Here is a 57,671-nt window from a genome sequence, read left to right as displayed (position 1 = left end):
CCGCTGCGCGGTCACCCCTCCTCGGAGCTCTCCTCGAACGTGCGCCGGCTCGGTGCTCTCGCCGACCACCTCGAGGTCCTCCACACGCTGTGCGCGGGGATCGAGGACGAGTTCTCCTCCCCCGCGTTCCGCGATCTCGCAGCACGGCTGGACCAGCAGACCTCCCCGTCGGCCCTCGCGGACCTGCGCGCTCTGCTGCGCGAGCTCACCCTGCCGGACGGCCTGCTGGTCACGGCCGGCGCGGTGATCGACGGGACCGTCGAACCGGTCCTGGCACGGCGCACCGGGCTCACCCACCCCCGCCTGATAGCCCGGATGCCGATGGGCCATCCGCGCGAGACGTTCGTGCTCCCCGAGCGGGACCAGGCGGGCGGCGAAGCCCTCGCAGCGCTGCGCGACCGCGCTCTCGAGGACCTCGCCCACCTCACCACCAGCGCCGTCGAGGAGGTCACCGGCTTCTTCGGGGATCTGCGGCGTGAACTGGCGTTCTATCGCGGCGCTGTGCGCCTGGTCGACACGTTGCGCGATCTCGACGCACCGGTGTGCTGGCCGGATCCGTCCACGTCCGACACGACCGCGACGCTCGGCATCTACGATCCGTGCCTCGCCCTGCAGCGCCGAGAGGCGCCGGTGGGCAACGACCTGGAGCTGCGCGGTGCCGGACTGCTCGTCGTCACGGGTGCGAACGAGGGCGGGAAGTCCACGCTCCTGCGGGCCCTGGGGCTCGCCCAGCTGATGATGCAGGCCGGCATGGTGGTCGCCGCCGAGCAGTTCGCCGCCCGGCCGGTCAGCCGCGTGCTCACGCACTTCGCGCGCGAGGAGGACTCGCAGCTCGTGCACGGCAAGCTCGACGAGGAGCTCGAGCGGATGCACAGGATCGTGGAGGCGATCGCACCCGCCGACCTTCTGCTCTGCAACGAGTCCTTCGCCTCCACCGACGAGGCCGAGGGCTCCGAGCTGCTCCTCGAGGTGACCCGCGCACTGGTCGACGGCGGTGTGCAGATCCGCACCGTCACCCACCTCTTCGACTTCGCCGATTCCCTCGCGCAGGACGAGGGCGTGGGCGCCGCATTCCTGCGGGCCCCGCGGGACGGCGGCTACCGCCTCGCGGAGGGCCCGCCGCTGCGCACGAGCTTCGGCGTCGACCTCTACGACCGCGCTTTCGGCACGGATCTGGCCGACCCGCGCTCGCGGTCCGACACATCGGCAGTTCTCGAGGAGGAACGAACATGACCACAGATCCAGCACCGCAGCACCCCGAAACGGCTCCGTCCGAGGTGCCGACGATCGTCGTCGGCCTCGCCCCGCACCAGAGCGAGGCCGTCGTGACCACGGCCGCCCGGCTGGCGCGCGAGCTGCGCGCGCATCTCGTGTGCGCGTGGGTGGATCCCGCTCAGATGACCGTCACCACGGGTGCCGACGGCGCCGTGGTGACGGTGCCGCTGGATCCCGACGCGGCAGACGACGACCCGGACTCCACGGGGGCGGCCGATGACGCTCTGGCGGCCGAGCTCCACCGCGTGCTCGACGTCCACGGCGTGAGCTGGGAGATGCGCACCCTCGCCGGAGCGCCCGCCCGGGAGATCGCGCAGCTGGCCGACGAGGTCGCGGCCGCCCTCATCGTCGTCGGCACCCGGCAGAAGGGTCTGCGCGAGTCGGTGCGCGAATTCGTCAGCGGCTCGGTCGCCGTGCAGCTCGCACATCGCCAGCACCGCCCGCTCGTGGTGGTGCCGCTGGACCCCGTGGGCCTCGATGACGTCCTGCCCTGGGACACCGACGACTGAGCGGAACGCACCGCGGATCCCGCGCACCACGAGCCGCCCTCCACCGGCACGCCCTGAAACGACCCCATCCGATCCGAGCCCACCCGACCAGTCCAGACCCGACCCGACCCGACCCGAGGAGCACACCATGACCAACGATCTCGTCCTCACCTCCCTGCGCGCCCGTCCGATCCTCGACTCGCGCGGCTTCCCGACCGTCGAGGTCGCGGCCACGACGGACGACGGAGCGCTGCTGCGCGCGGCCTCCCCCGCGGGGGCCTCCACCGGTGCCCACGAGGCCGTCGAGCTGCGTGACGGCGGTCCCGCCTTCTCCGGGAAGGGGGTCGAGGGCGCCGTGCGCAGCGTCGAGTCGCCCCTCGCCGAGCTTCTCGTGGGTCCCGTCTGGTCGGAGCTCGAGGACGCCGACGCGGCGATGGCCGAGCTCGACTCCACCCGGGGGTACGCGAACCTCGGCGCGAATGCCGTCGTCGCTGTGTCGATGGTGCTCGCGCGAGGTTTCGCCCACGCCGCCGGCTCGGAGCTGTGGGAGTGGTTCGCGGCGCGCACCGGGAGCACCCCTCTGCTGCCGGTCCCCCACTTCAACGTGCTCAACGGCGGCGCACACGCCGCGAACGACCTGGACCTGCAGGAGTTCATGATCGCGCCCGTCGGCGCACGTGACGAGGCCGAGGCGGTCGCCATGGGTGCCGAGGCGCATCATGCTCTCGGCGCTCTGGTCCGCGAGCGGTACGGGACGGCGGGCCTCGGCGACGAGGGCGGCTTCGCCCCCGCGCTCTCCGAACCTCGGGAGGCGCTCGACCTGCTCATGGAGGCGATCGGGCGGGCAGGGCTCGTGCCCGGACGTGAGGAGATGGCCATCGCCGTGGATCCCGCGGCCAATGGGTTCCATCGCGGCGGCGGCATCTATCGCGTCGCGGGCCGAGACCTGGACCGCGAAGAGCTCGTGGACGTCTACCGGCAGCTGCTCAGGGACTATCCGATCCGCAGCCTCGAGGACGGCTTCGCGGAGGACGATCTCGAAGGATGGCGAGTCCAGTCCCGTGAGCTGGGGGGACGTGTCCAGCTGGTGGGAGACGACCTCTATGTCACGGACCCCGTGCGGATCCGTGATGGCTCCGCGCGCGGACTCTCCGACGCGGTGCTCATCAAGCCCAATCAGATCGGCACCGTCTCCCAGACCCTCGCGGCGATACGCACCGCCCGTGAGGCCTCGATGGCCTGCATGATCTCCCACCGTTCGGGCGAGACCTGGGACGACTTCATCGCAGATCTCGCCGTCGGCACCGGGGTGGACCAGATCAAGGCCGGGGCGCCAGCGCGCGGAGAGCGCGTCGCGAAGTACAACCGTCTGGCGGGGATCGCGCTCGCTCATCCCGAACTGCCCTACGGGCTGAGCTGAGACGCGGGGCGAGTCAGCTCGACACCGCCTCCCAGGCGCTCACTCCCCGCGCGCGTTGTAGACGAGGGAGGCCGAGGCGCCGAAGTCGCGCAGCACCTGCAGCGACTGCGCGTGGCGCACACCGGTGGCGACGTCGATGCCGCGCGCGGAGAGCTGCTCGACCCAGTCCGCGACCATCGGGCCCTCGTCGAATCCGGTGGCCTCCTCGACCTCGGGACCGTCGGCCCCGATCACGAGTGAGCGCACGCCGCTCCACAGCACCGCGCCGAAGCACTGGACGCAGGGGCGGGCGTTGACGACGAGCCGGCGACGCGCGCCGCCGGCACCGAGATCCCAGCTGCCTGTCCGCTGCTGGGCGAGGGAGAGCGCGGTGACCTCCGCGTGCAGAGCGCTGAGCCCGGTGCGGGGCACGAGGTTCACGCCCACGGAGACCAGGGTCCCGTCCTCCTCGACCACCAGCGCGGCGAACGGGCCTCCGTCGCCCGAGCGCCAGGTGATGTCGGCCAGCTCGTCGGCCACGTCCATCTGCTCCTCGACGGTGGGGAGCAGGGGCGGCAGCTCCTCGAGGCGGGCGAAGAGCCACCCGGGGAGCTCCACGTGCAGCGTCGTGACCAGGTCCATCGCGAGCTCCTCTCGAGGCGGCGGGCCGCTGACCGGGCTCCTGCCTGCAGTGACGTGGGCTCATCGTACGAGGCCTGGGCGGGGACGGGGAGGATCCGAGCTTGAGCTGCCGCGACATCCATGCGCTGCCTGCGCGCGTGGATTGCAACTGTGTATCCCAGTGTTCTCGCTTGAAATCTACCGGCTTGCAGTGATCGCTGATCGATCCAGGTGCCTCGGTTCTAGCAGTCTTGGGATACACTTCTCGGAGCAGTGCGTCTATGTCAGATCCGCACTCCCGCACGACCCGTCCTCATCCACGCACGAGAGGCACCGACATGGCCGCCCGGAACGACCGCGAGAGCGTCTTCACGACGCTGCGCAGCGAGATCCTCGAGGGCGAGCTCGCCCCTGGCACTCCCCTGCGTGAAACGGCTCTGGCCAGCCGTTTCGAGGTCTCCCGCACGCCTGTGCGCGATGCTCTGTCGCGGCTCGAGCAGGCAGGGCTGGCCGTGCGCGCGGCGCGCGGGCTGGAGGTGCGAGGGGTGGATCCGCAGGCGCTCCTGCAGGCGCACGACGCGCGCATCCCGCTGGAGGAGCAGATCGCCGGCGACGCCGCCGTGCATCGCACGGTGCAGGACGTGCTGCGGCTCGAGGCACTCCTGGACCGGGACCGCGCGCTCGAGGAGTACGACCCCGCCGAGTTAGCCCGGCGCGATCTGGCCGCTCATCGGGCGCTGTGGACCGCCGCGCAGAATCCGGTGCTCAGCGAGCTGCTCGAGGCCCTGGCGGTCCACCTGGCGCCCGGGGCGAGCGCGCTGCTCGAGGTGCCGGGACGCTGGGAGGAGTCCCTGGCCTCGCGCACCGAGATGCTGCGGGCCGTCGGCGACCGGGATGCGGCGGCAGCGCGGGCGATCGCCCGCTCGCGCCACGAGGCCGATCGGGGGGCCCGTCTGCAGCTGCTGCGCGAGGCCACGATCGCCGAGGCCTCTCGGGCCGGGGAGGGTCCCCGCCCCTGACACGGCCCTCGCAGCTGACCTGACGCGAACGGAAGTCCAGGTCAGTCGCCTTCGCGCACCTCGTCGACGGAGGTGACCAGATCGTCCGCGAACGCCTGTGCCTCCGCGTCGTCGAGGTCGTGCACGGTGATCCGCAGGTGCTCGTCGGCCGACGCTCCGTCGCGCCGGGCCGTGGGCCCGTCGTCGGCCCCGAGGTCGAATTCTCCGCCGGTGCGCACGAGCCAGCCGCGGCGCATCAGGCGCTCGGAGACGACGCGTGCATCGACCCCGCAGCCCACCCACAGGCTCATGCCGTCCTGCGCGGGGACCTCCAGCCCGCGCGTGCGCAGCAGCTCGCGCATCCGGGCGCCGCGCTCGGCGTAGTGCTCGGCGGCGCGGTCGATGAGGGTGCGGGAGTCCTCGTCGGAGAGGAGGGCGTGGGCGATGCGCTGCAGGAGGTGGCTGACCCAGGTGGTGCCGGGGCTCAGGCGCAGGGCGAGGCGCGCGGCGGTGCGCTCGTCGGAGGCGACCAGGGCGAGGCACAGATCGGGTCCTAGGAACTTCGAGACCGAGCGGACCAGGGCCCAGCGCTCGTGCCCGGGGCCGACGATGGAGCGGAAGGGGCCGCGGGCGAGCATCGAGTAGTAGTCGTCCTCGATGACCAGCACGAACGGGTGGTCGGCGAGCACCGTGCGCAGCTGCTCGGCGCGGCGCGCGCTGAGCGAGGCCCCGGTGGGGTTCTGGGCGCGCGGGGTGCAGACGATCGCCCGGACCCCCGTCTCGAGCGCGGCCGTGAGGCCGTCGACGGTCATGCCCTCGTCGTCGACGGGGATGCCCACGGGCCGGTAGCCGCCCAGGCGCACGGTCTGGATGCTCGCGAGGAAGCAGGGGTCCTCGAGGCCCACGGCGTCGTCGCGCTCGAGGACCTGGGCGAGCAGACGCTCGATCGCATCGACGGCGCCGCCGGTGACGGTGATGTGCCGCGTCGAGGGGACATCCGGCTCCATCCACTGACGCGCCCACGCCTCGAGGTCGGCGTCGACCACGGGCTCGCCGTACAGCACGGGCCGGCCGGTCACGGCCCGCAGCGCACGGGAGGGATCGGGGATGAAGCGCGGGGCGGGATTGCCGCTCGCGACATCGCGCAGGGGGCCCGCCGGGGCCGCGCCCTCCTGGGGGATGCGGGCACGCCCGGCGATGCGGGTGCCGGCGCGACCCTGGGCGACCACGATGCCCGCGCGGGAGAGTCGGCGATAGGCGGCGACGGCGGTGTTGCGGTTGACCCCCCGCTGCTCGGCCAGGGCGCGGACCGGCGGGAGCGGATCGCCGGCGCCCAGCACGCCGCGCTCGACGAGTCCGCGCACGCTGTCGGCGATCTCGAGAGCGGTGGACCCGGTGATGCCGGCGGCCGACGCGGCGCTCGATGCAGCGGTCGATGCGGTGGTGGGGGCGCTGTCCTGCGCGTTCACCGTCTGCTGCTCGCCGTCGTCCACGCTCCGCAGTCTAGGGGCGGACCGTCGGCCGAACGACCCTCGATGAATGACCCGGGCCGTGCTACGTTTTGGCCTAGGTCATAGTTCATGCGGCGTGTGCGCCACCACTCGTCACCGGCATCCAGGACCTTGCACGACCGCCGCGCACCAGCACTCGGCACCACCACCTGGCACCACCACCCGCCGCACCCATCCACGCTCGCACCGATGCACCCCGAGGAGTCGCCATGAGCGCACCCGCATCCACCACCCCTGCCACCAGCGCCGACTCCGTGCAGGAGCCCGCCGCGGGCACCGTCCGCGTCAAGCGCGGCCTCGCCGAGATGCTCAAGGGCGGCGTGATCATGGACGTCGTCGACGCCGAGCAGGCGAAGATCGCGCAGGACGCGGGCGCCGTCGCGGTGATGGCCCTCGAGCGCGTGCCCGCCGACATCCGCGCGCAGGGCGGCGTCGCCCGCATGAGCGACCCGCAGCTCATCGAGCAGATCCAGCAGGCCGTGACGATCCCCGTGATGGCGAAGACCCGCATCGGCCACTTCGTCGAGGCGCAGATCCTCCAGGAGCTGGGCGTGGACTACGTGGACGAGTCCGAGGTCCTCTCTCCCGCCGATCACGCCCACCACATCGCCAAGCAGGACTTCACCGTGCCGTTCGTGTGCGGGGCGACGAACCTCGGTGAGGCCCTGCGGCGCATCGCCGAGGGCGCCGCGATGATCCGCTCCAAGGGCGAGGCCGGCACCGGCGACGTCTCCGAGGCGACCCGTCACATCCGCACGATCCGGGCCGAGATCCGCCGCCTGTCCTCCCTGCCCGAGGAGGAGCTCTATGTCGCCGCGAAGGAGCTGCAGGCCCCGTATCCGCTGGTCGCAGAGGTCGCGGCGACCGGGACCCTGCCCGTCGTCCTCTTCACCGCCGGCGGCATCGCCACCCCGGCCGACGCCGCGATGATGATGCAGCTCGGGGCCGACGGCGTCTTCGTCGGCTCGGGCATCTTCACCTCCGGCGACCCCGCGAAGCGCGCCGCGGCGATCGTGCAGGCGACGACCTTCCACGACGACCCCGCCGTGGTCGCCGACGTCTCGCGCGGGCTCGGCAAGGCCATGGTCGGCATCAGCGTCGCGGACCTCCCCGCGCCCCACCGCCTGGCCGAGCGCGGCTGGTGAGCCCCGAGGCGGCCGACGGAGCGCGCGAGGAGAGCGCCCACGCCGAGGTGCGTGTCGGGGTCCTCGCCCTGCAGGGCGACGTGCGCGAGCACGAGGCCGTGCTGCGGGGCCTGGGCGCCCACGTGGTGCGCGTGCGCCGGCCGACGGATCTCGAGGGTCTGGATGCGCTCGTGCTGCCGGGCGGCGAGTCCAGCGTCATCGACCGCCTCTCCCGGCTCACGGGCCTGCGCGACCCGCTGCGCGAGCGCATCCGCGACGGTCTCCCGGTGCTCGGCACCTGTGCGGGTCTCATCCTGCTCGCCGACCGGATCCTCGATGCCGCACCGGGCCAGGAGACGCTCGGCGGCCTCGACGTCCTGGTGCGCCGCAACGCCTTCGGCACCCAGACCGACTCCTTCGAGACCGACCTGGTCACGCCCGCGCTCGATGGGCCGCCCGTGCGCAGCGCCTTCATCCGCGCTCCGCTCGTCGAGGAGGTCGGAGGGGGCACGGCGGGGAGGGACGCCGATGCCGAGGTGCTCGCCTCCCTGCCCGACGGCCGGGTGGTGGGCGTGCGCCAGGGCGACCGCATCGGCCTCGCCTTCCACCCGGAGGTCACCGGGGAGGACCGTTTCCATCGCCTGCTGCTCGAGGCGGCGCGGGGACGGGCCGACGACGGCGCGACGAGGCGGACGCCCCAGGACACGCCGTGCGCACGCGACTAGCCTGAGCACCCCGGTCCTGTGACTGCGGCCTGCCCCATCGGGCGCCGCGGGTTGCGAGGAGGCCGTCGTCCGCCGTCGCGAAGGAGCCCGAAGATGAGCACGTCCCCCACCTCGTCGGCCGTCCCCTGGCGCACGCTCGCCGCCGGACAGGTCTCCCGGATCCGGGTGTGGGAGCGGGGCAGCGGGGAGATCCGCACTGTCCACGTCGCGGCCGATCGCCTCTTCGAGGCGCCAAACTGGCGGGCCGACGGTCTGCTGCTCGTGAACGCCGAGGGCGCTCTGTGGACCCTCCCGCCCGACGGCTCACAGGACCCTCAGCGGCTCGACGCGCCCGGCCTGCCGCCCGTCAACAACGACCACGTGCTCGCCCCAGACGGCACCGGCGTCTTCGCCTCCGCGAGCGACCACCACATCTGGCACGTCCCCTTCGACGGCTCCCCGATACATCGGGTGACCAGCGAGGACGGCGTCTGGCACTTCCTGCACGGCGTGAGCCCCGACGGGTCCCTGCTCGGCTACGTGCGCATCGAGCTCAGCGGTGAGGAGGCCTGGTCCCGGGCCCTGATCCACACGATCCGCACCGACGGCTCCGACGACCGCAGGGTCACCACCGATCCCGGTCCGGCCGACGGCTGCGAATGGACGCCCGACGGCTCCTGGATCCTGCTGAACACCGAGCAGTTCTCGACGACGCCGGGCCACGCGCAGCTCGCCCGGGTGCGGCCCGACGGCACCGGCATCGAGCAGCTGACCTTCGACGAGCGCGTGAACTGGTTCCCGCACATCGCCCCCACCGGCGACGTCGCCGTCTACCTGAGCTTCCCGCCCGGCACGGTCGGGCACCCCGCGGACCGCCCCGTAGAGCTGCGGATGGTCGAGGTCGACGACTGGACGAGGCCGACGACGCTGCTCGCCCTCGACGGCGGCCAGGGCACGATCAACGTCCCCAGCTGGGCGCCCGACGGCTCGGCCTTAGCCTTCGTCGACTACCCGTTCCCGGACGCCCCGCTGCCCGACGAACCGGCCACATGAGCCGACGCCTCCGCGCGCGCGGAGTGGTCCCACTGGCACCGCACCGGGCGGCGCAGCTGCGGGATGCCGAGACGGCCGGCCCCTCGCATGGAGGGACCGGCCGTCGGCCGATCACACGCGGACCCTCAGCGGTGCTCCGCGGGGGTCAGCGGGTCAGGTGGGTCGAGGCGCTCAGGCGCCGGGGTTGACCAGGCCCTTCGTGCTGCGCGCGTTCTCGAACCGCGCCTGGACATCCGCCCAGTTCACGATGTTCCAGATCGCCTTCACGTAATCAGCCTTCACGTTCTGGTAATCCAGGTAGAACGCGTGCTCCCACATGTCCAGCTGGAACAGCGGCACCGTCGCGACCGGGATCCCGTTCTGCTGATCGTAGAACTGCTCGATCACCAGGTTCCCCTCGATCGGCTCATACGCCAGGATCGCCCAGCCCGACCCCTGGATCCCCAGGGCCGCCGCCGTGAACTGCGCCTGGAACGCATCGAACGACCCGAAGTACTCATCGATCGCGCTCGCCAGCTCACCGGTGGGCTTGTCCCCACCCTCCGGGGAGAGGTTCTTCCAGAAGATCGAGTGGTTCGTGTGACCACCCAGGTTGAACGCCAGGTCCTTCGACAGCTGGTTGATCGACCCGAAATCGTTCGCCTCGCGCGCCGCCGCCAGCTTCTCCAGCGCCGTGTTCGCGCCCTTCACATACGTCGCATGGTGCTTGTCATGGTGCAGCTCCATGATCCGGCCCGAGATATGGGGCTCCAGCGCCGCGTAGTCATAGTCGAGATCGGGAAGCGTGTACTCCGCCATGGTGGATTCCTCTCCTCTGGCTGATAGGACGTCTTCGACCGTAGGACCTCAAGTGCACGTGAGGTCAAGGGCCGGGGTGCGCGGTGCCGGAGAGGGCGTGCGGCGTCAGGCCCGGTGCGTCACCGGGCGAGGCGCTCCAGGAAGCGCTCACGGTCCACGGGGGCGCGGTCGATCTCGCCTTCGCCCACGATCCGGCCGCAGGCATCGGTCGCCCGGACGGTGAAGGTCCAGGTGCGCTGCGCCGGGTCGGCGGGCCCCTCGGCCGTGATCTCGACCGTCCCGCCCACGGGCGTCGGCGCCGCGTGCACGATCCGCACGGCCGTGCCCACGCTCGTGCGTCCCTCATCGAGATGCGCGGAGGCCGCGCGGACGGTCTCGGCCTCCATCCAGGCGAGCAGCCGGGGCGTCGCGAGCACGGGGACATCCCCGCTCCCGAGCGCCTGTGCGGTGTCGTTCTCGGTCACGTCGTAGGAGGTCATGCGGGCGCCTCTCCTGAGCAGGGGCGGCCGACGCTATCACCGCGGATTGACCTCAAGCGCGCGTGAGGTTCTACCGTCGAGGGACGCGGGATCACCCGCGACGAGCCAGGAGCGAGCGAGGAAGGAGCCGCGAGCGTGACCTATGTGATCGCCCTGCCCTGCGTGGACGTGAAGGATCGCGCCTGCGTGGACGAATGCCCCGTGGACTGCATCTACGAGGGGAATCGGTCGCTGTACATCCAGCCCGACGAGTGCGTGGACTGCGGCGCCTGCGAGCCCGTCTGCCCCGTCGAGGCCATCTTCTACGAGGACGATCTGCCCGACGAGTGGGCCGACTACTACAACGCCAACGTCGAGTTCTTCGACGAGCTCGGCGCCCCCGGCGGTGCCGCGAAGACCGGTGTCATCGACAAGGACCACCCGCTCATCGAGGCGCTGCCCCCGCAGGAGAATCCTCTGGAGTGAACTCTCATCAGGACGGACCCGCAGAGGATGCAGGACTCCGCTGAGTGGTCAACTTCCCTGCAGAACCGCCCAGGCGATGAGCGAGTCGAGGCGGCGAATATCGGCCCCCTTCTTCAGCAGGACCTTGATGTGCCCGGCCTTCGTCCACAGCTCGAGCTCAGAGTTCATATCGAGGAAACCGCCTGCGTTCTCCGATGACCACATGAGGATGCTCGAGTAGGACAGGGAGTAGATCTCGACCTTCTTCCCGGTCACCCCCTGTGCATCACGAACGATCAGTCGCTTCGTCGTGAAGATCGCGGAGTCACGGAACGTTTTGAAGGCGGTGACGGCCTGCTCCCCCTGGACGAGAAGGCTCGTCACGTCGTCCGGAACGGGGATCTCCTGCTGCAGAGTCCACGAGGTGATGGCGGGAATCGAGTCCATGAACGAATGATGCCATCGATGGGACCGACTTATCTCCGGTGCACAACTCCACCTTCATGAACCCCTCGGAGAGCACCCGCTGATCGCCCTTCGCACCTGCCTGGCTCCTCTTCACGCGTCGGCGGCTGCGGCGGGTGCACGAGCGTCACCAGCACCACCGAGATCATCATCAGCAGCAGCCAGGCCACCATCTTCGTCAGCGGCACCGGCTCCCACCCCGCCTGCTGGTGCGGGTAGATCCAGGCGCCGGCGGCGGTCCCGACGTTCTCCGCGACCCACAGGAAGAACGCGGTGCCGGCGAAGGCCGCGAGCACCGGCATGCGATGCCAGGCGCCGCCGCGGTGGTTGCGGAAGCTCATCATGCACCGGCCGAACAGCAGCCCCACCAGCACGAGCAGCACCCAGCGGGCGTCGGGCAGGAAGTGGTGGGTGAAGAAGTTCGCGTAGATCGCCGCCGCGAGCAGCGCCGTCGCCCATCGCGGCGGGTAGCGCGTGAACCGCAGATCGAACAGCCGCATCACGCGCACCATGTACGAGCCGACGGCGGCGTACATGAACCCCGTGTACAGCGGGACAGCGCCGATGCGCAGCAGGCCCTCGTCCTCGTACTCCCACGAACCGACGTGAGTCTTGAACACCTCCATCGCCGTGCCCACGACGTGGAAGAGCACGATCGTGCCCATCTCGCGCAGGGTCTCCAGGCGCAGCGCGAGCATGAGGACCTGCAGCGCGAGCGCGGCGATCACCAGGGCATCCGCCCGCGCGAGCGGCGCGCCCTCGGGGTACAGCAGCCGCGCGAGCACGAGCAGGGTGAGCATCAAGGCGCCGAACACGCACGCCCACGCCTGCTTGAGCGTGAAGACCGCGAGCTCGAGGGCGCGCAGCCGCCACGGACCGGCGTTCTCGGCGAGCGCGCGCGTGCGCCGGTGCGCCCAGGCATCGATGCGCTGCTCGAGCGGGGTGAAGGTGCGCGAGCGAGCGTCGGACCGGGCGCGCGGTCCTCGGTTGTGGTCCCCCATGCGGGAAGGCTACGAAGAGCCTCCGTGCCACGGGCGTGGGAACGACGCAGGTCGGGGGGAGGAATCGCGTCGCCCCTGGGGAGATCCTGTGCGCGACAGGAACCGTGGCGGCTTCGCACTCCCAGCGGGAACTCAGGACGAGGTTCAGGACCCTGCCAATGCTCCGGAGATCCCGGTGAGCACCATCGCGAGCTGCCTCTCGAACGACGCCTCGGACTCCTGGTGAAGACGCCCCGTGCGGCGCACGAGGGGAGCGCCCTCCCCGATGAACGCGTCGCGGGACTCGGCGTCGTAGCGCTCGGGATCTTCCTGCGCGGACTGCGCGCGCTCCTGCTCCTCGATGACGAAGCCGACCACGAAGGCGGTCACGAGCTCTGCGGCGTCGACGGCCGTCTCGAGCGGGACGCCGTCGGCAGTCCACGCCTCGAGCCACGGCTCCTGTGCGCGCAGCACGTCGGGGTCGGTGAGCCGGGTGCCGCTGAAGGTGCGGGCGCCGTCCCGATGCAGCAGGTACTCGTGACGCAGTGCCCGCGCGTAGTCGCCGAGCGACTCCTGGGGGCTCGCCCCGGCGCGGGGAGAGGAGGCGGCCATCACCCGCCGCTGGATCTCGGTCCCCATCTCGTCGAGGAGTTCCTGCTTGCCGCTCACGTGCCAGTAGAGAGCGGGCGCCCTGACGTCGAGCCGGGAGGCGACCGCGCGCACGGTGACCGCGTCCGCCCCCTTCTCGTCGAGCACCTCGAGGGCCGCCTCCACGATGCGCTGCCTGGTGATCCCCTTCGCCATGCTTGACACCTTAACAAAGTTAAAGCATGCTGATCCCGCTACTGAACTTAGTTAAGGAAGAGGAGCGTCCCATGCGCGCAGCCGTCGTCACCACACCCGACAGCCTCCCCGCAGCCACCGACTTCGCCGACCCCGAGCCCCAGCAGGGCGAGGAGCTGATGACCTTGGTGGGCGCCGGCATCCACCAGGTCGTGCGCTCGATCGCGTCCGGTCGTCACTACGGGAGCACGGACCGCTACCCGCTCGTGCCCGGAGTCGACGCCGTCGCGCGCCGTGCCGACGGCACCCTCGTGTACACGGGCTTCGCGCGGGCCCCGTGGGGCACCATGGCCACCTCCCTGGCCACGTCCTTCGGCCTCCCGCTCCCCTCCGGCGCCGATCCCCTCGCGATCGCCGCGGGGATGAACCCGGCCATGTCGGGCTACCTCCCGCTGGTGGACCACCGCGAGACGCACGGTGAGCTGGGCACCGTGCTCGTCCTCGGCGCCACCGGCATGGCAGGGCGCGCCGCCGTGCAGTCCGCCCTCGCCCTCGGAGCGACGAGCGTGATCGCCGCCGGCCGCGACGAGCAGTCCCTGGCCGAGCTCACCGCACTGGGCGCGCGTCCCGCGGCGATCGGGCACTCTCCCGAGCCGCTGGCCGCGGAGATCGCCCGCTCCACCCCGTCCCTCGTGCTCGACTACGTCTGGGGACCCGTCGCGGAGGCGACCTTCGCCGCTCTCGGGCGACGCGGGCTCGGGGACGACGCCGCGCAGATCTCCTACGTCCAGATCGGGAGCCTCGCGGGCGCCGACGCGTCCCTGCCCGCGAGCCTCCTGCGCAGCCGGCGCATCACCCTCAGCGGCAGCGGAGCGGGCTCGGTCGGAAAGAACGAGCTGATGGCACGGCTGCCCGGCCTGATGGACCTGATCGCCGACGGCACGCTGCAGATCCCCTTCACCCCGTACCCCCTCGCGCGCGTGGCCGAGGCCTGGCAGCACACCGGCCGGGACCGCGCGGTCGTGGTGCCCGACTGAGCGGGTCACGACCCCGTCAGCACCACCCGGTTGCCGTCCGGATCGGCCAGCACGAGGATGCGGGCCCCGCCGCCCGGCTGAGGACCGTCGTGCGCGATGCCGCGCGCGAGGAGGCGCTCCGCGTCGGCGTCGATATCCGTCACGACGAGGGACACCGTGGAGTGCCCTGCGCTCTCCGCCTCCGACCACACCTGCAGTCCGAAGCCCGGCCCGAGGTGCCACTCGAGCAGCCCGGCCATGGGGCGGGCATCCGGCGGCCTGCCGCACAGGATCGTGAACCACTCCTCGGCACGGTCGACATCGGTCACCGCGCACTGCCCCAGAAGTCCCTCGAACATGACGTGCTCCCCTCGCGGATGTCGTGGCCCATCCTGCTCCCGATCACGGTTCCCCGCACCCCATGCCCCGCACCTCCGTGCGGCCCTCACCCTCCGGAGAGCAGCATCCGCAGCTCCGCGGCGCGGGACTCGAGCGGCCACAGACGGGTCTCCCCCAGGGTCACCAGCTCACGCCCCGGCGGCGTGACGTGACGAGCGATGTCGCCGATCAGGCCGCAGATCTCCTCCGGAGCGGGCAGGCGGTCCATGAGCCGCACACGGTCCTCGCCGACCTGCAGGAGCAGTGCGCGCGGTCCGCCCGCGGATCCGGTGATCCGCAGATGCACGTCGTCCCGGCCGACGCACAGGGCGAGCTTCCGCGCCGCCCCGGGCAGACCCTCGGCGCTCTGGTCGGCGATCTCCTGCGCCGACCAGACGCAGACGTGCCCGAACACCGAGCGGTGCCCGCGATGGGCCGCGCCCAGCAGGCCCGCCCATGAGGAGTGCACGGCGGAGCGCTCGGCGAACTCCCTGTCGGCCGCGTCGAGGAGCGAGATCCCGCAGTTCTCGAGCGCCGCAAGGCGCCCGGGCGGCGTCATCGAGAGCATCAGGTCATGGGCTCCCGTGCGATCCGACCAGTCGAACCAGGTGCGCTCCTGCATCCCCGCAGCGAGGTGGCGCCCCGCGTCGCCGAAGGCGATGCGAGCCATCTCCTTGATCTCGTCGACCTGCCAGAGCGCGACCAGGGCGCCGATCGCAGGTGAACTGCGGGAACCGGGGTGCAGGAGCACCCAGCGCTGGGCACCGTCACGCAGCTCGGCGGCGGCGAGGTCCAGGAACAGATCGGCATCCCAGCAGGGACGCCTGCCGGCGAGGAGATCCACGGCGGCACTGATCGCACGCCCGTCGATCATGGCGGTGACCTCGACCCGCCTCGGTCCGAGCGTTCTCGTCGTGACCTGCGGGATCGCGAGGCCCGGGCGTCCCGCCTCCGCCATCGCCCGAAGGCTGCGCGTGAGGCTCGCGGCCAGCCGGCCTGATCGCTCCTCGTAGGGCACGAGCGCCGGAAGATGCACGATGCCCCGCAGCAGTCCCCGGTGGGCGACGCCCCCCGGCTTCGAGAACAGGTCGTGGTACGGGCGGTCGTGCATGCGGGGCACGCGTGCAGGCCCACGCACGGGCAGCTGGGAGGCGATGTCGTCGGTCCAGGGCACCAGACCCACCCGACGCAGGTTCTCGAGCTGGTCCGCGAGCGTCATCGGAGGGTGCACACCCTGCCACGCCGGCACGTCCACGGAGGACACGGCGAGCCCCGAGGTCATCCGGGCGGCACCGAGGGCGAAGGGAACCTGCTCGGACGTCGAGTGCTGCAGCACGCGCTCGAGCCATTCCTCCCCGGCGCACAGCGCGGGCGGCAGCACCTCGAGGATCAGTCGCCGCAGCTCCGCTTCGTGCGCGGTCGGCACGACGAGGCACAGGTCCGGTGCCTCCTCGACCAGGTCGCGGTACATGACCAGGCGCCACCCCTCGGGCAGGATCGCGAGCAGCGCATTGCGCAGGCGGTCCCGCAGGCCCCGTCCGCCGCCGGTCGCGCCCGAGCCGCCGATCCGCGCACGGCACGCGTCGGCGGCGTTCGAGGGCGCGACGCCCCCCTCCGTCCCGGACGTCGGCGGAGGAGAGGGCGGGGCGGACTCGGCGACGCCATCCGCCCCGGGCCGCGGGACACGGACCGGCGCCACCCCCGGGAGCACGGCCCGCAGACGACGGGAGATCCGCCGGATGAGATCGAGCTGCCGGGGCCACGGCATGTCGTCCCCGTCGGCGTAGCCGGCCGCGAAGGCGAGATCCTCGAGCTCGATGCGGACGCGGTGCTCGAGCGCCGGCACGCCCCCGATGTCCTCGCACAGCAGCCACCAGAAGCACGCGCGCCGGTGCGGGGGGATCGAGTGGGCTCCGCCGCCGCGGGCACCCAGGTCCTCGGGAGTCACACCCCGGGCCACCGCACGCGCCAGCATGCCGCGATCGCAGTCGGGATGCAGGTGCAGTCCGAGCGCTGCGAGCCGGTCGACCTGCTCGTCCAGGGTGGGACCCGTGGCTTCCAGGGGCACGGCGCTCCCGCGCAGGAAGTCAGCCATCAGCGCGCCCTGGCGCCGTCCGAGCGCATCTCGGCGTCGCCCGCGGTGATCGCGTCCCCTCTCGCAGCATCTCGGCTGTCCTCCCGGCCCCTCGCCCCCCGGTGATGTCGTACTGGCGCGCAGCCGCCGACGCGGACGGGTGGATCGCTCCCGCATCGGCCATCATCGTGCGCACGGTCACGCTATAGCGGGATCACCGCCCGGTCGGAGGAACTCCGCGCTTCTTCACATACCGGAGGAGGGGCCGAAGGTCGCCGGGCTTGGCGAGAAGCGCGCCGGACATGACGAGAGGCCGCCTCCCGTGAAAGGAAGACGGCCTCTGAACTGCCTGGTGGAGACTAGGGGGATCGAACCCCTGACCTGAAGCTTGCAAAGCTACCGCTCTACCAACTGAGCTAAGTCCCCGTATCGGATTGTGGTGTCCCGAAGGACCCCGCAGGTCCGTCCGATCGGACGATCAGGCCTTCGGCTGCTGCTCGCTGATCTTCTCGGCCTCGGCCCAGAGATCGTTCTCGAGCTTGTCCGACTCGACCTTGCGCCACACCAGGACGCCTGCGACAGCGCTGGAGACGAGGACCGCGGAGTACGTGAGCAGCTTCTTCATCGGAACCTCCGAAAGCGTGGGAGTGGGCCTAACTGGACTTGAACCAGTGACCTCTGTCTTATCAGGACAGCGCTCTAACCGACTGAGCTATAGGCCCGTGTGCTGCGGATCCGGATCTCCGGGCCGCACCGACGCTCAACTGTAGCGAAGCGTGCGCATCCGCGTCCAACCCGTTGGGGACCCTGTACCGGACATCACAGGCCCCTGACCGGGACGTCCCTGATCGCGCGCCCGCGTCGGGCCCGGAGCCGCGGCCTCGAGCACGGGCCCTCCTGCTCCGCCTCTCCCGCGCCCCATCCCTTACGGCTTCGTCACAGGTGTCGACGTCCCTCTCCCGCAGGAGCAGACTCGTGCCGACCGCGCGCTCCGTCGACCGCCGATGCCGCCCGGTCGGGAAGGAGCGCCGCATCGTGGTCGATCTGCGCTCGCGGCCGAGCACGGGGCGGGATCCGCGGCGACCGGCCGCGCCTCGCCGTCCGCGCAGCATCCCCTGGTGGTCGGCCCTGGCCGGGATCGCGTCGGGCCTGGTCCTGCTCGCCGTGTCCGGGCTGTGCTCCCTTGCCTTCAGCTCCTCGTCGGCGCCGTGGATCGCGGTGGGCGGCGCCTTCGTCGACGTGGTCCCGCCCGGGTTGAAGGACCTGGTCATCGGGCTGTTCGGCACGCGCGACAAGCTCGTGCTCGGCATCTCGATGCTGCTGGTGTACGCCGTGGTGACGGGACTGATCGGGGTGCTGGGCGCGAGACATGCGCGGGCGGCGGCCGTCCTGCTCGCACTGCTCGGCGCCGCCGCCGGCGTCTTCGTGCTCACGCGCGCCCAGAACTCCGCGGCCGACGTGGTGCCGACCCTCGCCGGCACGGTGCTCGCGGTCGTGAGCCTGCTCGCGCTGGTCAGCAGGGCCGGTGCGCCCCCGTCGGCCGACGGGCACCGCGGGCGGGACGCGCCCTCCCCTGTCGCTGAGACGTCCCCTGCCACCGCGACGTCCCCTTCCGCGGCGCCGCCCCGTCGGGCCCTCATCGCGGGCACGGGAGTGCTCGCCGCCATCGTCGCCGCGGGCGCGCAGGGCATCGCGACCAGCCGTGATCTGAGCCGGAAGGTCGCGCAGTTCGTGCTGCCCACCCCTCGGAAGCGCGCGGCGCCGATCCCTGCCGGGGCACAGGTCGACGTCGCGGGGATGCCTCCGTTCGTCACCCCGAACGGCGACTTCTACCGCATCGACACCGCTCTCGCGGTGCCCCGCGTGGACCCCACGAGCTGGAGCCTGCGCATCCACGGCCTCGTGGACCGGGAGATCGAGCTCGACTTCTCCCAGCTGCTCGCCGAGCCCATGGTCGAATCCCATGTGACGCTGACCTGCGTCTCCAATGTCGTGGGCGGTGATCTGGCGGGCAACGCCACGTGGATCGGGGTGCCCGTCGCCCGGCTCCTGGAGCGTGCCGGTGTGCAGGACGGAGCCGACATGGTCCTCTCCCGCTCGACCGACGGCTTCACCGCCTCGACCCCGCTCGAGGCGCTCACCGACGGACGCGACTCGCTGCTCGCCGTGGGCATGAACGGCTCCCCGCTGCCGCCCGAGCACGGCTACCCGGTGCGGATGGTCGTCCCCGGGCTCTACGGCTACGTCTCGGCGACCAAATGGCTCACGGAGCTCACGGTCACCCGCTTCGCCGACCAGACCGCGTACTGGACCTCCCGCGGCTGGTCGGAGCGCGGCCCCATCAAGACCGCCTCGCGCATCGACGTGCCCCGCGAGGGCAAGGACCTCGAGGCCGACGGGGACGGCGCCGTGATGCTCGGCGGGACCGCGTGGGCGCAGCACCGCGGTGTGCGCGCCGTGCAGGTGCAGATCGACGACGGGGACTGGCTCGACGCCGAGCTGGGCACGGCGGTCACGTCCGACACCTGGACCCAGTGGGCCCTGCGCTGGGCCGACGCGCGTCCCGGTGAGCACGCGGCCCGGGTGCGGGCGACGGACGGCACGGGCGAGCTGCAGACCTCGCAGCACGCCGATCCCGCCCCGAACGGCGCGAGCGGCTGGCACACCATCCGCTTCACCGTCGCCTGACCCGGGCGGGCCGGCGGCCGCAGCCGCCCACAGGGGGAGCCCCGGTCCGGTCCGTCGCCCACAGAGGCGCCCCGGTCAGCCCCACCTACAGGCGCCCCCGTTCAACAGCCGCCCACAGGCGCCCCGCTCCGCCCCGTCGACCAGGGCCGCCCCAGTGCGCCCCGTCGACCAAGGGCGCCCCGGTCCGGCCTGTCGCCCACCGGCATATACCGGACCCCTCTGCCGTATATGGCAGTAATGTCGCCCTGGCGCCGGTGGCCGACACGGCATACGCAGCAGAGCACAAGAGAGCCCCCACGCAGCCCGCCGCCGCACCGTGCCCCGACGACGACGCACGCAGAAACGCCCGGCGCCGCCGTGGCGGCGCAGGGCGCTTCGCAGAGGTGCGCAGGAGAGATCGGCGCGCGGCGGGATGACCGCCGCGCCCGCTCTCAGCCGGCTGTCACTCGTCGGTGAAGGTCATCTTCAGCCCGCCCAGCAGGGCGGCGACGATGTTGTAGAGGAACGCGAGGAGCGTGCCGAGCGCCGTGATGATGACGATGTCGACGACGGCGGCGATGGTCGCGTAGCTGATCATCTTGGAGAACTTGAAGTACTCCATGAAGGGCAGCGGCTTGTCGTTGTTGAGGTCGCGGCCGATCTCGTCGATCTTGTCCCAGATGCCGATGACCTCGACGAGGTTCCACAGCACGGCCACGGCGACCACAGTCGCGATGCCCACGGCGATCGCGATCAGGAACGACATCTTCATGACGGAGAAGGGGTCGATCCGCGAGAGCGTGAGGCGGATGCGGCGCGGACCGCCGGAGCGCGTGGGCGCCTTGGCCGTCGCCTTCGCCGGGGAGCGGCTCGCACCCCTGTTCGCACCGGTCGCACTGCCGGTCCCGCGAGGGTTCGCGCTCGACGCGGAGGTCGCGGAGCCCGTGCGCTGGGCACCGGTCCGCTGTGCAGAGGTGTTGGCGTTCTTCGCGCCACCGGCCTTCGCGCCGCCCGTCCTCGAGCCGCCCGCGGGATCGGCGGAGCCCGCGGAGCTCGCGGTCGTCGCAGAGCCGGTCGATGCGCCCTTCGCGGACCCCTCAGCGTCGTCGGTCGGTGTGAACGTGACCGTGGGCGCGCCCTCCGTGCCGCCGGCGCCGCCCGGGCGGCCGGGCGTCGAACCGTTCTTGCTGCTTGCCACGGGTCACTCCTCCGATGAGACGTCGCCGGTGGACGCGTCGTCGCTCGACGCGTCGTCGGACGCACCCGAGCCTAGAGCATCTGCGTCCGCATCCTCGGCAGACGCGTCGGGCGTCTGCTCCGCGGGATCGACCTCGGGATCGACCTCGGGATCGGCCGCGGGATCGGCCGACGACTCGGTCGACGGCTCATCCGCGCTGTCGGCCGGGGCGTCACCCGCGCCGGCGGCCGACGGATCCTCCGCGCCGTCCTCCGGATCGGCCTCGTCGAGGTCGACGTCGGACTCGGCGCTCACGGCGACCAGCACGATGTGGTCGTTCTTGCCGGGCTTCGCGAAGACGACGCCCATGGTGGTGCGGCCCTTGACGGGGATCTCGGCAACGCGCGAGCGCACCACCTTGCCCTTCTCCATCACGACCAGCAGCTCGTCGCCCTCCTCGACGACGGCTGCGCCCACCAGGTGGCCGCGGTCGTCGGGCAGCTTGGCGACGCGGATGCCGAGGCCGCCGCGGCCCTGGACCCGGTACTCCTCGATGTCCGAGCGCTTGGCGAATCCGCCGTCGGTCACGGTGACCACGTAGGTGCCGGGGCGCACCACGTCCATCGCGAGCAGCTCGTCGTCGTGGCGGAACTTCATGCCGGTGACTCCGCTGGTGGCGCGGCCCATCGGGCGCAGCACGTCGTCCGAGGCGGGCATGCGCACGCTCTGGCCGTTGCGGGAGACCAGCAGCAGCTGGTCGTCGCCGTCGACCACGCGGGCGGCCACGAGCTCGTCGGGCTGGGGGCCGTCGGCCGTCTCCATCTCACGCAGGTTCACGGCGATGATGCCGCCCGTGCGGGACGAGTCGAACTGGGTGAGCGCGGTCTTCTTCACGAGGCCGTGGCGGGTGGCGAGCACCAGGTACTCGGCGTCCTCGTAGCTGGAGATCGCGAGCACGGAGGCGATGTGCTCGTCCGGCTGGAAGGCCAGCAGGTTCGCCACGTGCTGGCCCTTGGCGTCGCGCGGTGCCTCGGGGATCTCGTAGCCCTTGGCGCGGTAGACGCGGCCGGCGTCGGTGAAGAACAGCAGCCACTGGTGGGTGGTCGTGGTGAAGAAGTGCTGGACCACGTCGTCGTCCCGGAGGCTGGCTCCGCGCACGCCCTTGCCGCCGCGCTTCTGGGCGCGGTACTGGTCGGTGCGGGTGCGCTTGACGTAGCCGCCCTTGGTGATGGTGACGACCACGTCCTCCTCGGGGATGAGGTCCTCCATCGACATGTCGCCGTCGAAGGGCAGGATCTCGGTCCGACGGTCGTCGCCGTACTTCTCGACGACGCCGGCGAGCTCCTCGGAGACGATGTCGCGCTGGCGCTGCGGGGAGGCGAGGATCGCCTTGTACTCCTCGATGAGGGCCTGCAGGCGGTCGTGCTCCTCGATGATCTTCTGGCGCTCCAGAGCGGCCAGGCGGCGCAGCTGCATCGAGAGGATCGCGTTCGCCTGGATCTCGTCGATCTCGAGCAGCTCCATGAGGCCGGTGCGGGCCTCGTCGGCATCCGGGGAGCGGCGGATCAGCGCGATGACCTCGTCGAGCGCGTCGAGCGCCTTGAGGTAGCCGCGGTAGATGTGGATCTGCTCCTCGGCACGGTCCAGACGGTACTGGGTGCGGCGCACGATGACGTCGAGCTGGTGCTTCGTCCACTCGCGCACGAAGGAGTCGACGGACAGGGTGCGCGGCACCCCGTTCACGAGCGCGAGCATGTTCGCGCTGAAGTTCTCCTGCAGCTGCGTGTGCTTGTACAGGTTGTTCAGGACGACCTTGGCGACGGCGTCGCGCTTGAGCGTGAGCACGAGGCGCTGGCCGGTGCGGCCCGAGGTCTCGTCGTTGATGTCGGCGATGCCCTGGAGCTTGCCGAGCTTCACGAGCTCGGCGATCTTGCGGGCGAGCGAATCGGGGTTGACCTGGTACGGGAGCTCGGTGACGACGAGCGCCATCCGCCCCCGGACCTCCTCGGTGGAGACCACGGCGCGCTGGGTGATGGATCCGCGGCCGGTGCGGTAAGCGTCCTGGATGCCGCGGGTGCCCACGATGGTCGCGCCCGAGGGGAAGTCGGGGCCCTTGATGCGCGCGAGGCACGCGTCCAGCAGCTCCTCCTTCGTGGCCTCGGGGTTCTGCAGCAGCCACTGGACGGCCTCGGAGACCTCGCGCAGGTTGTGCGGCGGGATGTTCGTGGCCATGCCCACGGCGATGCCGGCGGAGCCGTTGCACAGCAGGTTCGGGAAGCGCGCCGGCAGGATCGTCGGCTCCTCGAGGGTGCCGTCGTAGTTGTCCTGCATGTCGACGGTGTTCTCGTTGATGTCGCGCACCAGCTCGAGGGCCAGCGGCGCCATCTTGCACTCCGTGTACCGCGAGGCGGCCGCGCCGTCGTCGCCGGCCGAGCCGAAGTTGCCCTGGCCCAGGATCAGCGGATAGCGCATGTTCCAGGGCTGCACGAGGCGCACCATGGCGTCGTAGATCGCGGAGTCGCCGTGGGGGTGGTAGCCGCCCATGACCTCGCCGACGACCTTCGCGCACTTGGAGAAGGAGCGGTCGGGGCGGTAGCCGCCGTCGTACATCGCGTAGACGATGCGGCGGTGCACGGGCTTGAGGCCGTCGCGCACGTCCGGGAGGGCGCGGTCCACGATGACGCTCATCGCGTAGTCGAGGAAGGAGCGCTGCATCTCCTGGTTCAGGTCGACCTGGGTGATGAGGTCGCCCTCGCCCCCGTCGAGCGGGTCCACCAGGGTGATCACGCGCTCGGAGGCCTCGCCGACCTCGATCTGGGTGCCGCCGGCGTCGGGACCGTCGGGGCCGACGGGCGCGCCCGATCCGGTCGCGTCGTCGGAGGGGTCGGGGACGTCGCCCGCGCCCTCGGCGCCGGTCGGGGTCTGCTGGTCTTCGGGGCCGCCCGGGGTGCCGGGGTTCTCGGGGGTGTCGGAATCGTCGTTCATCAGCTGGCGCCTTTCGTTCAGGGCCTGTCAGTGCGGGTCGTCTGGGAGGTGCGGGGCGGGCTCGCTCTCGATCAGATGTCGAGGAAGCGCACGTCCTTCGCGTTCTCCTGGATGAAGCGGCGGCGGGACTCCACGTCGTCGCCCATGAGCACGGAGAACACCGCGTCGGCGTCGGCCGCCTCGTCGACGGTGACCTGCTTGAGGGTGCGCGAGGCGCGGTCCATCGTGGTGGTCTGCAGCTCCTGCCAGTCCATCTCGCCCAGGCCCTTGTAGCGCTGGATGCCGTTGTCCTTGGGGATCCGCTTGCCGGAGGCGCGGCCCTCGGCGAGGCGCGCATCGCGCTCGTCGTCGCTGAACACGTAGTCGTGCGGGGCGTTGGACCACTTCAGGCGGTACAGCGGCGGCATCGCGATGAACACGTGGCCGAGCTCGATGAGCGGGCGCATGTAGCGGAACAGCAGCGTGAGCAGCAGGGTGCAGATGTGCTGGCCGTCGACGTCGGCGTCGGCCATCAGGATGATCTTGTGGTACCGCAGCTTGGTGGCGTCGAAGTCCTCGCCGATGCCGGTGCCGAAGGCGGTGATCAGCGAGCGGACCTCCTGGTTGTCCAGGGCGCGGTCCAGGCGCGCCTTCTCGACGTTCAGGATCTTGCCGCGGATGGGGAGGATCGCCTGGGTGCGCGGGTCGCGACCCTGGACGGCGGAGCCGCCGGCGGAGTCGCCCTCGACGATGAACACCTCGCACTCGGCGGGGTTGCGGGACTGGCAGTCCTTGAGCTTGCCGGGCATGCCGCCGCTCTCGAGCGGGGACTTGCGGCGGGTCGCATCGCGCGCCTTGCGGGCGGCCTCGCGGGCGAGCGCGGCGCTCTGGGCCTTGCGCACGATGTCGCGGGCCTCGCCCGGGTGGGACTCGAACCAGTCGCCGACCTTCTCGGTCATCACCTTGGAGACGAAGGTGCGGGCGATGGTGTTGCCGAGCTTCGTCTTGGTCTGGCCCTCGAACTGGGGCTCGCCGAGCTTCACGGAGACGACCGCGGTGAGGCCCTCGCGGATGTCCTCGCCGGTGAGGTTCGGGTCCTTGTCCTTGATGAGGCCCTGCGCCTTGGCGTAGCGGTTGACGACGCCGGTGAGCGCGGAGCGGAAGCCCTCCTCGTGGGTGCCGCCCTCGTGGGTGTTGATCGTGTTGGCGTAGGTGTGGACCGACTCGGAGTACGCGGTCGTCCACTGCATCGCGATCTCCACGGAGATCATGACCTCGGTGTCCTCGGCCTCGATGTCGATGATCTCGGGGTGCACGATGTCGGCACGCTTGACCGAGTTGATGTAGGCGACGAAGTCGCGCAGACCGTTCTCGTAGCGGTAGGTGACGGTGCGGGGCTTCTTCGGGTCCGTGCCCTCGGCGGCGTCCTCGGCCTCGCGCTCGACGTCGACGGCCTGGTCGTCGTCCTCCCCGACCACCTGCGGGCGCTCGTCGGTCAGCGTGATCCGCAGGCCCTTGTTGAGGAATGCCATCTGCTGGAAGCGCTTGCGCAGCGTCTCGAAGTCGTAGTCGACGGTGTCGAAGATGTCGGCATCGGCCCAGAAGGTGATCGTGGTGCCGGTCTCCTCGGTCTCCTCGCCCTCGACGAGATCGGTCGACGGCGCCCCGCGCAGGTAGGTCTGGCGGTGCACATGGCCCTCGCGGCGCACCTCGACGTCGAGCCGGGTGGACAGGGCGTTCACGACGGAGGAGCCCACGCCGTGGAGGCCGCCGGAGACCGCGTACCCGCCGCCGCCGAACTTGCCGCCCGCGTGCAGCTGGGTGAGCACGAGCTCGACGGTGGGCTTGCCCTCGGTGGGGTGCATGCCGACGGGGATGCCGCGGGCGTGGTCGACGACCCGCACTCCGCCGTCGGCCAGCAGCGTGACCTCGATGGTCTCGCCGTACCCGGCCATCGCCTCGTCGACGGAGTTGTCGACGATCTCCTGGACCATGTGGTGCAGGCCGCGCTCACCGGTGGAGCCGATGTACATGCCGGGGCGCTTGCGGACCGCGTCCAGGCCCTTGAGGACGGTGATGTCGGAGGCGCCGTAGTTCCCTCCGGCGACCTCGGCCGAGAGCTGATGCTCGGTCTCCTCCGACGTCTGCTCCTCGGGATTCTCGGCTGCCATCGCGCTGTCGCTCACGTCGGGGTTCGCTCCTCGGGTCTCGGTGCACACCGGGGGCAGGATCGTTCCGCCGACGGGTGCCGTGCTCGCCGGCCGACGGCACCGCCTGCCGCAGACGGCGCACCGATCTCCCCACGGCGCGAGTCCGTGCGATGACCTGGGGCGACCCGGAGCGAGCGACCGCAGCCGACGTCTCCTGATCCGCGGCCGTGGATGCTTCCGGCCGAACCTCTTCATTCTAGCGGATTCGAGGCCACGATTCACGCCGTGCGGCACGAAAATGGGGACAGATCGCCCCCGGAAGTGCCTCCAGGAGGCTCTGCGACGCCTCTCGGAGTGATCCGGGGTGGTGGAGATGAGGGCCGGTACGTACGGCGGGCCGCTGACGCGTCTGGAGGGCGTGTGGTGCTTCGGCCGGATCCTCAGCCGTAGGTGTCGCGGGGGCCGCGCCAGGTGACGGTGCGTCGGCCTCTCTTCCAGGAGCGCTCGGCCGCCGCGGGCCCGGTGACACGCAGCTCGGAGACGACGTGCGCGCCCACGTGCTCCTCGATCGTGGAGATCAGGCGCGGGGTGAGCATGCGCATCTGCGTGGCCCAGGCCGAGGAGCTCGCCGAGACCACGAGGACGCCCTCGTCGAGGGAGACGGGGGTGCAGTGCTCGGCGACGCTCGGTCCGACGATCTCGTCCCACTCCTCCAGGACGCGCCCGGAGTTCATGCCCTCGGTCCAGCCCAGGTCGCCCAGGACCCGTCGCATCACGGCCTCGAGTCCCTGCGGGTCACGGGCGTCGGGGCGCGATCCCGAGTACCCGGGCGTGCTGCGCCTGCGGCGCTCGTGGAGGCCCTGGGTCTTCGCGGAGATCGGGAACAGGCCGCGATCCCGAGCGGCGGCGCGGGAGCGGTTGACGGTGCGCCGGGCGAGCTCGAAGGAGTCGTCGCTGCGGGGCAGCTCGGGAGGGTCGACGGGCTCCTCGTCGACGCGATCCGCCTCGACGGAGGTTCGGCCGACGGATCCGATCGCCGGCTCGTCCGCCGGCTGCTCCGCCGGTTGCCCGGCCGATCGCTCCGCCGCCCCCTTCGCCGTCGAGGTCGCGCCGTGCCGACGTGCGGGAGCGCGCCGTCCCCCGCTGCCGGCGAGGGCCTGGCGCCGCTCCTCCTGCGCCGCGCGCTCTCGCCAGGTGCCCAGGTCGTACGGGTTCGGAACGTCGCCCGACGCGGGAGTCACCAGCTGCTCCCGCCGCCGTGGTGCAGGCTTCCCTCGCGCACCCGGGCCTCGCCGAGCTGGACGTCGACCACATGGATCTCGCCCTCGAGGGAGTCGGGGATGTCGGAGTCGTTGGCCGTGGTGATGAGCACCTGGGAGGCGCCGGTGACGATGCGGCCCAGGCGCTCACGACGACTCGTGTCGAGCTCGCTGAAGACGTCGTCGAGAACGAGGATCGGCTCGCCGTCGCCCAGGTCGCCCTCCTCGAGTCGCAGCAGGTCGTAGGAGCCCAGGCGCAGCGCGAGGGCGAGGGACCAGGATTCGCCGTGGCTCGCGTACCCCTTGGCGGGGAAGCCGTGCAGTCGGATCTCGAGGTCGTCGCGATGGGGGCCGACGAGCGTCACGCCCCGGTCGACCTCGTCGTCGCGCTTGGCGACGGCCTCGGCGAGCAGGGCGTCCTCGAGCTCCGTGGTGCTGGGCAGCGCGCCGTCGGGCACGGCGAGCGTGTCGAGCACGCTCGAGCGGTAGGAGATGTCGGCCGGGGAGTCGATGCTGCCTCGCTGGTCGGGCGGCAGATCGAGGGACGACTCGGCGCCGGCGTCGCTCGCCACGCGCAGGTAGGAGTAGCCGACGTGGGGACGCAGCCGGTTCACGAGGTGCACGCGGGCGCGCAGCAGCTCGGCGCCGAAGCGGGCGAGCTGCTGGTCCCAGACCTCGAGGGTCGAGACCGCCGCCTCCTCGGGATCGAGACCTCCCACGGAGCGGCCGGCGCCGCCGCGGCGCATGGTGCGCATCTGCTTGAGCAGGCCCGTGCGCTGCTTGACCACGCGGTCGTAGTCGGCCTTCACGCCCGCGAAGCGCGGGGCGATCAGGAAGAGCAGCTCGTCGAGGAATCGCCGTCGGCCCTCGGGATCGGCCTTGACCAGGCCCAGGTCCTCGGGGGCGAAGAGCACGGCGCGCACCTCGCCGAGCAGGTCCCGCAGGCGGTTCAGGGCGGCGCCCTGCACCCGCGCCCGGTTCGACTTGCCCGGGGTGATCTGGAGATCGACCTGCAGGTCACGGCCGGCGCGCACGAAGGCGGCGCGGATGATCGCGGTCGATTCCCCGCGCCGCACCAGGGCGGCGTCGTGCGGGACGCGGTGGCTCGAGAGGGTCGCGAGGTACCAGAGCGATTCGACGATGTTCGTCTTGCCCTGCCCGTTGGGGCCGACGAAGACGGTCACGCCGGGGGCGAAGGGCAGCTCGAGGTGCTCGTAGGAGCGGAAGTCGAGGAGATCCAGGGAGGTCAGATGCACGGGGACATCACCCCGCCCCCTCAGATCCGCATCGGCATGATCAGGTACTTGTACTCGCCGGAGGCATCGCCCTCGAGGGACTCCTGGCCGCTCATGACGGAGGGCTTGATGGAGTCGGTGAAGGTGAGCTTCGCGAAGTCCTCGCCGAGGGCGCCGAGGCCGTCGAGCAGGAAGCCGGAGTTGAAGCCGACGACGAGCTCCTCGCCGTCGAGCTGGGCCTCGAGGGACTCGGAGGCCTGGGCGTCGTCGCCGGCGCCGGCCTCGAGCGTCACATTGCCCTCGGTGAAGGAGAAGCGCACGGGCGTGTTGCGCTCGGCGACCAGGGAGACGCGCTTGACCGCATCGATCAGCGGTGCGGTCGCGACCACGGCCGTGATCGGGGTCGAGCTCGGGAACAGGCGGCGCACGGGCGGGTAGTCGCCGTCCACGAGGGTCGAGGTGGTGCGGCGGCCGCCGGCCTCGAAGCCGATGAGGTTCGCCGAGGAGTCGTCCGAGATCGCGATGTCGACGCTGCCGCCGGTCGCGAGGGAGCGGGCGACCTCCTGCAGGGTGCGGGCGCGCACCAGGGCGGTGATCTCGAGGTCGGGCCGCGAGGGGCGCCAGGTGATCTCGCTCATCGCCAGGCGGTAGCGGTCGGTCGCCATCAGCGTCATCTTCTCGCCGACGATCTCGACGCGCACGCCGGTCAGCAGCGGGAGGGTGTCGTCCTTGGAGGCGGCGACGGTGACCTGGGAGATCGCCTCGGCGAACACGTCGGCCTGGACGGTGCCAGCGACCGGGGGCATCTCCGGGAGCTGCGGGTACTCGTCGACGGGGAGGGTCGCCAGGGAGAACGCGGCACTGCCGCAGCGCACCTCGACCTTGGTGCCGACCAGCTCGATCGAGACGTCCTTGTTGGGCAGGGAGCGGACGATGTCCGAGAGCATGCGGCCCTGCACCAGGACCTCGCCCGGGTCCTCGACCTCGGCGGGAAGGGTGATCTGCGCGCTGACCTCGTAGTCGAAGGTCGACAGCAGCAGCTCGCCGGTGCTCTGGGCGACGATGCGCACGCCCTGCAGGATCGGCATCGCGGGCCGGACGGGGAGCGTACGGGTCGCCCAGGTGACGGCGTCGCCGAGGACGCCGCGGTCGAGGTGGAACTTCACCGTTGCCACTCCTTCGCAGGGGGTCGAGGTCGGTGCCGGGTTCCCGGCAGATCAGGTGCGGGGTGTCGAGCTGCCGGGGGTGCCGGCTCTCGGCGGGAATCGCCCCGGGGACGGATCCCTCGGGGCGCGGTCGTCAGCGTAGCCGCTCGGAGGCACTTCTCGCGACACACCGAATCACACGCTTGACATTCACCGCCTCGAAGCTCCGAAGTCTCCGGGCCGACGGACGCAGCCCTCGCACCCCGACTTCTCCACATCCTCAGCGGAACAAGAACAGGATTCCTCTTCTTCACGGCTGTTGATGTCGTGGAGAACTCACGTCGTCGCAGGTCACATCGCATGATGCGGTCGTGCATGCAGCGTTGACGACGTCCACCTCGATGTGGGCGCTCTGTGCACATCTGTCCGATACGGGCCGTGGAACCACAAGAATCCATGCACATCGACCCCTGCGGGAACGCTCGATGCTCCACATTGTCCACAGAGTTGTTCACACTGGGGACGACGTCGGCCCGACCGTCCCTGTGACCCATGGTCTGTCGCAGGGTGTGTCAGGGTCCGGCACGCGTCGGTCGCCAGCACCCGACGATCGGGCCTCAGGCGTTCTGGGAGCTCGAGTTCTTGATGCGCGCCGTCAGCTCGGTCACCTGGTTGAAGATCGCCCGTCGCTCCTTCATGAGCTCGGAGATCTTCTTGTTGGCGTGCATGACGGTGGTGTGGTCGCGGCCGCCGAACTCCTCGCCGATGCGGATCAGCGGCATGTCCGTGAGCTCGCGGCACAGGTACATGGCGATCTGACGCGCGGTGACGAGCACGCGCGTGCGGGCGCCGCCGGTGATCTGGTCGACCGTGAGGCCGAAGTAGGAGGCGGTCTGCGCGATGATCGTCGCGGCCGTGACTTCGGCGCCGTCGTCATGGGCCAGGAGGTCCTTCAGGACGCTCTCGGCGAGGGAGACGTCCATCGGCTGCCGGGACAGGGAATGCAGCGCCTGGACGCGGATCAGGGCGCCCTCGAGCTCGCGGATGTTCGTGGAGATCCTCGAGGCGATGTACTCCAGGACGTCGCGGGGGACCTCCTGGGTGCCCTCCATCTCGACCTTCTTGCGCAGGATCGCGATGCGGGTCTCGAGGTCCGGCGGCTGCACGTCCGTCATCAGACCCATCTCGAAGCGCGAGCGCATGCGGTCCTCGAAGCCGCCCAGCTGCTTCGGGGGCAGGTCGGAGGTGATGACGATCTGCTTGTCGGCGTTGTGCAGCGTGTTGAACGTATGGAAGAAGGCCTCCATCGTCTCCGGCGCGCGCTGCAGGAACTGGATGTCGTCGATGAGCAGGATGTCGATGTCGCGGTAGCGGCGATGGAACTCCTGCGCCTTGCCGAACTGGCCGGACTGCACGGAGTTGATGAAGTCGTTGGTGAACTCCTCGGAGTTCACATAGCGCACCTCGATGCCCGGGTACAGGGACTGCGCATAGTGGCCCACCGCGTGCAGCAGGTGGGTCTTGCCCAGTCCCGAGCCGCCGTAGATGAAGAGCGGGTTGTAGGCGCGAGCGGGGGCCTCGGCGACCGCGGAGGCGGCGGCCTGCGCGAAGCGGTTGGACGAGCCGATGACGAAGGTGTCGAAGGTGTACTTCGCGTTCAGGCGCGAGTCCGAGCCCAGCGTCGACTCCTCGTCGGCGGGCGGGGCGGCATCCGTGGGCCCACGGGTCTCGTCGACCCGCTGCGTCCTCTCCGAGCGGCGGGCATCGTCCTCGTGGGCGAACCACTCGGCATCCTCGCGTCGGCTCCGAGCGTCGAACGACGGGCCCGACGTTCCCGTTCCGGTCTCCGTCGGCGCCTCCGCGGGGAAGCGATCGGCGCCGAACGGTCGGCGGGCTCCGGCGCCGCCCGCCGGAGCGGGGTCCGGGGAGGGGACGGACGACGGGGAGGACGGCAGCGGGGACGGAGCGGAGGCGGTGCTTCGAGCACCTGCGGAGCCGCCCTGGGCGTCCGCTCCGTCCACGTTGTCCACATCGGTGTCCACAGCCCCGGTGGACGGGGCGCGGTCGGCGGCGGCCGTGCCGCGCGGGGATTCGTCGTCGTCCTCGAAGAGGGACTCGTCGACGGTGACGGCGAAGCGGGTCTCCCGCCCCGTGGCCTCGGACAGCGCCTCCTTCAGGGCGCCGGCGATGCGCTGCTCGAAGAGGTCCTTCGCCCAGGTGGAAGGGGCTGCGACCAGTGCGGTGTCCGCGACGATCGCCATCAGCCGGGACAGGGTCAGGAAGGCCATGGCGCGCTCGGTGACGGTCTCGTACCGACGCAGGATCCGAAGGGTCTCGTCCCAGGTCGCGTCGTAGTCGACGACTGTCTCGTCCATGCTGCTCTCCGTACGGGCTCAGGGTTGTCCACCCAGTTTTCCACAGTCTCGGAGCGCCTGGGGACGCTCCGGGGGTGAGCATGCGCATCGCCGGGAGGAATCGTTCGCCGGCTCGTCACCGGAGGGTCGCCGGGACGCGGCAGGATCCCTCGCGACGGGTGAGAATCGCACCACAATCGGGCTGACCAGCGTCGCGTCCGTTGACCCCCCGTGTGCCCGAGCCTAGGATCGTGCAGTCGTCGCTGTGCCGCCCCCTGGGTCGGCGGAGTCGCACGGAACCGGGCCCCACGTCGGCCCCGGACACCGGAAGCGCCCGCCCCCGTGATCGCGCAGCGGCCCCAGAGCCACCGCGAGAGGCACGCCCCTGTGCCGCGATCGAGGAGAACCGATGACCAAGCGTACGTTCCAGCCGAACAACCGCCGCCGCGCCCGCAAGCACGGCTTCCGCGCCCGCATGCGCACCCGCGCCGGCCGCGCCATCATCAACGCGCGCCGTTCGAAGGGCCGCTCCGAGCTCTCGGCCTGAGCCTCGGCTCGACCGGTGATCTCGGAGGCAGGGCCATGAGCTGGTCCCGCCACCGGCTGCACACGGCGCAGCAGTTCCGCACGGCCACCCGCCGAGGAGCCCGCGCCGCACGATCCCACGTGGTCGCCCACCTGGTCCTCCGCACGGAGGAGCCCCAGGAGGCCCGCGTGGGATTCGTCGTCTCCACGAAGGTGGGCAACTCGGTGGTGCGCCATCGGGTGGCCCGCCGTCTGCGGGAGATCGTGCGCAGCCACATGACCGAGATCCCCGAGCGCTCAGACCTGGTGCTGCGCACCCTCCCCGGGGTGCAGGACGTGCCCTTCGCAGACCTCGAGGAGCAGGTGACCGGCGCGATCGCGAGCGCCCGCCGCAAGCTCGAGAAGCGCTCGGCGCAGCGGTCCGCGGAGAGCACCGCACCCGGGACGCCGACAGCGGCGGCCGCGCCGTGATGCCGCTCGCGGCGCTCCCGCGCCGGGTGCTCATGCTTCCGATCCGCGCCTACCAGGTGGGGATCTCGCCCTACACGCCGCCGGCGTGCCGCTTCGACCCCGTGTGCTCGCAGTACGGCATGGACGCCCTGCGCAGGCACGGAGCCGTCAAGGGACTGCTGCTGACCGCCTGGCGGATCGTGCGCTGCAACCCCTTCACCCGGGGCGGGATCGATCCCGTGCCGGCACCCGGGATGTGGACGAACCCACGTCCCGGCCATCGCTCGCGAGGGCGGCGCCCAGCCCGATAGGGCCTACCCTTGTCCGAGACCCCGACCCGCAGCCGTCACACCGCATGAACGACATGCGCCTACGGACGGCAGGAAGATCAGGCCGATGCCCAACATCCTCTATCCCATCGAGTGGGCCGTCGCATGGATCATGGTGCTGTTCCACCGGTTCCTCGACCTCTTCATGGACGGCAGCTCCGGCTGGACCTGGCTGCTGTCCATCGTGGGACTCACGATCGTCGTCCGCACCCTGATCACGCCGCTGTTCATCCGGCAGATACGGTCCTCGCGCGCCATGCAGGCGGTCTCGCCGCAGCTCAAGGCCGTGCAGAAGAAGTACAAGGGCAAGACCGACCAGGCGTCCCGGCAGGCCATGAGCGAGGAGACCATGGCCATCTACCGGGAGGCCGGGGCGAACCCGCTCTCCTCGTGCCTGCCGCTCGTGCTGCAGATGCCGATCTTCTTCGCCCTGTTCCGGGTGCTGTTCTACAAGCTCAAGGACGCGGCGAACGGCGAGGCCTTCGGCCCCCTGACGCATGACCTGGCCTCCAACGCCTACCACGCGACCCTCTTCGGCCACGTCACCATCGCGGACAGCTTCCTGAACTCCGGCGCGGGCGGCATCGGCACCAAGATCGTCGCGGGCGTCATCATCGCGCTGATGTGTCTGGGCAACTTCATCACCCAGAAGGAGCTGACGATGCGGAACATGCCGCCGTCGGCCCTCGAGGGCCCGATGGCGAGCACCCAGAAGATGATGATCTACATGCTCCCGTTCATCTACGTGATCACGGGACCGGGCCTGCCGATCGGCGTGCTCACCTACATGCTGACCACCACTTTCTGGACCATGGCGCAGCAGGCGATCGTGGTCTACACGTACCCGACGCCCGGCTCTCCCGCCGAGGCCTCGCACCAGAAGCGCATCAACACCAAGCGCGAGAAGAACGGCCTCGAGCCCCTCGACTTCACGCCCAAGAAGCCCGTGGTCGTCGACGACGACGCCCCGATCCGGGTGCAGCCCAAGGCCAACAAGGGCGGCAAGAAGATGACCGACGCCGAGCGCCTCGAGGCCGCCCGCGAGGCGCGCCGCAAAGCCCAGGAGGAGCGGCGCGCGCGCAACCAGGACGGTGGCGAGAAGCCCTCCGACCAGTCCGGCAAGAAGCCTTCCAACGCCCTGAACAAGGGCAAGAAGCGCAAGCGCTGAGTCGTTCCCCGCACGATCCCGCAGGGGCGGAGCGCCCCGCTCCTGCGGATCCGATGCACGGCCCACGGCCTCACCCATCCCCCGAGGAGAACACCATGACCGAACCCAGCACCTCCGACGACGCCGTCGAGACGCCCGAGACCCCCGCCAGCGCACCGGTCGCCGATTCCGGCGTCGACACAGGCATCGCACCGCAGACCGGCGACGCACCCGAGAACGGCGACGCACTCGAGGCCCCCACCAAGACCGCGGCTCCGGCTGAGACCGCGGCTCCCGCCGCCGAGGCCCCGGCCTCTGCGAGCGACGACGAGAGCGCCTCCCCGGAGGCCGAGGAGCAGCAGGCCGACGAGGACTCCGACGAGGAGGAGCCGGCCGCGCCCCGCGATCCGGCCGGGCGCGTCCGCGAGCTCGAGGAGGAGGGCGACATCGCCGCCGACTACCTCGAGGAGCTGCTCGACATCGCCGATCTCGACGGCGACATCGACATCGACGTGGACGGGGACCGCGCGTCGGTCGAGATCCGCGGCGCCGACCGCCTCGCGAAGCTCAACGGCTCGCGCGGCGAGCTCCTCGATGCCCTGCAGGAGCTGGCCCGCCTCGCCGTGCAGTCCCGCACCGGCAACCGCTCGCGCCTCATGCTCGACATCGGCGGCTTCCGCGCGCAGCGCAAGGACGACCTCGAGCACCTGGCCGAGGACGCCGTCGCGACCGCCCGGGAGAACGGCCGTCCGGTGCCGCTGCGGCCGATGAACCCCTTCGAGCGCAAGGTCGTCCACGACGTCGCCAAGCAGGCGGGCCTGCGCTCCGAGTCCGACGGGGACGGCAAGGACCGTCACGTCGTCATCTACCCGGCGTCCTGATGGGCGCCGGTCCCGTCGGCCCCGAGGGCGCCGGTCGCAGCGGCGCCTCGGCCCCGGCGCTGCCCGAGCCACTGCGGCCCGTCGCCGAGCGCCTGCTGGGTGACCGGCTGGGCCTGGCCGAGCGCTTCGTCGGCATGCTCGCCACGGACGGCCTCGAGCGCGGACTCATCGGCCCGCGGGAGGTGGAGAGGCTCTGGGAGCGCCATCTGATCAACTGCGCGCTGCTCGTCGACGCGATCGACGAGGGGACGCGCACGCTGGCAGACGTCGGCTCCGGCGCGGGACTGCCCGGGGTGGTCCTCGCGATCGCCCGACCCGACCTGCGGATCACCCTCATCGAGACCATGCAGCGCCGTGCGAGCTGGCTCGAGGAGGTCGCCGAGGAGCTGGGTCTCGAGGTCGAGGTGGTCCGTGCCCGGGCGGAGGATCTGCACGGACAGAGGACCTTCGACGCGGTGACGGCCCGGGCCGTGGCGGCCCTCGAGAAGCTCGCGAAGTGGACCCTGCCGCTCGTCGCCCCCGACGGGGAGCTGCTGGCGCTCAAGGGGAGCTCCGCGGCCGAGGAGATCGAGAGCGCGCAGAAGGTGCTTCGTCGCCTGGGAGGTGTCGATCCCCAGGTGCTGGAGCTCGGAGTGGGAGAGGTCGAGGTTCCCACTACAGTGGTCAGGGTGCGCCGCGCCCCGCAGGGCGGGAGCGCGAGCACTGCACGGACGAGGAAGGGAGAGGCACGTGGCTGAGAGCCGCAGCCGTTCCACCGGTCCCACCGGGAGCATGGACGACACCCCTCTCATGCGTCAGCTCGCCCGGGACCATGCCCGTCGACGGGAATTGGAGGGACTCGTGTTCGACGCTCCCGAGAGCACGCGCGTGATCACGGTGGCCAACCAGAAGGGCGGGGTGGGCAAGACGTCCACGACCGTGAACCTCGCGGCCGCTCTGGCCATGGGTGGGCTGAAGGTCCTGGTCATCGACATGGACCCGCAGGGCAACGCGTCGACGGCGCTGGGCGTGGACCATCAGTCCGAGGTCGCGAGCATGTACGACGTCCTCGTGGAGTCGACCCCTCTGGACGACGTCGTGCAGGAGGTCGACGAGGTCGAGGGCATGCTGTGCGCCCCGGCCACCATCGACCTCTCGGGCGCCGAGATCGAGCTGGTCTCGATGGTCGCGCGCGAGAACCGTCTGCGCGGCTCGATCCGCGACTACCTCGCCGCTCGCGAGTCCTCCGGGCGAGAGCGCCTGGACTACGTGCTCATCGACTGCCCGCCGAGCCTGGGCCTGCTGACCGTGAACTCGCTGGTCGCCGCCCGCGAGGTGCTCATCCCCATCCAGGCCGAGTACTACGCCCTCGAGGGCCTCACGCTGCTGCTGAAGAACATCGACCTGCTGCGTCAGCACCTGAACCCTGAGCTCGTGGTCTCCTCGATCCTGCTGACGATGTACGACGCCCGCACCCGGCTCGCGGCGCAGGTCGCGGAGGACGTCCGCACGCACTTCCCGGATCAGACCTTCGGGACGACGATCCCGCGCTCCGTGAGGATCTCGGAGGCGCCGAGCTACGGCCAGACCGTGCTGTCGTACGATCCCACGAGCAGCGGCGCGCTCGCCTATCGGGCGGCCGCGCACGAGCTCACCACCCGAAGCGTCCCCTGACCTGCAGCGGGACGCCGCACACCACCCTGAACCCATGAACGGCTCGAGAGGCGAGGACGCCCCGGAGGCCCGCACGATCACTGAGCAGTGAGGACGGACATGACGCAGAAGCGAGGACTCGGACGCGGTCTGGGTGCGCTGATCCCCGGGGGGTCCACGCCTCCCGCCGAGCAGCCTCTGCGCACGCGCAGCCATCCGCGCACGTCCGCCGAGCCCGGCGAGAGCGGTGCGTCCACCCGTCCCGTCGACATGTTCTTCTCCGGCGAGCCGACGGAGGGGCAGTCCTCCGAGCGCGCCCGCGCCGCCCGTGGGGACATCGCGGGCGACATGGCGCGCGATGCGCGTGAGCGCCGCGCCGCCTCCCGCACCACCCGTTCCTCCCGCGCCCGCGGGGGTGTCGCCGCTCGCAGCGTCGCCTCCCCCTCGGAGGCACCGGTGCAGGACGCCCCTGCCGGCACGGCCGACGCCGACGACGCGTCCACCGAGACGGCGAAGGCCGAGAAGCCCACCGCGAAGAGGACCGCATCCACCAAGACCGCGGCGAAGAAACCCGCGGCGAAGAAGTCCGATCCCAAGAAGGCCGCCGCGAAGAAGTCCACGGCGTCGAAGGGCGCGGCCGCGACCTCCTCCTCGAAGAGCTCCTCGTCGAAGTCCTCTTCCGCGGAGTCCTCGCCCTCGAAGGACGCCGAGTCCTCCTCTCGATCCACTGCGGCAGCGGCGAAGCCGGCGTCCGGCGCGTCCGCGGCGCGCTCCAAGGGGTCCACGAAGTCCACGCGTTCCACGGCACCGGCGAAGCGTGCTGGTGCTTCCACCGAGGCCACTGCTGCGGACGCCCCCTCCGCGGAGCGGGCCGACGAGGAGAAGGCACCGCAGAGCGCCGACGGCGGCGCCGAGCCGACCCCGAATCCCACCGCTGCGCACGAGGACAGCGCCCCGCGGGGCGCTGCGGCTCCGGACGCGGCCGTTTCGGACGCTGCCACTGCGGACGCTGATGAACCGACTCGGGAGGACAGTCCGGTCGTGGACGTCGATCCCGGCCACCGGTTCCCCGCGCGCGAGGACATGGAAGAGCATTCGTCACCGCGGGAAGCACCGACAGTCGAACCCTCCGACACGGTCTCCAGCGTCGATGACGCCCACGAGGCGGACAGCGCAGCGGACGACACCGCGGCGGACCCCGACGCGGATGACCAGAGGGGCCTCATGCCGGTCCCCGGTGCCGAGTTCGCCGAGATCCCGATCCACGAGGTCCGGGAGAACCCCCGGAATCCCCGTACGGACTTCGACGATGATCAGCTCGACGAGCTCGCCTTCTCGCTGCGCGAGGTCGGCGTGCTGCAGCCCGTCGTGGTGCGGCCCATCCCCGTCACCGATGACGGCGAGTCCTTCGAGCTCGTCATGGGCGAGCGGCGCTGGCGTGCCGCCCGACGGGCCGGGCTCGCGACGATCCCCGCGATCATCCGTGCCACCAGTGATGACGACCTGCTGCGGGACGCCCTGCTGGAGAACCTCCACCGGTCCCAGCTGAACCCCCTGGAGGAGGCAGCGGCCTACCAGCAGCTCCTCGAGGACTTCGGCTGCACGCAGGACGAGCTCGCCGATCGCATCGGACGCTCCCGGCCCCAGATCTCGAACACCCTGCGCCTGATGCGCCTTCCGGCCCTCGTGCAGCGGCGCCTGGCCAGTGGCGCGCTCTCGGCGGGCCATGCGCGTGCTCTCCTCGCGATCGAGGATCCTCGACTCCAGGAGGAGCTCGCGCAGCGTGTGGTCGCGGACGGGCTCTCCGTGAGAGAGACCGAGCGCCTCGCTTCCCGCGGGACAGAGCCGGCGGCAAACCGCCCCGCTCCCCGGCGCACGAGCTACAACCCCCGCGTGGTGGACCTGACCAGTCGGCTCTCGAACCGTCTGGAGGCTCCCGTGAAGATCGACGTGGGCAAGCGCAAGGGTCGCATCACGATGGAGTTCTCGAACCTGGACGATCTCGAGCGGCTCGCAGCGAAGATCGGCCTGGACCTCGGTGAGGCATTCGGCTCGCAGGAGAGCTGAGCGCGACCGCGCCTGAGCCTGAGCCGCGATACAGCCCTCCCCGCTTGAAGCGGGGAGGGCTTCTTCGTATCGGCGCAGATGTCCAGTTCGACAGACAGAGCAGCTTGGTGATGAGGATGATGTGCTCGATGTTCCGGGCCGATAGGTGGGACGTGCGGTTGCGCCGTTCGCCGTACGTACTGGGCCAGGTCGGCTGACCTTGCCCTCGCCTCCTCTCTTGAGATGGGCTGAGGCTCGCGTAGGCCATGATCCCCGGGATGCGCAGCTTCAAAATGTAGCACAGTAAGATGCTACAAAAGCTAATCACCCGCCATTACGGTCGTAACCGCCACCCCTGGTCGTCGCGATAGTGGTTTCCACATGTGTGGACTCGGCTGTGGAGAGTCGACTGCACGGTGTGCCGTCGTGGGTTCACTCGGCCTCGGGAGGGTGTTCCACGTGGAACGAGAGTGCTGCTTGGTGACCTAGGGTCCCCGGAAACTGCACTGCTGATCGGGATTATGGAACGACGAGGAAGCCGTCCTGGTGACGCATTCGACGCCCCGCGCTCTTACGCGGTGCGTGCGCCACGAGAGAGTTTCCCGTGAAACCGCGTCACGCACGGGCGCCTGCGTCCCTGCCGGAACGCCCTTTCACCTCATCCTGTCTTTGATCTGGGGACGACTAGGGCTGCCGATGAGATAGAAGCCAGGTTTCACGTGGAACGAGCGTTGCTTGTAGGGCTTGCGTTCGCATCCCAGCGGAGGCGCACTGCGTCGTTCCATGTGAAACATTCCCGTCGGGAGCTGTGGCGCGGCGGTGGCTGCGTGCGGAGACTCGCTGCTCGACCGGCATCGGGCCTGAGTTCTCCTGCACCCTGTGCCGCTCCGATGGATGTGGGGATCTAGCATCGCTCCCGCACACGGGCGTGAACGTCGCCGAGACGTTCCACGTGAAACGTGGCTCGCTGGGCAGAGCGGATGTACTCGTGATTCGGGACGAGTCCACGTGTCGTAGTAGCAGCTCGAGTTTCACGTGGAACGCGCCGCGGCGATGTGCAGACGAGATTGTTGGCCGATTGCAGGTGACCGCCCTCTTCACGGAGGGCTTGTTGTTCCACGTGGAACGAACGTTGTCCTGGCGCGGTGCACGGCTCTCCAGTCGGGGCGCAGTCACCGCCCTGTGTGGTCAGCGTTCGTCGACATTGTCGAGCGCAGTCCGATGCAGCTCCACCGGCGCCAGAGTGCCGTGTCGGGGATGTTGCATCTATCTGAAGGGCTCCGGAGTACGCAATCAACGACCGTTTCCCGTGAAACGCCGCCCTGGGCTAAGTGTTGATGGGGTTGCTGCGATCCTGGGCGATGTCACGAACGGGACGACATCGCCAACGCGGTGTTCCACGTGGAACGAGTGCGGGACGTAGGAAACATGCTGAGTGGCTTCTCCACATGCTCTCTAGGGACGGGCTGCAGCGGGGCTACTCGGTGTTCCACGTGCAACGAAGGAGAAAAGGGCGACTGACCTGCGTGTTTGTCTTCGCGCCACCCGCTCGACGTGTGGATGCAAGCCTTTCTCGAGCGTCGCATGGAGCTCGCGACCGCGGTGGCCGCATTCATTTTATGCGCGAGGCGCGCACGAGCCCTTCGCGCGAACGAGGTCTTGAAGGACATGGTGACCATGCTTCACGTGAAACGCCGGACCCCCATCGCGGGATGCACGGTGCAGTGCTCGTGTGGATGAGGTTCCACGTGCGACGAGACATCGCGCGTACAGATTGGGTGAGGGTATGGACGGGCGCCATTGCCATGGCCGGTGGGCTCGGGCCTTCGGGTACGACACTGTGACCGCGACGGACCTCGGCACGAATGATACGAGGCGGCCGGGCACGTCCAGTGCGCCGTTCGGGTTTCGCGTGAAACCCGATCCCGTGCGCGCAACGCGCGCTGGCGAAGGACCGACGCGATGTCACGAATGATTTACGGCCCGCGGCGAGAGGGCGCAGCGCCCATGGGTTTCACGTGGGCATGCACAGTGTGCACGAGGATGTGGACAACGTGTTGCGGAGTGCGCAATCCGGTGGACACACGGGTGGACAAGCGAGGGCGGCGTCATGCGAGCTGAGTCACACAGTGTCATGTGTGGCCATAAAGCCCCTGGTCAGGAACCCAGCGCGCGTCCCCCGTCGAGCGGAGAGCGAAGGCGGAACACGCGCGAACGTGAAGCACAATGTGGATAACTCTGTGGAGAAGTGGCCTGGCGACTGTGGACAACGGTGTGAAGATGTGTGGACCCAAGCATCAGTCTCGGTATCGGTCCTCGTGGGAACGGCGTGGCGATGCACCAGTCCCAGAACGGCGACGTGTGGCGATCTGGGAGCGTCGACCCTGCAGGATCGTGAAACGCGCACTCTCGGGCCCATTCAACGCCGCGAGGCGAATCGGACTCCGAGACTGCGTCCATGGTTCTCGCCTGGAGCACGCTTTGGAGACATGGCGTCACACCTTCTGCGCCATCGACGGCCTCGTCGCCCAGATGCCGCCGCTCTGCGTCGCCCTTCCGGATTCCAGAGTGTCAGCGTCGGTCTTCGGCGGCTCGGACCGCGGCTCCAGCAGCGTGAGACGCGTCCGGCTCGTCCACGAGAGCGAGGATCTCGAGTTTCGGTACAGCCCCGATGCGACGCCCGGCTTCCCGCCAGGCTCCCTCGAGCACGAGACCGTGCCCTTCCAGACTCTCCCCCGCGAGCGTGGTGCCGGGGACACCATCTTCCTCCGGAGCGTGCGGCAGGAGCTGGACGTGTGGATCCGGTTCTCCGTGCTGATCCGCGGGGCGGAGAAGGATCCAGGTGGGGAGATGATCCACCGCCAGACGTGAGAGAACAGGAGCGCCCGGAACACCATCTGGTGCAGTGACCCCATGATCGGCCTCGGCCTCGTCCCCGGCATCGTCGCCGGTCCCGGAAGCGCGGACGTATGCATCGACGTCGGCGCGGCTCGCCAGCGCCGAGTCAGCGTCGAGGACCAGCGGAAAGACCCGGTCACCCCACCGGCGCTGCAGCTCCTGGAGCAGAGTGCGCGCGGGCCGGCACGGCAGACACCACGAGGCCGTCACCAGAACGATGACGGCCTCGGGGTGCAGCGTGCGGGCCTCAGGCCTCGCGGGCACCGGCGGTCGCGAGCTGCTCGGGCTCGTCGTCCTGCAGGGCGAGCCAGCGCTCGGCATCCAGGGCCGCCTGGCATCCGCTGCCGGCGGCCGTGATGGCCTGGCGGTACGTGTGGTCCACGACGTCGCCGGCGGCGAAGACGCCCTCCACGGAGGTGTGCGTCGAGCGGCCCTGGACCACGATGTAGCCCTGCTCGTCGAGCTCCACCTTGTCGCGGAACAGCGCGGAGCGGGGCTCGTGGCCGATCGCCTCGAACACGGCCGAGGTCGGCAGCGTGCGCTCCTCCCCGGTCTCGGTGTCCTTGACCGTCACGGACTCGACCTGCTCCTGGCCGTTGATGCCGACGACCTGCGCGTTCCACGCGAAGTCGAGCTTCGGATCGTTCTCGGCCCGTCGGGCCATGATCTTCGAGGCGCGCAGGGCATCACGTCGGTGCACGAGGGTCACCTTCGTGGCGTAGCGGGTGAGGAACGTGGCCTCCTCGACCGCGCTGTCGCCGCCGCCGACGACCACGATCTCCTTGTCCTTGAAGAAGAAGCCGTCGCAGGTCGCGCACCAGCTGACGCCCTTGCCGGAGAGGCGCTTCTCGTCCTCGATGCCCAGCTCGCGGTACGCCGAGCCCGTCGCGATGATCAGCGAACGACCCCGGTAGACGGTGCCGTCCTCCAGGGTGACCGTCTTGACCGGGCCCTCGAGCTGCACGTCGATCGCGTCCTCGAAGAGGATCTCCGCGCCGAAGCGCTCGGCCTGCTCCTGCATGGTCCCCATCAGCTCGGGGCCCATGATGCCGGTCGCGAAGCCCGGGTAGTTCTCGACATCGGTCGTGGTCATGAGGGCGCCGCCCGCGTCCAGCGCACCCGCGATGACCACGGGGCGCATCTCGGCGCGCGCCGCGTAGATCGCCGCGGTGTAGCCCGCGGGGCCGGAGCCGACGATGAGGACCTCATGGATGGTCTCGTCCGCCGAGGAGCTGTCGGTCGCAGCGGCGGCCGGGGCCGTCGTCGCCGCGGCGGGCGTGGTGGATCCGGCGCCGCCGAGGATGTTGAGGGCCTGGATGGGCTGGGTCATGGATGGGTCCTTCCGATGTGGAGCAGGCGTCGAGGTCGGGAACCGACGCGGAGGTCGGGCGGGAGCGGAGACGCCGGGTGGTCTGAGCGAGGGAGAGATCGGGGGCGTGGGAAGTGGACGGTGCGGGAGGCGGCGGAACGGGCGGGAGGCGTCGCGCCCGGCAGGGCGGTGGGCGCGCCGGTCAGACGCTGCCGATGTTCGTCGACCCGTTCCACACCAGCGTGCCCGCGGCGTCGGCGCTCTCGGTGCCGCAGGTGGGACGGACCACGGTGATCTGCACGATCCCGCCGTTCGCCCGCAGGGAATCGCGCTGGTAGGGGCCGTGCACGATCATCCAGTACTGACCGGAGTCCGCTCCCCATTCGATCTCCTCCATCACGATCGGCGCGTCGGTGACGCCCTGCTGCTCGAGGCACCGGTTGAGGTCGAAGGTCGCGGGCGCCTGGAACGTGCCGCCCGAGGCGACCAGCCGCTGCGCCTCGGTCCCCAAGGTGCTCTCTGTGAGAACGGGCAGACCCGAGGAATTCTTCCCGGGTGCGTTGCCCGTCTCAGGGGACGACGCCGCGCTGCCGCGCGCCACCTCGGTGGTCGACTGCTGAAGGGCCTCGGAGAGCATGAGTCCGACGAGGGACGCGAGCACGAGCGCGAGCACCACCACCCAGGTCTTCACGCCCTGGCCGGACGTCGGCCCGGGTCCGGCGCCCGGGCGACGGTGGCGGATCCCGGGTGCGGTCATTCCGCCTTGATCTCCTGGATCCGGGCGCGGAATCCGTCACCGGTGGTGCTGCTCGGCAGCTCCGCGATCCACAGCTCCACGCCGTCGGCCTGGACGGGCTCGTCGAGGGTGAACTCGACGTCCCCGCCGTCGGTGAACTCGCCGTCGCCGAGCTTGTCGCCGCGGCTGCCGTCCTCCTTCAGGGCGTACAGCTCCAGGGAGCCGCCCTCGGAATCGGCCGTGCTCACGGTGATCTTCTTCAGCGTCGAGGTCTTCTCGAACGGCAGCTTGATGCCGATGCCGTCCTTCAGGCCCGAGTAGTCCGCGCTCTGGTAGATCTTCGTGGACCAGTAGGAGTCCTTCGATCCGTCCGTCAGGCGGCTCGAATCCTCCGAGTGGTCCGCGTTGCCGTTGCCGCCCTCGGCGAAGACCTCGGGCTCGCCGAAGGTGGGAGGCGGGCCCTCGGTCGCCGACTCCGTGGTCTCCGTGGGCTGGACCTGCGCGTTCGTCTTCGACTCGGTGGGCGCGGGCTGCGTCGTCGCCTTCTCGTTCGGGCCCGTGGCTGCCTCTCGCAGCCCCGAGGTGACGCTCGTGATCGCGAAGACCAGGGCGATGATCACGACAAGGGCGGCGCCGATGAGGATCCACTGCGTCTGCCGGGAGCGCTGCTCGTCGGGCTCCGCCGTGGTCGTGTACACGTTCGAGCTGTCCTCGGCGCTCATCGCGACACCCACGACGTCGCGGACGAGAGCGCTGCCCCGATGCGGCGTCGCCGCCCAGGCGTCCTGGTCCTCGTCCCCGTAGGTGACGGGGCGTCCGCGCACGATGATCGGTCCGGGTGAGGCGTCCTCCTCCTCCACGGGGGTCTGCGCGACGGAATCCGTCCACGAGGCCTCGTCCGCGTCGCGGGAGGAGCCGGGCAGCACGGCGCTGCGACCTGCCGCTGCCGGCGGGATCGTCGCCGCGACCAGGGGGTTCTCCTTCTCCTGGACATCCAGGTGCCCGGGGAAGGCGGCCTTGTTGCGGGTCTCGGAGAGGTGCAGGTCGCGCACGAACTCGGCGGCCTCGGTCCCCGTGGTGTCCTCCGGTGGCGCCTCGGGAGCCGCGGCGTCCTCCGCGGTGGGCGCTGCCGCCGAGGAGGAGCTCGCATCCGCCGACGGAGATGCTCCCGCATCGGCCGACGGTGCGCTGGACGCGCTCGGCCCGGAGGGGTGCGCCGTCGTCGCAGCCGCGTCGCCGGAGGGTGCAGCGCTGTCGGCGGCGCCCGCGCCGGCGTCGCCGGTGGTCGGAGCCGCGTCGCCCGTGGTCGGAGCCGTGCCGCCGGTGGTCGCGCCTGTGTTCTCGGACGTCGCGTCCGTGCCACCGGAGGTCGAGTCCGTTCCAGCGGCTGCTGCGCCCGCTGCACCAGTTGCCGCACCGGTCGCCGCTCCGGCGGCAGCCGCCGCGGCGGCACGACGGGCGGTGCGACTGGTGTGCACCTTCTCGATGTCTGCGCGCGGCTCCTGGTCGAGGTCGAGGCGCCCCGCGGAGCCCTCTCGCGGGGATCGGGCTCCCGCATCGCCGGAGGCGCTGGGCGCTGGAGTGCTCGAGCCCTCCGTCGGACCCTGCCCCTCGGGCACCGGGGAGGAGGTGTCCTCGGCCCCGGGGGGTCGACCCGGAGCGCCCGCGGAGCTGGAGCTGTCCTGTGCCCCGCCGGACGGATCCTGTGCGGCGGTGCCCGCGGCGGTCGAGGTGCCCGCGGCGGTCGCGGTGTCCGTGGCGGCCGCGGCGGCCGCGGTGCCTGCGGTGGTGCCGGTGCCTGCGGTGCCTGCGTCGCGTGCTCCCGCGGTCGTCGCCTGCGCGTCCCGGGGGGCGCGCGAGGGATCCTGGGGATCGTAGGCCTCGAGGGTGACGGGGATGGACTGCCAGGGCTCGAGCTCGGCGATGAGGTCGCGCGTGGTCTCCGGCACGGGCTGATCGCCCTCGGTGAGCACGAGCTCGCACAGCATGTCGAGGTCCTGCGGGATGTTCCGCGTGCTGATCCGCGAGGGGCGGGGCAACGGACCGTCGGCGGCCGACGGGGAGGCGCCCGTGAGCGCCCGGTACAGCAGCGCGACCAGCGCGGTCACGTCCAGGAACGAGGCGAGGCGGCCGTCGTGCTCGGCATCGCGATGGGCGGCGGCCTCGACGCCCACGCCCAGCACCGCCACCTCCCCGCTCGCGGTGTCCACGAAGACCCGGTTGGAGTCGAGATGCTGATGGCGCAGACCGCGGCGGCGAGCGGCCTCGAGGCCCGACGCGGCCTCGCCGATGATCGACCGCGCGGTCTCCGGGCGCAGCGCGCCCTGCGCGAACAGCGCGGCGAGGGGCGGCGCCGGCGGGGCCGGGTACTCGACGACGGTCAGCGGAGCGCCGTCGGCCGATCCCTCGCCGGCCTCGCGCGGATCCCCGAACACGGTCACGTCGAGCACCGGGAGCAGGCGAGGGTTCTCCACGAGGTAGGCGCGGCGGGCGGCGTCGGCGACCTCGAGAGCGAGGTCGCCGTGGACCATGAACAGGGTGACGAGCTCACCGGAGCGCACGGAGCGGGCGCGATGCCAGGACGCGCCCTCGGCGACGCCCGACAGCGGGATCTTCGCCTCGACGCTCCAGCGCTCGCGCACCGCGTGCTCGTGGTGTCGTTCGTTCACCTGTGTCCGTCCCTCTCCGACATCCTGATGCCCTGCGGCCTGTCACATGCTACGGGTGCCCGCTGACCGGCGGCCGCCGCCGGGCATCCGCGCGCGCACCATCGCCATCAGCGATCGCAGCTCCTCGACGCGCAGCGCCCACGCGACCGCCACGAACACGGCGCTCGCCACCGCCCCGACGACCAGGCCGAGGACGACGGTGAGCACGCGGTTCATCCACATCGCCCCGCCCATCAGCGCGACCAGACCGTCGCCCACCAGGTAGGCGACCACGGCCGCCACGAGCAGCCGGCCCAGCAGCAGCATCGCCTTCGCGCCTCCGTCCAGCGAGGCACCGAGCGCGCGGGCGTGCCGCCGCAGCATCCACTGCCCGTACGCCCAGCCGACGACGTTGCCGAGCGACACCACGAGGGCCGCCGTCGCCGCCTGCCAGTGCGGATCCACGAACAGCAGCACCGGCGCCACGCCCAGCAGAGGCAGAGCCGAGGTCGGGATCTGCATCCAGAAGGGGGCGCGGGCATCCTCGTACGCGTAGAACGCGCGCTTGGTCAGGTAGTTCGCGGAGAACGGCACCAGTCCCAGCATGTACGCGGCGAGGACCCACGCGCTCGCCTGCGCACCGGCGACGCTCGAGCCGCCGTCGATCACCCACATGATCGGCCCGGCCAGCGCGATGAACACGGCCGCGCACAGCATCATCGGCACCGCGAGGATCCGGTTGGTCTGCTGATACCGGTGCAGGGCGCGCTCGTGGTCGCCCTCGTCGGCGCTCCGCGAGATCGACGGGAACGCGGCGGTGACCAGGGTGACCGCGAGGATCCCCTGCGGGATCATGAAGACGGTGTACGCCCAGTCCATCGTGCCCAGGCCCGGGAAGAGCCTCGAGGCGTCGGTCCCCTGACTGGTCTCGGCCGCCTCCACGGCGCCGCCCACGCTCCAGCGTCCGGCGTACAGCGCGAGCTGGCCGACGATCAGCATCCCGAGGCTCCACATGCCGATGCGACTGAGCTTGCCCAGTCCCAGACCGCGGAACCCCCACTTCGGGCGCAGCTTCAGCCCGAGCTTGCGCACGAAGTACCAGAGGAAGACGACCTGGATCGCGGAGCCGCCCACGTTCATCGCGGCCAGGGCCACGACCATCGGCACGGTCCAGGCCGTCGGATCGCCCTGCCTGCCCCAGATCGCGAGGAAGATCAGCGCGCCGACGATCGCGACGAGGTTGTTGAGCACGGGAGCCCACTGGTAGGGCCCGAAGGAGTCGTGCGCGTTCAGCAGCTGGCCGAGCATCAGGTAGAGCGCCGAGAACAGGATCTGCGGCATCATCCAGTACACGAGCTGCACGGCCAGGGCGTAGGTGTCCGGCGGGAGCGAGCCGTTGGTGAGCACCATGAGCAGCGGTGCGAGCACCATCGCGAGCAGGGTCACCCCGCCCGCGGCGACCGTGACCAGGGTGAACAGGCGCGAGGTGAAGTCGCTGCCGCGGTCGGGACGCTTCGCGGCCCGCACGATCGCGGGCACCAGGATCGCGTTCAGCGTGCCGCCGCCGATCATGATCCAGATCGTGTTGGGCACGACGTTCGCGGAGCTGAACGCGCTGCCCACGGAGCTGCTGATGCCCAGGAACATGGCGCCGAACAGGAAGTTGCGCACGAACCCGAGCGCGCGGGAGACCGTCGAGCCCAGTGCCATCACGGCGGTCGCGCGCATGAGCCGGGCGCGGGTGCTGGTGAGCTTCGGAGCGGACGCGTCGGCCGTGTCGCCCGCGCCATCCGTCGTGTCGCCCGCGCCGTCGGTCGTGCTGCTCGCACCATCCGTCGAGCCGCCCGCACGGTCGGTCGAGCCGCCGGCGCCGTCGGTGGAGCGGTCACCCCTGCCGGTGGCGATCTGCTCGGTGATCGGGTCGAGCGAACCCGTCGTCTCGTCGAGGGTCGCGACCGCCCGTTCGAGGTCGGCCGCCTGCGCGGCGGCCACCTCGTCGGAGACCGGCGCGGTGCGGCGCGCGGGAGCCGGGGTGCGCGAGGAGAAGACCTGCTGCGCCGCGTCGGTGCTCGGGGCGGCGGGGGCCGACGGGTCGGCAGGTGCGGGGGCCGTCGTGGCGGCGGACGGGGCCGGGCGCGCCGGGGCCTGTCGCGGCCGGGCACGCGGCGGGCCCGGCCGCAGATGCCGCGGCCGGTGCTGGATGCGTCGTGGTGCGCTCATCGTCTCTCCTCGTCGGCCGCATCCCCTGCGGCCTCCCCCTCGCCATCGTCCGTCAGCTCGGCCGCGGCGGCACGGCGGCGCGAGCCCGTGCGTCGGGCCCGCAGCACGCCCACCACGACGAGCACGCCCATGGCGCCCACCAGCACCATGGTCGTCCAGTTCTCCCATGCCGGGTTCACGCTGAGCGGGACCGACACGGGTGCGGCGAGCTCCTCCCCGTCCTCCGAGCGGACGGTGGAGGTGAGGGTCACGGTCCCGTTCGCGATCGCGTCGATCGGGACCGTCACCTCCTTCTTCTGCCGCGCGGGCACCTCGACCGTGGTCGGGTCGCCCACGCGCACGATGGGCCGGTCCGTGCTCACGTCGACCTTCACCGTGATCGGGCTGTCGAGGTCGTTGGTCACGGTGATTGGCACGCCGGCCGAGTCGGAGACCAGGTTGTAGCCGGAGGCGGGCACCACGTGGATGGCCTCGCGCATCGCCGCGACGTCCTTCTGCGCGGTCCTCGCGCGGCGCGACGCCTCGTCATGGTCCTTCGCGAGCGTCGTCGAGGTCGTGGTGAGGATCAGGCTGCGCGTCGCGGAGAACGGTGCGTCGTCCTCGGCGACCGCGGCGACGGTGCTCATCGAGCGCAGGGACCGCTGCAGGGACTGCAGAGTCCCCGTGTCGACCTCGTCGCGGGATCGGGCGCGCGGAAGGTGCGCCCAGGTGCCGTCCTCGCCGGGGCCCGACGGGTGCACGTCGTCCGCGTCGAGCTCGCCGAGCGCGTAGAGGCCGTCGCCCGTGGCGCCCGTGTCGGTCACCATGTCGCCGTCCTCGGCCGCGTCCAGCAGGTCGGAGACGTGTCCCTGCGTCATCCAGGGCGCGGCGTCGAGGGCGTCGAGGGTCGAGGCGACGGCACCCTCGTCCATGTCCTCCCCGAGCTGCGGGGCGATGAGCACCTGGCGCTGCGCGCTCGACTGATCCGAGGCGATCACGGCGGTCTCCGCGAGGATCCGCTGGCGCACCTGCTGCACGTCCTCGCCCGTGCGCAGCTGGGACACCTCCTCGGAGAGCGTCGGGTCCGGCGCCAGCACGGGCACGGTCCGATCACCCGCGGTGAAGGTGCCGACCGAGGAGGGCGTCACCGTCCCCACGGGGTCCGCGCGCAGGGAGGACGAGGGCACCACGAGCAGATCGGCGCCGCTGGTCACGGCCTGGGAGAGGGTCTCGCCGCTCGCCTCCTCGCCCGGGATCGTCACCGCCTCGCCGAGGGGGTCGATGTGGGCGTCCTCCCAGACCTTCTCGCTGCGGGCGGCGAGCGCGTCGGAGAGGTCGGTGGTGCCTGCCTGCTCCAGACCGATCGTGTCCGACTGCGCGTACGGGAGCCCGATCACGTCGCGGTCCTTCGCCCCCGAGGCGAGGGTGTCGGCCAGGTGCTTCGTGGCATCGGGCGTCGTGAAGCGCGCGGGCGGGGTCTGCGCGGAGTCGCCGTCGTCCCCCGTGTCGTCCCCGTCGTCCGCATCCGCCGAGGAGTCGGACCCCGACGATCCCGAGCCCGAGGAGCCACCGGACCCGGCGTCCGAGAGCGCGGGCGGATCCAGCAGCGCGGGATCCAGCATCCAGTCCACGTCGTCGCGCGCGGCGAGGCCCTCGAGATCCTTGAGCCGGCCGTTCTCGGCCGACGCCTCGTACGCGTCCGGATCGGTGACCGCGGCGCCGGGGTCGCTCGCCGACAGCGGCAGCAGCACGCTCCCGGCGATCTTCGCGTCGGCGTCGTCGGGCCGCCACACGGTGAACGAGCGCAGGGAGGCCAGGGGGCCGTCGGCATCCGTGGCCGTCACCGACAGGCGCCGCGCCCCCCACAGGTAGGACGCGGTCGAGAGGCCCAGATCATCGGCGTCGACCGAGAGGGTGAGCTCGGCGGAGTCGCCCGCGTCGAGCGTCGAGGGGCCCTTCTCGGTGGTCGCGGGGACGCCGTAGGTGTCCGGGCCGTCCTGCTGCTGCCACTGCGCGAGCGTGCGCCGGTCCGTGACGCGATCGGTGCGCACCCGCAGCTCGAGCGCGGGATCCTCGATCGTCGTCGTGCCGCGGTTGGTCAGCCGCACCTTCAGCGTGAGCTTCCCCCCGGGCTTGAGCGTGACGGCCCCGCCGTCGAGCAGGTCGAGGCTCACCCCGCCGCTCGCCTCGGGCTCCGCGGGCCGGGGAGCCGACGGGGTCGACGGTGCCGACGGAGCTGACGGGGCCTGCGAGGCTGTGACCTGCGCGATCGCCGGCCCGGTCGGCATCAGGAGCGCCGGAGCGAGGGCGAGCAGCGCCACCAGCAGGAGGCGCGGGGCGGCCGACGCGAGGGTCCGGGGTCCGGGGAGCGGCGCGCGCGGGTGCACGGACGGGCTCGGCTCGGACATGGGGACACTGTATGCGGCCGATACGGTAGAGCCCGGCAGGTGACCGGGCCTGCCGCGAGATCTCCACAGGGCATCCCTCACGGCCGTCGGCCCCGCGGAGCCCTCGTCCCGGGATCTCACCGCCCCGCGCCCCAGACATGACAGGACTCCTGTGACCGACCCGCAGCACCCCGACGAGCGCTCCGCACGTCTCACGGCCGCGCGCACCCGCGCGACCTCGATGTTCCAGGCGCTGCCCGCGCCGATCCACGAGCTCGGACGCCTCTTCGAGGAGGCCGGGCAGGAGCTCGCGCTCGTCGGCGGGCCCGTGCGGGACGCGGTGCTGGGCCGCTCGAGCGCCGACCTGGACTTCACGACCTCCGCACGTCCCGACGAGACGGAGACCGTGCTGCGGCGCTGGACCCACGGCGGCGCCATCTGGGACATGGGCCGTGAGTTCGGGACCCTCGGCGCCACCCGCGACGGCATCAAGGTCGAGATCACGACCTACCGCACCGAGTCCTACGACCCCACCAGCCGCAAGCCCGAGGTGGCCTTCGGCGACACCCTCGCCGGCGACCTCTCGCGCCGCGACTTCACGGTGAACGCGATGGCCGTGCGCCTGCCCTCGCTCGAGTTCGTGGACCCCTTCGACGGCCTGCACGACCTGGCCGGCGAGCTGCTGCGCACCCCTGTCGAGCCCGGCCAGTCCTTCGACGACGACCCCTTGCGGATGATGCGCGCCGTGCGCTTCGTCTCCCAGCTCGGCTTCACCATCGAGGACCGGACCGCCGCGGCGATCCGGGAGCTCGCGGCGCGCATCGAGATCGTCTCCGCCGAGCGGGTCCGCGACGAGCTCGTGAAGCTCCTGCTGGGCGCCCACCCGCGCCGCGGCCTCGAGCTCATGGTCGATCTGGGGCTCGCCGAGCACGTGCTCCCCGAGCTGCCCGCGCTGCGCCTCGAGCGCGACGAGCACCACCATCACAAGGACGTCTACGAGCACACGCTCACCGTGCTCGATCAGGCCATCGACCTCGAGAGCCCCGCCGGATCGGGCGGCCCCTGCGAGAGCCCCGACCTGGTGCTGCGGCTCTCGGCGATCATGCACGACGTGGGGAAGCCCGCCACCCGCCGCTTCGAGCCCGGCGGCCTGGTCACCTTCCGCTTCCACGAGATCGTGGGCGCCCGCATGACCGCCAAGCGCATGAAGAAGCTCGCCTTCGACAAGGACACCACGAAGGCCGTCGCCCGACTGGTCGAGCTCCATCTGCGCTTCCACGGCTACGCGGACTCCGGCTGGACGGACTCGGCCGTGCGCCGCTACGTCACCGATGCCGGTCCGCTGCTGCAGCACCTGCACCGCCTCACCCGGGCCGACGTCACCACCCGCAACCGCCGCAAGGCCCGTGCCCTCGCCCGCGCCTACGACGACCTCGAGGAGCGCATCGACGAGCTCGCCGCACGGGAGGAGATCGACAGGATCCGCCCCGACCTCGACGGCAACCGGATCATGCAGGTCCTGGGCATCCCCCCGGGCCGCGAGGTCGGCGAGGCCTACGCCTTCCTCCTCGAGGAGCGCATGGAGCACGGCCCCCTCGGCGAGGAGGAGGCCGAACGCCGCCTGCGCGCCTGGTGGGAGGATCGTGGGTGAACGATCCGTGCGACCGCGGGGCACGGCCGTTCCGGCGGTGAGCTGACGCAGGACCGCACCACCCTCCGGGACGGCTGTGGCATGGGCCACCCGCACCTCGTCCCACCTGGACGGGTGGGGTGAAGGCCGTGTGATGGTCACCGCCGGGGCGTTCCCATCCGTGCGCGCTCGTGCGGATACTGGAGGACTGCGACGCCGTGCCCTTCGGCGCCTCGCCCCCGGACGCCTGCCCCAGGCGCACCGGGATGCCCTGGAGTCGAGCCGTCAGGAGCAGCTGTGAGCGATTCTCGTGGACCCTCGCGTCCGTCGTCCGGATCCGGACGCGACGGCGGTTCCGGCACCGGCCGGTCCCGCGGCGCCGGCGACGGCGCCTCCTCGGCGCGCAAGCAGTTCCCGGGCTCCCAGGGCCGCAGCCGCACGAGCGGTGCGGGCGCCGGCAAGAGCACGGGCAAGGGATCGGGCAGGAGCGCGGGCGCGAGCTCGGCAGCCGCCCGATCCGCGAACGAGGGTTCGCCCAAGGGCACCAGCCGCACCGCGCGCCGCGCCGGCACCGCCGGGGCGGGAGCCGCCGGAGCGAGCGGTGCGGCCAGGAGCGGAGCCGCCAGGAACGGGACCGCGAAGAGCGGGACCGCGAAGCGCAGCACCTCGGCAGCGGCCGGCTCGGGCCGCGGGGCCAAGGGAGGCCGTGGGGGCGCCAAGCGCACCGGTCTGGCCGCCGCGCTGAACTACCCGCGCGCCGGCAAGAAGGGCCCGCTGCGCTGGTTCCCCTCGCTGCGCATGTTCGGCGGCGCCATCGCGCTGATCGTGCTGCTGGGCCTGGGCGGGGCCGTCTGGCTCTACAACTCGACCGACGTCCCCCAGGCCGATGACGTCGCCGTCGCGCAGACCACGCGCGTCTACTTCTCCGACGGCAAGACCGAGATGGGGCAGTTCTCCGAGGTCAACCGCACGATCCTGCCCAATGACGACATCCCGCAGACCGTGAAGGATGCGGTCGTCGCGAGCGAGGACTCCACCTTCTACGAGAACCGCGGCGTGTCCCCGAAGGGCATCGTGCGCGCCCTCTGGAACAACCTCCGCGGCGGCGCCCGTCAGGGCGGCTCGACCATCACCCAGCAGTACGTGGAGCGGTACTACACGGGCACCACCACCTCCTACACCGGCAAGGTGAAGGAGATGATCATGGCGCTCAAGGCCGACCAGGAGCTCAGCAAGGACGAGATCCTCTCCCGCTACCTCAACACCATCTACTTCGGGCGCGGCGCCTACGGCATCCAGGCCGCCTCCGAGGCCTACTTCGGCAAGGACGCGAAGGACCTCGACGAGTCCGAGGCGGCGCTGCTGGTCGCCGTGATCCCGGCCCCGTCGGCCTACGACCCCGCGAACGACAAGGAGGCGTCGGCCAAGAAGTGGGACCGCGTGATCACCCGCGAGGTGAACCAGACCGGCGCCCTCACCGAGGCGCAGGCCGACAAGCTCGAGTTCCCGAAGACCACGAAGAACAAGCAGCAGAACTACCTCGAGGGCACCAACGGCTACCTGCTGATGATGGTGCGCAGCGAGCTCGAGCGCCAGGGCTTCACCGAGGAGGAGATCAACACCGGCGGGTACAAGATCGTCTCCACGGTCTCCAAGAAGGACCAGGACATCACCGTCGACACCATCGACGGGCTGAAGGACGAGGGCCGGCCCGACGCCAACCGCGTGGGCACGATGTCGATCGACCCCGATTCCGGCGCGATCACCGCGATGTACGGCGGGCCCGACTTCGTGAAGCAGTCGATCAACGACGCCACGCAGTCGCGCATGCAGGCCGGCTCGATCTTCAAGAGCTTCGCCCTGATCGCGGGTCTGGAGAACGGCTACGGCCTGAACTCGACCTGGGACGGCAACTCGCCGCGGACCTTCGGCGGCTGGACGGTGAACAACTTCGGCCACACCTCCTACGGACCGATCACCCTCCGGCAGGCGACCACGAACTCGGTGAACACCGCCTACGCCGGGCTGAACGTCGCCATGGGGCCAGAGAAGACCCGCAAGGCCGCCGTGCAGCTGGGCATCCCCGAGAAGACCCCGGGTCTGAACGACGACGCCTCCAACGTGCTGGGCAGCGCCTCGCCGACCGTCCGCGAGATGGCCGAGGCGTACGCGACGATCGCCGCCAAGGGCGTCCACCACGAGTCCTACATCGTGGATTCGGTGACCAACCCGGACGGCTCCGACGAGTACGAGCACAAGGACAGCTCGAAGCGCGTGCTCGACGAGAAGGTCGCGATCAACGCGACCGTCGCCCTGCAGGGCCCGCCGTCGACCGGATCGGCCCGCAGCGTCGCCGGTGTGATGGGCGGACGCCCCGTCGCCGGCAAGACCGGCACCTCGGAGAGCTTCAAGTCGGCCTGGTTCGTGGGCTTCACCCCGCAGATGGTGACCGCGGTCGGCATGTTCCAGCCCTCCGAGGACGGCAAGAGCGAGGAGCAGCTCACCCCGTTCGGCGGCGTCTCGAGCATGACGGGCGGCGCATGGCCGGCCACGATCTGGGGCCGCATCATGTCCCAGACCCTCGAGGGCGAGCCCATCGAGCAGTTCGACGGCGAGGTCGTCCTGGACAACCAGAAGACCTCCGCCGGCAACGCCACGAAGGCGCCCACCACGCAGGCCCCGCAGACGAAGGCCCCGACCACCACGCAGGCGCCCACCACGGAGAAGCCGACCGAGGAGCCGTCCGAGGAGCCCAGCGACGAGGAGTCCTCGAAGTCGGAGAAGCCGACCGAGGAGGAGTCCTCCAAGTCGGAGAAGCCCACCGAGGAGGAGTCCTCGAAGTCCGAGAAGCCCACGGACAAGGAGTCCGACAAGGACGACTCGGACAAGGGCAAGGACGACTCGAAGGACTCCGACAAGGACAAGGGCGACGACTCCGACAAGAGCAAGGACGACTCGGACGACTCGAAGGACTCCGGCGACAAGGGCGGGGACTCCGGGAACAGCAAGGGCGACTCCGGCAAGGGCTCGGGAGACAAGAAGACGGACTCCGGCTCGGGCGACTCGAAGAAGGCCACGAAGGACGACGGCGAGTGAGCCGCGCCGTCTGAGGGTCTTCGGCCCTCTGCCCCGGCCCTCGGCGCCACGTCCCTCGGGCCCGTCCCTGTGATCCCCCGCGCACGCCGTGCATCGGCCTGGCGGGCCTGCGCACGCCCGGGTAGTCTTGGCTGGTCTGTGCCGCGATCCGAGCGGCCCGGACAGCATGGAACCCTCCTGCCACGGAAGTCCCGTGGCCGCTGAGACCACAGGAGGTGGGTACTCGAACATGCGCAAGTACGAGATGGTCGTCATCCTCGACCCGTCGATCGACGAGCGGACCGTCGGCACCACTTTTGAGAAGCTCGTGCAGGTCATCCCTGCCGAAGGCGGAACCATCGACGAGGTGGACGTCTGGGGCAAGCGGAAGTTCGCCTACGAGATCCAGAAGAAGTCCGAGGGCGTGTACGTCGTCCTGTCCTTCACCGCGAAGTCGGAGACCGCCAAGGAGCTCGACCGCCAGCTCGGACTCAACGAGTCCGTCCTGCGCACGAAGCTCATGCGTCTCGACGCGAAGTGATCCGCGAGAGCTGACCGGCCCGTCGGCCGCGGACCCCGCGGACCCCGCAGACAGGGGACCCCGGACCCGCAGCCGCATGACGGAGCCGACGTCGGCTCGCCGCACCCCACCCCCGCACGAGAGCACCCGGAGATCAGGAGCAGAGCATGGCCAATGACACGATCATCACGGTGGTCGGGAACCTGACGGCCGATCCCGAGCTGCGCTTCACGCAGTCCGGCGTCGCCGTGGCCTCCTTCACCATCGCCTCCACCCCCCGCACGTTCAACCGCCAGTCGAACCAGTGGGAGGACGGCGAGGCCCTGTTCCTGCGCTGCTCGCTGTGGCGCGACGCCGCCGAGAACGCGGCGGAGTCCCTCGAGAAGGGCACCCGCGTGGTCGCGCAGGGTCGCCTCAAGCAGCGCTCCTTCACCGACCGCGAGGGCAACCACCGCACCTCGATCGAGCTGGACGTCGACGAGATCGGCCCGTCCCTGCGCTACGCCACCGCGAAGGCCAACAAGGTCCAGCGCGGCGGCGGCGGAGGCTTCAACGGCGGCGGTCAGCGCGGCGGCCAGGGCAACCAGGGCGGCGGCTTCGGCGGCCCCCAGGGCGGCCAGGGCGGCGGCTTCTCCGGAGGCGGCCAGGGCGGCTACGGCGGGAACCAGGGCGGCGGCGCCGACCAGGATCCGTGGGCCGGCGGCAACCAGGGCGGGTACGACGACCCGCCGTTCTGATCCCGAGGGATCCGCGCTGAGCACCCGAGGGTGACCGGGCGCGGGACCGAGGGGTCGACGGACGGACGCGTCCCCGACCACTGCAGGGCAGGCGCCCTGCGCACACACCATTCACCCATCCCGGGGAGACCCGGGCTCCGCACCAAGGAACAAGGAGCACCACGATGGCCAAGCCTGTTCTTCGCAAGCCGAAGAAGAAGCAGAACCCGCTGAAGGCCGCGGGCGTCGAGTCGATCGACTACAAGGACGCAGCCCTGCTGCGCAAGTTCATCTCCGACCGCGGCAAGATCCGCGCGCGTCGGGTCACCGGCGTGTCCGTGCAGGAGCAGCGCAAGATCGCGAAGGCCGTGAAGAACGCCCGCGAGATCGCCCTGCTGCCCTACTCGACCTCCGGTCGCTGAGCGAGGAAGGGAAGCACATGACCACCAAGCTCATCCTCACCAACGAGGTCACCGGCCTCGGCACCGCGGGCGACGTCGTCGACGTCAAGGACGGCTACGCGCGCAACTTCCTGCTGCCGCGCAAGCTCGCCACCCCGTGGACCGACGGCGGCCAGCGCCAGCTCGACCAGATCCGCTCCGCGCGCAGCAAGCGCGCCGTGGCGAGCCTGGAGGAGGCGCAGTCGCTCAAGGCCCTGCTCGAGTCGAAGCCCGTCGTCGTCTCCGAGCGCGCCGGCACCAACGGCCGTCTCTTCGGCGCCGTGACCTCCAAGGAGGTCGCCGACGCCGTGAAGACCGCGTTCGACCGCGACATCGACCGCCGCTCCGTCGAGTTCACGACTCCCATCAAGTCGCTCGGCGAGTACAAGGCGACCGTGCGTCTGCACGAGGACGTCTTCGCGAACCTGGTCGTCCAGGCCGTCGCCGCCAAGGGCGCCGCGAAGTGATCCCCTCCGTCTCGGCCTGAGCCGCGACGTGCGAAGCGCCCCGCCTCCGAGCATTCGGGGGCGGGGCGCTTCTCGTGTGCGGGCGGGGCGCTTCT

47 protein-coding genes and 2 tRNA genes (1 of these 49 running past the window's edge) are annotated in these 57,671 nt (G+C 71.0%); 25 read left to right on the top strand and 24 right to left on the bottom strand.

The features are described 5' to 3' along the window. From MHY49_RS01085 to eno, 3 genes are all read left to right on the top strand, one after another. Positions 1–1,233, top strand: partial view of a hypothetical protein gene (locus tag MHY49_RS01085; RefSeq protein WP_239201847.1) — the 3' portion only. It extends 339 nt beyond the left edge of the window; only the last 1,233 of its 1,572 coding nucleotides appear in the window; its start codon lies beyond the left edge, outside the window; the stop codon is at positions 1,231–1,233. Then, a complete protein-coding gene (locus MHY49_RS01080; RefSeq protein WP_239201846.1) occupies positions 1,230–1,784 on the top strand; it encodes a universal stress protein in 555 nt (184 codons plus the stop codon). Before MHY49_RS01085 ends, MHY49_RS01080 begins: the two co-directional genes overlap by 4 nt. A 127-nt stretch (positions 1,785–1,911) precedes the next feature. Further along, positions 1,912–3,183 carry a phosphopyruvate hydratase gene (eno, locus tag MHY49_RS01075; protein WP_239201845.1) on the top strand — a complete coding sequence of 424 codons (1,272 nt, stop codon included), beginning with the start codon at positions 1,912–1,914 and terminating at the stop codon, positions 3,181–3,183. A gap of 39 nt (positions 3,184–3,222) precedes the next feature. On the opposite strand, the gene MHY49_RS01070 is transcribed toward eno, so the two are convergent. Continuing rightward, complete coding sequence (locus MHY49_RS01070; protein WP_239201843.1) at positions 3,223–3,804, bottom strand: nucleoside deaminase; 582 nt, start codon at positions 3,802–3,804, stop codon at positions 3,223–3,225. A 317-nt stretch (positions 3,805–4,121) separates the two neighbouring features. Here MHY49_RS01070 and MHY49_RS01065 point away from each other — a divergent pair, with 317 nt between their 5' ends. Beyond that, positions 4,122–4,802, top strand: coding sequence for a GntR family transcriptional regulator (locus MHY49_RS01065; RefSeq protein WP_239201841.1), 681 nt, complete (start codon positions 4,122–4,124; stop codon positions 4,800–4,802). A 41-nt stretch (positions 4,803–4,843) separates the two neighbouring features. Here MHY49_RS01065 and MHY49_RS01060 read toward each other — a convergent pair whose 3' ends face one another. Then, positions 4,844–6,181, bottom strand: coding sequence for an aminotransferase class I/II-fold pyridoxal phosphate-dependent enzyme (locus MHY49_RS01060; RefSeq protein ID WP_239201973.1), 1,338 nt, complete (start codon positions 6,179–6,181; stop codon positions 4,844–4,846). 320 nt (positions 6,182–6,501) lie between these two features. Here MHY49_RS01060 and pdxS point away from each other — a divergent pair, with 320 nt between their 5' ends. The 3 genes from pdxS (at position 6,502) to MHY49_RS01045 (ending at position 9,173) form a co-directional block, all read left to right on the top strand. Continuing rightward, positions 6,502–7,437, top strand: a complete 936-nt coding sequence (pdxS, locus tag MHY49_RS01055) for a pyridoxal 5'-phosphate synthase lyase subunit PdxS (RefSeq protein WP_255719146.1) — start codon at positions 6,502–6,504, stop codon at positions 7,435–7,437. Next, positions 7,434–8,141, top strand: coding sequence for a pyridoxal 5'-phosphate synthase glutaminase subunit PdxT (gene pdxT / locus MHY49_RS01050; RefSeq protein ID WP_239201839.1), 708 nt, complete (start codon positions 7,434–7,436; stop codon positions 8,139–8,141). The genes pdxS and pdxT overlap by 4 nt, the downstream gene beginning before the upstream one ends. 93 nt (positions 8,142–8,234) lie before the next feature. After that, positions 8,235–9,173 carry a hypothetical protein gene (locus tag MHY49_RS01045; RefSeq protein ID WP_239201837.1) on the top strand — a complete coding sequence of 313 codons (939 nt, stop codon included), beginning with the start codon at positions 8,235–8,237 and terminating at the stop codon, positions 9,171–9,173. 171 nt (positions 9,174–9,344) lie between these two features. Here MHY49_RS01045 and MHY49_RS01040 read toward each other — a convergent pair whose 3' ends face one another. Continuing rightward, the gene (locus MHY49_RS01040) at positions 9,345–9,971 is read right to left on the bottom strand and encodes a superoxide dismutase (protein WP_228359569.1); all 627 of its coding nucleotides are present in this window, start codon (positions 9,969–9,971) and stop codon (positions 9,345–9,347) included. A gap of 119 nt (positions 9,972–10,090) precedes the next feature. Next, entirely contained in the window at positions 10,091–10,450 is a 360-nt protein-coding gene (locus MHY49_RS01035; RefSeq protein WP_239201835.1) for a thioesterase family protein, read from the bottom strand. A gap of 135 nt (positions 10,451–10,585) precedes the next feature. Here MHY49_RS01035 and fdxA point away from each other — a divergent pair, with 135 nt between their 5' ends. After that, on the top strand, positions 10,586–10,915 hold the full coding sequence (fdxA, locus tag MHY49_RS01030) for a ferredoxin (RefSeq protein ID WP_200502004.1): 330 nt from the start codon (positions 10,586–10,588) through the stop codon (positions 10,913–10,915). A 48-nt stretch (positions 10,916–10,963) separates the two neighbouring features. Here fdxA and MHY49_RS01025 read toward each other — a convergent pair whose 3' ends face one another. The 3 genes from MHY49_RS01025 to MHY49_RS01015 all read right to left on the bottom strand — a co-directional run bounded on the left by MHY49_RS01025 (position 10,964) and on the right by MHY49_RS01015 (position 13,143). After that, positions 10,964–11,341 carry a PH domain-containing protein gene (locus MHY49_RS01025; RefSeq protein WP_239201833.1) on the bottom strand — a complete coding sequence of 126 codons (378 nt, stop codon included), beginning with the start codon at positions 11,339–11,341 and terminating at the stop codon, positions 10,964–10,966. Positions 11,342–11,370: 29 nt separating this feature from the next. Further along, positions 11,371–12,360, bottom strand: a complete 990-nt coding sequence (locus tag MHY49_RS01020; RefSeq protein WP_239201831.1) for a DUF817 domain-containing protein — start codon at positions 12,358–12,360, stop codon at positions 11,371–11,373. Between the two features lie 144 nt (positions 12,361–12,504). Continuing rightward, the gene (locus MHY49_RS01015; RefSeq protein ID WP_239201829.1) at positions 12,505–13,143 is read right to left on the bottom strand and encodes a TetR/AcrR family transcriptional regulator C-terminal domain-containing protein; all 639 of its coding nucleotides are present in this window, start codon (positions 13,141–13,143) and stop codon (positions 12,505–12,507) included. Positions 13,144–13,214: 71 nt separating this feature from the next. On the opposite strand from MHY49_RS01015, the gene MHY49_RS01010 reads away from it, so the two are divergent. Beyond that, on the top strand, positions 13,215–14,159 hold the full coding sequence (locus tag MHY49_RS01010; protein ID WP_239201827.1) for a zinc-binding alcohol dehydrogenase family protein: 945 nt from the start codon (positions 13,215–13,217) through the stop codon (positions 14,157–14,159). Between the two features lie 5 nt (positions 14,160–14,164). Here MHY49_RS01010 and MHY49_RS01005 read toward each other — a convergent pair whose 3' ends face one another. The 5 genes from MHY49_RS01005 to MHY49_RS00985 all read right to left on the bottom strand — a co-directional run bounded on the left by MHY49_RS01005 (position 14,165) and on the right by MHY49_RS00985 (position 17,312). Continuing rightward, positions 14,165–14,497 (bottom strand): VOC family protein, encoded by a 333-nt coding sequence (locus MHY49_RS01005; protein WP_239201826.1) that lies wholly within the window; start codon positions 14,495–14,497, stop codon positions 14,165–14,167. An 86-nt stretch (positions 14,498–14,583) separates the two neighbouring features. Continuing rightward, positions 14,584–16,611, bottom strand: coding sequence for a hypothetical protein (locus tag MHY49_RS01000; RefSeq protein WP_239201825.1), 2,028 nt, complete (start codon positions 16,609–16,611; stop codon positions 14,584–14,586). Between the two features lie 329 nt (positions 16,612–16,940). Further along, a tRNA-Ala gene (locus tag MHY49_RS00995) sits at positions 16,941–17,016 on the bottom strand. A gap of 52 nt (positions 17,017–17,068) precedes the next feature. Next, a complete protein-coding gene (locus MHY49_RS00990; RefSeq protein WP_239201824.1) occupies positions 17,069–17,215 on the bottom strand; it encodes a DLW-39 family protein in 147 nt (48 codons plus the stop codon). 23 nt (positions 17,216–17,238) lie between these two features. Further along, positions 17,239–17,312: transfer RNA gene (locus MHY49_RS00985), tRNA-Ile, on the bottom strand. Positions 17,313–17,625: 313 nt separating this feature from the next. On the opposite strand from MHY49_RS00985, the gene MHY49_RS00980 reads away from it, so the two are divergent. Further along, positions 17,626–19,278: a molybdopterin-dependent oxidoreductase gene (locus MHY49_RS00980; protein ID WP_370645931.1), complete on the top strand. Its 1,653-nt coding sequence runs from the start codon at positions 17,626–17,628 to the stop codon at positions 19,276–19,278. 442 nt (positions 19,279–19,720) lie between these two features. Here MHY49_RS00980 and MHY49_RS19245 read toward each other — a convergent pair whose 3' ends face one another. The 7 genes from MHY49_RS19245 to dnaA form a co-directional block, all read right to left on the bottom strand. Beyond that, entirely contained in the window at positions 19,721–20,455 is a 735-nt protein-coding gene (locus tag MHY49_RS19245; protein ID WP_239201823.1) for a DUF3566 domain-containing protein, read from the bottom strand. 3 nt (positions 20,456–20,458) lie between these two features. Next, on the bottom strand, positions 20,459–23,419 hold the full coding sequence (gyrA, locus tag MHY49_RS00970) for a DNA gyrase subunit A (RefSeq protein WP_255719145.1): 2,961 nt from the start codon (positions 23,417–23,419) through the stop codon (positions 20,459–20,461). Positions 23,420–23,490: 71 nt separating this feature from the next. After that, a complete protein-coding gene (gyrB, locus tag MHY49_RS00965; RefSeq protein WP_228359650.1) occupies positions 23,491–25,569 on the bottom strand; it encodes a DNA topoisomerase (ATP-hydrolyzing) subunit B in 2,079 nt (692 codons plus the stop codon). A 419-nt stretch (positions 25,570–25,988) separates the two neighbouring features. Further along, the gene (locus MHY49_RS00960; RefSeq protein WP_239201821.1) at positions 25,989–26,789 is read right to left on the bottom strand and encodes a DciA family protein; all 801 of its coding nucleotides are present in this window, start codon (positions 26,787–26,789) and stop codon (positions 25,989–25,991) included. Further along, positions 26,786–28,063, bottom strand: a complete 1,278-nt coding sequence (gene recF / locus MHY49_RS00955) for a DNA replication/repair protein RecF (protein ID WP_239201819.1) — start codon at positions 28,061–28,063, stop codon at positions 26,786–26,788. Before recF ends, MHY49_RS00960 begins: the two co-directional genes overlap by 4 nt. Positions 28,064–28,083: 20 nt before the next feature. Then, on the bottom strand, positions 28,084–29,208 hold the full coding sequence (dnaN, locus tag MHY49_RS00950; RefSeq protein WP_228356738.1) for a DNA polymerase III subunit beta: 1,125 nt from the start codon (positions 29,206–29,208) through the stop codon (positions 28,084–28,086). Positions 29,209–29,804: 596 nt separating this feature from the next. Then, complete coding sequence (gene dnaA, locus MHY49_RS00945; protein WP_239201817.1) at positions 29,805–31,562, bottom strand: chromosomal replication initiator protein DnaA; 1,758 nt, start codon at positions 31,560–31,562, stop codon at positions 29,805–29,807. A gap of 388 nt (positions 31,563–31,950) precedes the next feature. On the opposite strand from dnaA, the gene rpmH reads away from it, so the two are divergent. The 9 genes from rpmH to MHY49_RS00900 all read left to right on the top strand — a co-directional run bounded on the left by rpmH (position 31,951) and on the right by MHY49_RS00900 (position 41,422). Beyond that, positions 31,951–32,088 carry a 50S ribosomal protein L34 gene (rpmH, locus tag MHY49_RS00940; protein WP_152353963.1) on the top strand — a complete coding sequence of 46 codons (138 nt, stop codon included), beginning with the start codon at positions 31,951–31,953 and terminating at the stop codon, positions 32,086–32,088. Between the two features lie 35 nt (positions 32,089–32,123). Continuing rightward, positions 32,124–32,537 carry a ribonuclease P protein component gene (rnpA, locus tag MHY49_RS00935; RefSeq protein ID WP_239201815.1) on the top strand — a complete coding sequence of 138 codons (414 nt, stop codon included), beginning with the start codon at positions 32,124–32,126 and terminating at the stop codon, positions 32,535–32,537. After that, the gene (gene yidD, locus MHY49_RS00930) at positions 32,537–32,827 is read left to right on the top strand and encodes a membrane protein insertion efficiency factor YidD (protein WP_239201958.1); all 291 of its coding nucleotides are present in this window, start codon (positions 32,537–32,539) and stop codon (positions 32,825–32,827) included. The genes rnpA and yidD overlap by 1 nt, the downstream gene beginning before the upstream one ends. Before the next feature lie 85 nt (positions 32,828–32,912). After that, positions 32,913–34,013, top strand: a complete 1,101-nt coding sequence (gene yidC / locus MHY49_RS00925; RefSeq protein ID WP_239201813.1) for a membrane protein insertase YidC — start codon at positions 32,913–32,915, stop codon at positions 34,011–34,013. A gap of 95 nt (positions 34,014–34,108) precedes the next feature. After that, positions 34,109–34,873, top strand: a complete 765-nt coding sequence (locus MHY49_RS00920; protein ID WP_239201811.1) for a R3H domain-containing nucleic acid-binding protein — start codon at positions 34,109–34,111, stop codon at positions 34,871–34,873. After that, on the top strand, positions 34,873–35,610 hold the full coding sequence (gene rsmG, locus MHY49_RS00915; protein ID WP_239201809.1) for a 16S rRNA (guanine(527)-N(7))-methyltransferase RsmG: 738 nt from the start codon (positions 34,873–34,875) through the stop codon (positions 35,608–35,610). The genes MHY49_RS00920 and rsmG overlap by 1 nt, the downstream gene beginning before the upstream one ends. A gap of 34 nt (positions 35,611–35,644) precedes the next feature. Further along, positions 35,645–36,526, top strand: a complete 882-nt coding sequence (locus MHY49_RS00910; protein WP_228359649.1) for a ParA family protein — start codon at positions 35,645–35,647, stop codon at positions 36,524–36,526. A gap of 99 nt (positions 36,527–36,625) precedes the next feature. Then, on the top strand, positions 36,626–38,572 hold the full coding sequence (locus tag MHY49_RS19240; RefSeq protein ID WP_370645929.1) for a ParB/RepB/Spo0J family partition protein: 1,947 nt from the start codon (positions 36,626–36,628) through the stop codon (positions 38,570–38,572). Positions 38,573–40,945: 2,373 nt separating this feature from the next. Continuing rightward, positions 40,946–41,422, top strand: coding sequence for a hypothetical protein (locus MHY49_RS00900; protein ID WP_239201805.1), 477 nt, complete (start codon positions 40,946–40,948; stop codon positions 41,420–41,422). Between the two features lie 274 nt (positions 41,423–41,696). Here MHY49_RS00900 and trxB read toward each other — a convergent pair whose 3' ends face one another. From trxB to MHY49_RS00875, 5 genes are all read right to left on the bottom strand, one after another. Continuing rightward, complete coding sequence (gene trxB / locus MHY49_RS00895) at positions 41,697–42,779, bottom strand: thioredoxin-disulfide reductase (protein ID WP_239201804.1); 1,083 nt, start codon at positions 42,777–42,779, stop codon at positions 41,697–41,699. Between the two features lie 181 nt (positions 42,780–42,960). Beyond that, a complete protein-coding gene (locus tag MHY49_RS00890) occupies positions 42,961–43,515 on the bottom strand; it encodes a hypothetical protein (protein ID WP_228356729.1) in 555 nt (184 codons plus the stop codon). Then, entirely contained in the window at positions 43,512–46,163 is a 2,652-nt protein-coding gene (locus MHY49_RS00885; RefSeq protein ID WP_239201803.1) for a hypothetical protein, read from the bottom strand. The genes MHY49_RS00890 and MHY49_RS00885 overlap by 4 nt, the downstream gene beginning before the upstream one ends. 42 nt (positions 46,164–46,205) lie before the next feature. After that, entirely contained in the window at positions 46,206–48,362 is a 2,157-nt protein-coding gene (gene murJ, locus MHY49_RS00880; protein ID WP_239201802.1) for a murein biosynthesis integral membrane protein MurJ, read from the bottom strand. Beyond that, entirely contained in the window at positions 48,359–50,749 is a 2,391-nt protein-coding gene (locus MHY49_RS00875; protein ID WP_239201801.1) for a DUF6049 family protein, read from the bottom strand. Before MHY49_RS00875 ends, murJ begins: the two co-directional genes overlap by 4 nt. 220 nt (positions 50,750–50,969) lie before the next feature. On the opposite strand from MHY49_RS00875, the gene MHY49_RS00870 reads away from it, so the two are divergent. The 6 genes from MHY49_RS00870 to rplI all read left to right on the top strand — a co-directional run bounded on the left by MHY49_RS00870 (position 50,970) and on the right by rplI (position 57,576). Next, complete coding sequence (locus MHY49_RS00870; RefSeq protein WP_239201956.1) at positions 50,970–52,379, top strand: CCA tRNA nucleotidyltransferase; 1,410 nt, start codon at positions 50,970–50,972, stop codon at positions 52,377–52,379. Between the two features lie 276 nt (positions 52,380–52,655). Next, positions 52,656–55,454, top strand: a complete 2,799-nt coding sequence (locus MHY49_RS00865; protein WP_239201799.1) for a transglycosylase domain-containing protein — start codon at positions 52,656–52,658, stop codon at positions 55,452–55,454. 229 nt (positions 55,455–55,683) lie between these two features. After that, positions 55,684–55,974: a 30S ribosomal protein S6 gene (gene rpsF / locus MHY49_RS00860; protein ID WP_228359647.1), complete on the top strand. Its 291-nt coding sequence runs from the start codon at positions 55,684–55,686 to the stop codon at positions 55,972–55,974. A 146-nt stretch (positions 55,975–56,120) separates the two neighbouring features. Continuing rightward, on the top strand, positions 56,121–56,690 hold the full coding sequence (locus tag MHY49_RS00855; RefSeq protein ID WP_239201796.1) for a single-stranded DNA-binding protein: 570 nt from the start codon (positions 56,121–56,123) through the stop codon (positions 56,688–56,690). A gap of 164 nt (positions 56,691–56,854) precedes the next feature. Then, a complete protein-coding gene (rpsR, locus tag MHY49_RS00850; protein ID WP_152353950.1) occupies positions 56,855–57,091 on the top strand; it encodes a 30S ribosomal protein S18 in 237 nt (78 codons plus the stop codon). Between the two features lie 17 nt (positions 57,092–57,108). After that, positions 57,109–57,576 carry a 50S ribosomal protein L9 gene (gene rplI / locus MHY49_RS00845; protein WP_239201793.1) on the top strand — a complete coding sequence of 156 codons (468 nt, stop codon included), beginning with the start codon at positions 57,109–57,111 and terminating at the stop codon, positions 57,574–57,576. Positions 57,577–57,671 lie beyond the last annotated feature (95 nt).

Origin of the sequence: Brachybacterium sp. ACRRE (genome assembly GCF_022346485.1) — a bacterium.
GTDB lineage: Bacteria > Actinomycetota > Actinomycetes > Actinomycetales > Dermabacteraceae > Brachybacterium > Brachybacterium halotolerans.
This window is presented reverse-complemented; position numbering and strand designations above follow the sequence as displayed.

Excerpts from the sequence above, each read along its gene's own strand:
- MHY49_RS01080 (WP_239201846.1), top strand. The coding sequence starts at position 1,230 with ATGACCACAGATCCAGCACCGCAGCACCCCGAAACGGCTCCGTCCGAG.
- eno (WP_239201845.1), top strand. The coding sequence starts at position 1,912 with ATGACCAACGATCTCGTCCTCACCTCCCTGCGCGCCCGTCCGATCCTC.
- MHY49_RS01070 (WP_239201843.1), bottom strand. The coding sequence starts at position 3,804 with ATGGACCTGGTCACGACGCTGCACGTGGAGCTCCCCGGGTGGCTCTTC.
- MHY49_RS01065 (WP_239201841.1), top strand. The coding sequence starts at position 4,122 with ATGGCCGCCCGGAACGACCGCGAGAGCGTCTTCACGACGCTGCGCAGC.
- pdxS (WP_255719146.1), top strand. The coding sequence starts at position 6,502 with ATGAGCGCACCCGCATCCACCACCCCTGCCACCAGCGCCGACTCCGTG.
- MHY49_RS01045 (WP_239201837.1), top strand. The coding sequence starts at position 8,235 with ATGAGCACGTCCCCCACCTCGTCGGCCGTCCCCTGGCGCACGCTCGCC.
- MHY49_RS01040 (WP_228359569.1), bottom strand. The coding sequence starts at position 9,971 with ATGGCGGAGTACACGCTTCCCGATCTCGACTATGACTACGCGGCGCTG.
- MHY49_RS01035 (WP_239201835.1), bottom strand. The coding sequence starts at position 10,450 with ATGACCTCCTACGACGTGACCGAGAACGACACCGCACAGGCGCTCGGG.
- MHY49_RS01025 (WP_239201833.1), bottom strand. The coding sequence starts at position 11,341 with ATGGACTCGATTCCCGCCATCACCTCGTGGACTCTGCAGCAGGAGATC.
- MHY49_RS01020 (WP_239201831.1), bottom strand. The coding sequence starts at position 12,360 with ATGGGGGACCACAACCGAGGACCGCGCGCCCGGTCCGACGCTCGCTCG.
- MHY49_RS01015 (WP_239201829.1), bottom strand. The coding sequence starts at position 13,143 with ATGGCGAAGGGGATCACCAGGCAGCGCATCGTGGAGGCGGCCCTCGAG.
- MHY49_RS01010 (WP_239201827.1), top strand. The coding sequence starts at position 13,215 with ATGCGCGCAGCCGTCGTCACCACACCCGACAGCCTCCCCGCAGCCACC.
- MHY49_RS01005 (WP_239201826.1), bottom strand. The coding sequence starts at position 14,497 with ATGTTCGAGGGACTTCTGGGGCAGTGCGCGGTGACCGATGTCGACCGT.
- MHY49_RS01000 (WP_239201825.1), bottom strand. The coding sequence starts at position 16,611 with ATGGCTGACTTCCTGCGCGGGAGCGCCGTGCCCCTGGAAGCCACGGGT.
- MHY49_RS00990 (WP_239201824.1), bottom strand. The coding sequence starts at position 17,215 with ATGAAGAAGCTGCTCACGTACTCCGCGGTCCTCGTCTCCAGCGCTGTC.
- gyrA (WP_255719145.1), bottom strand. The coding sequence starts at position 23,419 with ATGAACGACGATTCCGACACCCCCGAGAACCCCGGCACCCCGGGCGGC.
- gyrB (WP_228359650.1), bottom strand. The coding sequence starts at position 25,569 with ATGGCAGCCGAGAATCCCGAGGAGCAGACGTCGGAGGAGACCGAGCAT.
- dnaA (WP_239201817.1), bottom strand. The coding sequence starts at position 31,562 with ATGGACGAGACAGTCGTCGACTACGACGCGACCTGGGACGAGACCCTT.
- rpmH (WP_152353963.1), top strand. The coding sequence starts at position 31,951 with ATGACCAAGCGTACGTTCCAGCCGAACAACCGCCGCCGCGCCCGCAAG.
- rnpA (WP_239201815.1), top strand. The coding sequence starts at position 32,124 with ATGAGCTGGTCCCGCCACCGGCTGCACACGGCGCAGCAGTTCCGCACG.
- yidD (WP_239201958.1), top strand. The coding sequence starts at position 32,537 with ATGCCGCTCGCGGCGCTCCCGCGCCGGGTGCTCATGCTTCCGATCCGC.
- yidC (WP_239201813.1), top strand. The coding sequence starts at position 32,913 with ATGCCCAACATCCTCTATCCCATCGAGTGGGCCGTCGCATGGATCATG.
- MHY49_RS00920 (WP_239201811.1), top strand. The coding sequence starts at position 34,109 with ATGACCGAACCCAGCACCTCCGACGACGCCGTCGAGACGCCCGAGACC.
- rsmG (WP_239201809.1), top strand. The coding sequence starts at position 34,873 with ATGGGCGCCGGTCCCGTCGGCCCCGAGGGCGCCGGTCGCAGCGGCGCC.
- MHY49_RS00910 (WP_228359649.1), top strand. The coding sequence starts at position 35,645 with ATGGACGACACCCCTCTCATGCGTCAGCTCGCCCGGGACCATGCCCGT.
- MHY49_RS19240 (WP_370645929.1), top strand. The coding sequence starts at position 36,626 with ATGACGCAGAAGCGAGGACTCGGACGCGGTCTGGGTGCGCTGATCCCC.
- trxB (WP_239201804.1), bottom strand. The coding sequence starts at position 42,779 with ATGACCCAGCCCATCCAGGCCCTCAACATCCTCGGCGGCGCCGGATCC.
- MHY49_RS00890 (WP_228356729.1), bottom strand. The coding sequence starts at position 43,515 with ATGACCGCACCCGGGATCCGCCACCGTCGCCCGGGCGCCGGACCCGGG.
- murJ (WP_239201802.1), bottom strand. The coding sequence starts at position 48,362 with ATGAGCGCACCACGACGCATCCAGCACCGGCCGCGGCATCTGCGGCCG.
- MHY49_RS00875 (WP_239201801.1), bottom strand. The coding sequence starts at position 50,749 with ATGTCCGAGCCGAGCCCGTCCGTGCACCCGCGCGCGCCGCTCCCCGGA.
- MHY49_RS00870 (WP_239201956.1), top strand. The coding sequence starts at position 50,970 with ATGTTCCAGGCGCTGCCCGCGCCGATCCACGAGCTCGGACGCCTCTTC.
- rpsF (WP_228359647.1), top strand. The coding sequence starts at position 55,684 with ATGCGCAAGTACGAGATGGTCGTCATCCTCGACCCGTCGATCGACGAG.
- MHY49_RS00855 (WP_239201796.1), top strand. The coding sequence starts at position 56,121 with ATGGCCAATGACACGATCATCACGGTGGTCGGGAACCTGACGGCCGAT.
- rpsR (WP_152353950.1), top strand. The coding sequence starts at position 56,855 with ATGGCCAAGCCTGTTCTTCGCAAGCCGAAGAAGAAGCAGAACCCGCTG.
- rplI (WP_239201793.1), top strand. The coding sequence starts at position 57,109 with ATGACCACCAAGCTCATCCTCACCAACGAGGTCACCGGCCTCGGCACC.